Source organism: Propionibacterium freudenreichii subsp. freudenreichii (assembly GCF_000940845.1).
Taxonomy (GTDB): domain Bacteria; phylum Actinomycetota; class Actinomycetes; order Propionibacteriales; family Propionibacteriaceae; genus Propionibacterium; species Propionibacterium freudenreichii.
Map to the genome: position 1 here is coordinate 634387 of NZ_CP010341.1, position 54273 is coordinate 688659.

A 54273-nucleotide genomic window follows, 5' to 3' on the forward strand; every position below is an offset into this window, starting at 1 on the left:
ACCTTCATGGAGCTGTACCTGGGTGGCGAGGACTGGACCAACGAGGACCTCAAGGCGGCCATCCGCCGTGGCGTGCTCGCCAATGCCTTCACCGCCGTCGTCTGCGGCACCTCGTTCAAGAACAAGGGCGTGCAGCCCCTGCTCGACGCGATCGTCGACTACCTGCCCAGCCCGCTGGACATCCCCGCCGTCGTCGGCTTCAAGCCGGGCGACGAGTCGGTGGAGATCGACCGCCATCCCGCCAAGGACCAGCCGCTTGCCGCGCTGGCCTTCAAGATTGCGGCCGACCCGCACCTGGGCCGTCTAACCTTCGTGCGCGTCTACTCGGGCGTGCTGACCACCGGTGAGTCGGTGCTCAACTCGACCAAGGGCAACAAGGAGCGCATCGGCAAGATCTACCAGATGCACGCCAACAAGCGCCAAGAGGTCGAGGAAATGCCGGCCGGCATGATCTGCGCCGTCATGGGCCTGAAGAACACCGGCACCGGCGACACGCTCTGCGATCCGCAGAACCCGATCGCGCTGGAGTCGATGACCTTCCCCGATCCCGTGATCGAGCAGGCCATCGAGCCGAAGTCGAAGGCCGACCAGGAGAAGCTCGGCGTGGCCATCTCGCGCCTCGCCGAGGAGGATCCGACCTTCCAGGTGCACACCGATGAGGAAACCGGCCAGACGATCATCGCCGGCATGGGTGAGCTCCACCTCGACGTGCTGATCGACCGCATGAAGCGCGAGTTCCATGTGGAGGCCAATATCGGTACCCCGCAGGTCGCCTACCGCGAAACCCTGCGTCGTCCGGTCACCGGCATCGACTACACGCACAAGAAGCAGTCCGGTGGTTCGGGCCAGTACGCCAAGGTCATCATCGACCTGGAGCCCCAGCCCGCAGGCACCGGCTACGAATTCGTCAATGCCGTGACCGGTGGACGTATCCCGAAGGAATACATCCCCGCGGTTGACGCCGGTATCCAGGAGGCCATGCAGTTCGGTGTGCTCGCCGGATATCCGGTGGAGGACATCAAGGTGACCCTCACCGACGGCGCCTACCACGACGTCGACTCCTCGGAGCTGGCCTTCAAGATCGCCGGTTCGATGGTCTTCAAGGAGGCCGCGCGCCGCGCCGATCCCGCCCTGCTCGAGCCGGAGTTCGCCGTTGAGGTGACCACGCCGGAGGAGTACCTCGGCACGGTGATCGGCGACCTCAATGGTCGTCGCGGCCGGGTCAAGGAGATGGCCGACGAGCATGGCAACAAGGTGATTCGCGCCACCGTTCCGCTGGCCGAGATGTTCGGCTACGTGAACGACCTGCGCGCGAAGACCTCGGGCCAGGCCACGTACACCATGGAGTTCGAGTCGTACGGCATCGTGCCCAAGGGCATCGCCGACGAGATCATCGCCAAGGCGCACGGCACCGAGTGATCGACCGGTTTTCCCGCCCGCGTATGCTACGGCTTAGCGGGCGGGAAACCACCCTGCGCATCGGCGTTTGACTCTGCTTGATGCGTGGACAACAATTGATAAGGTTCACGGGTTTCGCCCGTGTATCACCGCGGCCGGCAACAGTGCCGGCACAGCATGTGAACTCGCATAACCAAGAAACCCAAACACGGGCGTCCCGCAAGCCAGCGTGACGCGACATCAGGAGGAGCCCCAGTGGCAAAGGCCCATTTCGAGCGGACGAAGCCGCACTGCAACATCGGCACCATCGGACACATTGACCACGGCAAGACAACGCTTACCGCCGCGATCACCAAGGTGCTCGCGGACAAGTACCCGCAGTGGAACTCGTTCGAGGCGTTCGACGATATTGACAAGGCTCCCGAGGAGCGTCAGCGCGGCATCACCATCTCGATCTCGCACGTTGAGTACCAGACCGAGAAGCGTCACTACGCGCACGTCGACTGCCCCGGGCACGCCGACTACGTCAAGAACATGATCACCGGTGCTGCCCAGATGGACGGTGCCATTCTCGTGGTGGCCGCCACTGACGGCCCCATGCCGCAGACCCACGAGCACGTGCTGCTTGCCCGCCAGGTCGGCGTCCCCGCCATCGTCGTTGCCCTGAACAAGTGCGACATGGTCGACGACGAGGAGCTCATTGACCTCGTTGAGATGGAGACCCGCGAGCTGCTCACCGCCCAGGAGTTCGACGGCGAGAACTGCCCGGTCGTCCGCGTCTCGGCCTTCAAGGCCCTGCAGGGCGACGAGAAGTGGGCCGAGCAGATCATGAAGCTCATGGATGCAGTCGACGACTACATCCCGCAGCCCGAGCGCGACACCGACAAGCCGTTCCTCATGCCCGTTGAGGACGTCTTCACCATCACCGGTCGTGGCACCGTGGTGACCGGTCGTATCGAGCGTGGCGTCATCACCACTGGTGAGACCGTCGAGCTCGTCGGCCTGGCCGACACCCAGACCACCACCGTCACCGGTGTCGAGATGTTCCGCAAGATCCTCGACGAGGGTCAGGCGGGCGACAACGTCGGTCTGCTGCTTCGTGGCACGAAGAAGGAGGACGTGGAGCGCGGCATGGTCGTCACCAAGCCCGGCACCACCACCCCCCACACTGAGTTCAAGGGCAGCGTCTACGTGCTGACCAAGGACGAGGGCGGCCGTCACAAGCCGTTCTTCAGCCACTACAGCCCTCAGTTCTACTTCCGCACCACCGACGTCACGGGCACCGTTGTGCTGCCCGACGGCGTTGAGATGGTGATGCCCGGTGACAACACCGACATGGAGGTCGAGCTGCAGAAGCCCATCGCCATGGAGGTCGGCCTGAAGTTCGCCATCCGCGAGGGTGGTCACACTGTCGGCGCCGGTCGCGTGACCGAGATCGTCAAGTGAGCTTGCGCTAGCCAAGCACTCTGAAAGAAGGCCCGTTCCCCCAGGGGAGCGGGCCTTCTTCTTGTCCTGGCCTTCTTTGTGTCCTGGCCTTCTTGTTGTCGTGGCGGCGGTGCGTGGCCCGGCACGGGGCCGGGCACGGATCCACCACAGGAGGGCGCGGCGTGAGGACGTGTCGGGGGAGCGGGGCCGCCCGTCAGCTGTGGGCCGGGCGCAGGATCACCATGGGATCGCGCTGCCAGACCACCTCGTAGCGGGTGCCACGCACCACGGGATCGGCCAGGAACTGGTCCACCCAATGGGAGTCCTTGTTCTGGTAGCTGATGGTCTCGCGATCCAGCAGGAGCCAATCGGGGGTCACCGGCTGGCCACGGTCGTCCAGATAGTCGGGCGGGCGCCACTGGGACACGTCGGCATGCGCCGCCACATGACTGGTCAGGTACACATCGGTGGCGACCCTCGAGCCCGCCGGCAGCTGCGCCAGCGCGGCGGGGAACACCCGACACTCGTCGCGACAACGTCCGATGGTCCACTCATGCCACAACGGCCCGAGGGGGATCGACGCCAGGGCGACGATGCCCACCATCGGGAGCGCCACCGCGCGCCACCACCGTCGCAGGGTGCCGCGTCGGCCGGGCAGCGTCCGGCCCGCAGCGTCCACCAGGCGGGGCCAGGCCTCCACGAAGGCGTAGCAGGCCACCAGCATGGGCAACAGGTTGTAGTGGAAGCCGGTGGTCCAGTGCTGCGGGTTCTTCGAGACCGCACGGGTGAGGAATGGCGCCACGAAGGCCCAGATGAGCGGCGAGCGCAGGGCCACGAAGGCGGTTCCCGACAACAGGATGGCGGCGCTCCCCAGCGTCTTCAGGGGGCCGAACCAGGCGCCGTGTGCGCTCGTCTGCACCCCCGCCACCGCCACCGCACCGACCGCGTGCAGATAGGGATAGACGTGGTCGGGATTGAAGGCGGGCACCACGACGAACACCGCGATGGCGGTCCACGCCACGGCAAAGATCCCCAGGGACAGGCCCCGGACCCAGTGCCGACGCACCAACATGGCCAGCGCGATGCCACCCACCAGGAAGCACATGTCCTCCTTGGCCACCATGAGTGATGCCGACCAGACCCAGCAGGCCGTCCACCGCGCCTCAATGAAGCTGGCCAGGGCCATCGCCATCAGCGGGGTGGCCAACACCAGCTCGTGGAAGTCGAAGATGATGGCGTACTGGGTGCCGATGCCGCACAGGAAGCCGGCCGCGATGAGCAGTCCGGTTCCGGGCCCCAGCCGACGGATCGCCAGCCGGCCCAGCAGCCAGCCCGCCCAGGCGATGCAGATGCCCTGGGTGATCAGCAGCATGCGGGGGTCGTCCCACAGCCAGTAGAGGGGGACCATCGTCAGGATGATCGGATGGAAGTGGTCGCCGAAGATCGGCATGCCGGGCGCCTTGAGCGTCGTATAGCCGGCGTGGCCCTGCGCGAAGCTTCGGATCGCCTGGTCGAAGATGGTGATGTCCATGCCGTCGCGCAGCCGGTTGAACTTCACGATGCTGGTCACCAGGTAGGCGGCCAGTGCGATGAGGCAGATGAGCGCCAACCACAGTTGGGGATGTCGCTGCGGGGCCGTCACCATGCGCCGCAACCGACCTGTGGACGCGGACGACGGACGCAGGGATGGCATGGCGACCAGCCTATTGCCGGGGCGCGTCGAAGTTCGTCACGGCCATTGCCTGCCGCGGGGCATACGGGCACGATTGCAGGGTGAGTGATCGGGACAGGGCAGGCGACGGGGGTCGGACGGGGGATCCCGGCAGCGGACGCGAGCATGCGGCACCGCGCGGTCCGCGTGCCGCCACCCCCGGGCACATCCCTGCGCGGGCAGAGGTGGAGATCCCCACGACGCGCCTGGTGTTGCACGGCGTGGATCCCGCCCAGGCCGAGGAGCTTGCCCGTGGCATCTCGCCGCTGCCGTGCGTTGCCGGCTACCCGCATGCCGACAGCGACACTGCGGCGCGCATGCAACGCCATGCCCTGGAGGTCGACAACTGGGTCCCCGGCTACGGGCTCTACCTCATGATGCGCCGTGCCGACGGGCTGGTGGTCGGCGATATCGGGTTCCACACCCCACCCGACCAACGTGGCGCCGCAGAGGTGAGCTATGGCGTCGCCGACTCCGTGCGGCGTCGCGGATATGCCTCCGAGGCGCTGGTGGCGCTCACTGCGTGGGCGCATGCCCATGGCGCCTCCACCGTGCTGGCGGAGGTCGATCCGACCAACCACGCGTCACGGGGGGTGCTGGCGAAGGCCGGCTTCCTCCCGGTCCGCTCCGACGGGCCGAAGCTGCGCCTGCGCCATCAGGGATGAGCGGCCGACCTGTTGGGCTGCGTCCCGACAGCGCGTCCTGGCAGGCCGTGCGGCGGTGTTCCGCTGCGTCCCAATAGACCGTGCAGCGGTGATCCGCTGGGTCTCGGTACACTCGGCACCACTATGACGACTCCTGCTCGCACCCGCGTTGCCCCTTCTCCCACCGGCGATCCCCACGTCGGCACCGCCTATATGGCGCTGTTCGACAAGGCCTGGGCGGTCAGGACCGGGGGACAGTTCGTGCTGCGCATCGAGGACACGGACCGCAACCGCCTGGTGCCCGGATCCGAGCAGCAGATCGTCGACTCGCTGAACTGGTTGGGCCTCACGCCCGATGAGTCGCCCGAGCAGGGCGGTCCCTATGCGCCCTACACGCAGTCGCAGCGCCTGGACACCTATCGTCCGGCGGTTGACAAGCTGCTGGCCTCGGGCCACGCCTACCATTGCTGGTGCTCCCAGGAGCGCCTGGCGGCAATGCGCGAGGAGAAGGCCGCGAAGAAGCAGGACACCCGCTACGACCGGCTGTGCCACGGCATGACCAAGGAAGAGCGGGCCAAGCTCCCGGGCTTCACCGAGACGCCGGTGGTGCGCATGTACATCCCCGATGACGCCCCGTTGGTGTTCCATGACCTGATTCGTGGCGAGGTCAAGGCCCCCTTCCCCGACGACCAGGTGATCCTCAAGGCCGACGGCTTCCCCACCTACCACCTGGCGGTCGTGGTCGACGACCATGAGATGAAGATCAACACCGTGGTGCGCGGCGAGGAATGGATCAGCTCCACCCCCAAGCACCTGCTGCTGTACAAGTGGCTCGGTTGGGAACTCCCTGCGTTCGCGCACATGCCGTTGTTGCGCAACACCGACCATTCGAAGATCTCCAAGCGCAAGAACCCTGCCGCCCGGCTCATGTGGTTCAAGGAACAGGGCTACCTGCCCGAGGCACTGCGCAACTTCCTGCAGCTGCTGGCCTATCCGCCCGCCGAGGGCGATCAGGAGCTGGAGAGCTTCGCGGACTTCGTCGGGAACTTCGCGTGGAGCAAGGTCAACACCGTCGGACCGGTGTTCGACACCAAGAAGCTCGATTGGCTCAACGGGCAGTACATCCGCGAGCTGTCGGATTCCGATCTCGCCGACCGGCTGGTCGATTTCATCGCCGCGTCGCGTCAATGGGGTGACGATCCCGATCCCTCATGGGCCGAGGTGATCCGCAAGGCCACCCCGATCATCAAGCCCCGCCTGGTGAAGCTCTCGGACGCCTGGGACCAGATCGCCTTCCTCGTGGAGGCCGACGACTCGGTCTACATCGAGGACAAGGCGCGCGCCCAGCTGAAGGATAACGCCGCCGAGGTGCTCGATGTCACCGCGAAGGTGTTGGCCACCGTGGAGCCATTCACCGCTGACACCATCCAGCAGGCCCTGCGCGACGAACTGGTCGACGCGATGGGCATCAAGCCCCGCCAGGCCTTCGCGCCCCTGCGCGTCGCCACCAGCGGACGCAAGGTCAGCCCGCCCCTGTTCGAGAGCTGCGAGATCCTGGGCCGCGCCTCCGTGTTGGCCCGCATCGCCGGCCTGCGCGAGACCCTCTAATGCGGTTCACCACTACGGCCACGATCCGATGGGGCAGACTTCGACCATGATCATTTCCGTGCTGGGCACAGGCGTCGTCGATTCCAACGCCCCGATCGCGACGGCCGACGACCTCGCGCTGACCAGGGGGGAGGGGGTCTTCGACTCCACCGTCGTCTACCGCCAGGTCACCGGGCCGCGGATCCTGCACCTGGACTGGCACCTGGCCCGCCTTGAGCGCTCGGCGCAGGGCATGGGCATCGAGTGCCCCTCCCGCGACGCCTGGCGTCGTGCCATCGACGATGCATTGGACGTCTGGCATGGCCACAACGCGGTGATCCGACTCATCCTCAGCCGGGGTCGTGAGGTCGTCACCGATGACCCGGCCCAGCACCTTGCCTATGTGCTGCTCAGCGACATCAAGGGCAAGCGCGCGCATCCGGCGCAGATCCGCGTCACCCAGCTGTCCATCGGACGTCCCCACGATGCCTTCGTCGATGCGCCGTGGCTGCTCGGCGGGGTCAAGACACTGTCCTATGCCACGAATATGTCGGCCTTCCGCTACGCGACGGCCCGGGGCTTCGACGATGTGCTGTTCACCACCACCGACGGCTACTGCCTGGAGGCGCCGCGGGCGGGCCTCATCTGGGCCAAGGATGGTCGGCTGGGCACCACCAGCCGCGAGGGCACTGGCGTCCTCGACTCGATGACGGTGCGGGCCGCGGTGGCCGGCGCGAGGTCGGAGGGATTCGAGGTGGTCGACGGCCTGTTGGGCGCCGAGGAGATCTTCAGCGCCGACGGGGCATGGTTGGTGTCGGTGAGCTATGGGTGCACGCCGATCATCGAAGTCGACGGTCGCCCGCTGTCGGTGCACGAGCACCTGACTCAGCGGATGGCCGTGTGGACCAAGCAGCCCTATAACGACGACGCCCTGGATTGAGCGGCCCGCACCGGGCCGTGCGCGGCAGGGGCGGGGCATGCATCCGTCGGCCGTGGGGCAGGGGTGACGTCGTCATCCCGATTTGTGTCATACGGCCAATCGTGAAAAACTGGTTAGGTTGCTCCTCGGGCAGCTTTGCGTGCGCAAGAGGGACCGGAAGGTTCCGATTGGGTGGTGAAGACGGTCCGGGGAACGCGAGGTCGCTTGAGGTGGGCCGACCCCTGGTCGGTTCGTTCGTGGCCGCCACCAATCCCGCGGATGTTCATCCGCGCCGGTGAGCGGAGTCCGACACACCCGACCTCGGGTACCGTGCAACATGGCATTGACAAGGGAGAATAGCGGCGAAAACGGAGAGTTTTCGGTGTGGGTTTTCTCTTGTCACAACCAGGCAGGGCCGGCGATCCGGCCAAGCAGGGACGAGAAGAGGAACAACCGTGGCGGGACAGAAGATCCGCATCAGGCTCCGTGCCTATGACCACGAGGTCATCGACTCGTCGGCGCGCAAGATCGTCGACACCGTTACCCGAACGGGTGCGAAGGTCGCCGGTCCGGTGCCGCTGCCGACCGAGAAGAACGTGTGGTGCGTCATTCGTTCGCCCCACAAGTACAAGGACAGCCGCGAGCAGTTCGAGATGCGTACACACAAGCGGCTCATCGACATCCTCGACCCGACGCCCAAGACAGTCGACTCGCTCATGCGGCTCGATCTGCCTGCTGGTGTTGATATCGAAATCAAGCTTCCGTGAGGCCGCAGAACATGACTACCGAACACAAAGTGAAGGGGCTGCTGGGCACCAAGCTCGGCATGACCCAGCTGTGGGACGAGAACAATCGCCTCGTCCCGGTGACCGTTATCCAGGCCGGTCCCTGCGTCGTGACGCAGGTCCGCACGCCGGATACCGATGGCTACTCGGCCGTTCAGCTCGGCTACGGGGCCATCCGCGCAAAGTCCGTGACCAAGCCGGCTGCAGGGCAGTTCGCCCGCGCCAAGGTGACGCCGCGCAAGTACCTCGCCGAGATCCGCACGTCGGATGCCAGCGAGTACACCCTGGGCCAGGAGCTCGGGCCCGACACCTTCAGGACCGATGACGTCGTGGACGTCACCGGCGTGACCAAGGGCAAGGGCACTGCGGGCGTCGTCAAGCGTTGGGGCTTCAAGGGCCTCGGCGCCAGCCACGGCGTGCACCGCAAGCACCGTTCACCCGGCGGCATCGGCGCCTGCGCCACCCCGGGTCACGTGTTCAAGGGCCTGCGCATGGCCGGTCGAATGGGCAACGCCCGCAAGACCGTGCAGAACCTGGCCGTCGCCGGCGTTGACGCTGACAAGGGCCTGATCCTGGTTCGCGGCGCCGTGCCCGGCAACAAGGGCGCGCTCGTTGTGCTGCGTACCGCTGCCAAGAAGGGTGAAGCCAAGTGAACGAGACCACCTCGATCGACGTCGTGAACGCCGAGGGCAAGAAGGCCGGCAGCGTCGAGCTGCCCGGCGAGCTCTTCGACGCGCAGGCGAATGTGCCCCTGATGCATCAGGTCGTGACGGCTCAGCTCGCCGCGGCCCGTCAGGGAACCCACTCCACCAAGACCCGCGCTGAGGTCTCCGGTGGCGGCAAGAAGCCGTGGCGCCAGAAGGGCACCGGCCGGGCTCGTCAGGGTTCGATCCGTTCCCCGCAGTGGGCCGGCGGCGGTATCTCGCACGGTCCGCAGCCGCGTGAGTACAGCCAGCGCACCCCCAAGAAGATGGTGGCCACCGCATTGCGCGGCGCCCTGTCCGACCGGGCACGCGAGGGCCGCATCCATGTGGTGAGCGAATTCGTCGGCGGCGACAAGCCGAGCACCAAGTCCGCTGCCAAGGTCATTGCGGGCCTGGGCGATTACGGTCGCGTGCTCGTCGTGCTTGAGCGCAGCGACGAGAACAATTGGCTGTCGATGCGCAATCTCATCGGCGTCCATGTCGTCAGCTGGGACCAGCTGAACACCTACGACGTGCTGCTTGCTGACGCAATCGTGTTCAGCGAGTCGGCCATCAAGGCGTATGTGGCAGGTCCCGCCAAGGGCAAGTCCGTCAAGGCCGTCGCCACGTCGCGCGAGGCCGAGGCTGTTGAGGAGAAGGCCAAGTGAGCGACTTCAAGATCCGCGATCCCCACGATGTGCTGATTTCGCCCGTCGTGAGCGAGAAGAGCTACGGCCTCATCGACGAGAACAAGTACACGTTCATCGTTGACCCCAAGGCCAACAAGACCGAGATCCGCCAGGCCGTGGAAGCCGTGTTCGGAGTCAAGGTCGTTGGCGTGAACACCGCCAATCGGAAGGGCAAGAAGCGCCGCACGCGCTACGGCGTGGGCAGGCGCCCCGACACGAAGCGTGCGATCGTGACTGTCGCCGAGAACGACCACATCGACATTTTCGGGAACGCTCCGGCCGAGTGACCGAGAGCTGACGCGCAGACAAGGAACGAAGAGACCTCATGGCTATTCGTAAGTACAAGCCGACAACACCGGCCCGTCGTGGGTCGAGTGTGTCTGACTTCAACGAAATCACCCGGTCGACTCCGGAGAAGTCGCTGCTCGCCCCGAAATCCAAGACGGGTGGACGCAACAACTCGGGCCGCATCACCACACGCCATATCGGCGGTGGCCACAAGCAGGCCTACCGGATCATCGACTTCAAGCGTTACGACAAGGACGGCGTGCCGGCCAAGGTCGCTCACATCGAGTACGACCCCAACCGCACCGCCCGGATCGCACTGCTGCACTATGCCGACGGCGAGAAGCGCTACATCATCGCGCCGCAGGGCCTGGAGCAGGGCGCCACGGTGTACGCCGGTGTCGGGGCTGACATCAAGCCCGGCAACAACCTGCCGCTGCGCAATGTGCCGATCGGTACGCAGGTCCACTCGGTGGAGATGCGCCCCGGTGGCGGTGCCAAGCTCGGCCGCAGTGCCGGTGCCTCGATTCAGCTGGTCGCCCGCGAGGGTCAGTACGCCACGCTGCGCATGCCTTCGGGCGAAATGCGCATGGTTGACGTGCGGTGCCGCGCCACGATCGGTTCGGTGGGCAACGCCGAATACTCCAATATCCATTGGGGCAAGGCGGGACGCAGCCGTTGGAAGGGCATCCGCCCGACCGTGCGTGGTGTTGTGATGAACCCCGTTGACCACCCGCACGGTGGTGGCGAGGGCAAGACCTCTGGTGGTCGCCATCCGGTGAGCCCCTGGGGCCAGAAGGAACGCCGCACCCGCAGCAAGAACAAGGCCAGCAGCAAGCTGATCGTCCGTCGCCGCAAGTCCGGCAAGAAGCGCTGAGTGGGAGCCAGGAGATAATGCCTCGCAGCTTGAAGAAGGGCCCGTTCGTCGACGGGCACCTGCAGAAGAAGATCGACGTGCAGAACGAGAACGGCACGAAGACCGTCATCAAGACGTGGTCGCGCCGTTCGATGGTCACCCCCGACATGCTCGGGCACACCATCGCCGTGCACGATGGCCGCAAGCATGTCCCGGTATTCATTACCGAGGGCATGATCGGCCACAAGCTCGGAGAGTTTGCGCCCACGCGCACCTTCCGGGGTCACGTGAAGGACGACAAGAAGGCTCGCCGGCGCTGAGCGCGGCAGAGAAGGAATGAATTCGATGAGCAACACCACACAGCGACCCAGTCGTCGCGTTGCCCTGCTCGGGGATCGTCCTGGCTCGTACGCCATCGCGCGTCACGTTCGGATGAGTGCCCAGAAGGTGCGTCGCGTGGCCGACACGGTGCGCGGCATGGACGCCACCCAGGCAATCGCCACCCTTCGCTTCGCCCCGCAGGCTGCTGCGGAGCCGGTGCGCAAGGTGATCGAGAGCGCCGTGGCCAACGCCGAGACCTCTGAGGGCCTGCACAACGAGCAGCTGGTTATCAGCCAGATCTACGTGGACGAGGGCGTGACCATGCGTCGCATCCGGCCCCGCGCCAAGGGCTCCGCCAGCCGCATTCTCAAGCGCGCCAGCCACATCACCGCTGTCGTTGAACCGGCAGAGACCGCCGGGCATCCGCCGCTGAAGAAGGCGTCGAGTGCAAAGAACTCGTCCAAGGCAACCGCCGCGGACACCACATCTGACGACACGAAGGAGGCCTGAGCGTGGGACAGAAGATCAACCCGATCGGCTTCCGGCTGGGTATCACCACAGATCACAAGTCACGCTGGTACGCCGAGAAGCAGTACTCGGAACTGGTGGGCGAGGACGACAAGATCCGCGCCTGGCTCGTCAAGAACCTCGAGCGCGCCGGCATCAGCTCGGTGGAGATCGAGCGCCGCAGCGACCGCATCACCATCTTCCTGTATGCCGCACGTCCGGGCATCGTCATCGGGCGTAACGGTGCCGAGGCGGAGCGCGTGCGTGGCGAGCTCGAGAAGATGAGCGGCAAGCAGATCCAGCTCAACATCCTCGAGGTCAAGAACCCCGAGACCGATGCGCAGCTGGTTGCCCAGGGCATCGCCGAGCAGCTGGGGGCACGCGTTGCCTTCCGTCGCGCGATGCGCAAGGCGCAGCAGAGCGCCATGCGCTCGGGCGCCAAGGGCATCCGCATCCGCTGCTCCGGTCGTCTTGGCGGTGCTGAGATGAGCCGTTCCGAGAGCTACCGCGAGGGTCGTGTGCCGCTGCACACGCTTCGTGCGGACATCGACTACGGCTTCTACGAGGCCCGCACCACCTTCGGCCGCATCGGCGTGAAGGTGTGGATCTACAAGGGCGACGTCACCGGCACTCGTGCCGAGCGCGCCGCTCAGAAGGCTGCCCGCCAGGCGGCCCCGAGCCGTCAGCGCTCGAACCGTCGCCCCGGGCGCGGTGAGCGTGGCGGCCGCCGTCGTGCCGACGCGGCGCGTGAGCAGGCACCTCGCAGTGACGCTGCGACCAGTGCACCCGCCGCGGCGCCCGCAACCGAGAACGCAGGAGCCTGAGAAACATGCTGATTCCTCGTCGAGTCAAGTACCGCAAGCAGCACCATCCGAATCGTCGTGGCATGGCCAAGGGCGGCACTGAGCTGGCCTTTGGTGAGTTCGGCGTGCAGGCCCTGGAGCCGGCGTACATGACCAACCGGCAGATTGAAGCTGCCCGTATCGCCATGACGCGCTACATCAAGCGCGGCGGCAAGGTGTGGATCAACGTCTACCCCGACCGCCCGCTGACCAAGCACCCCGCCGAATCCCGCATGGGTTCGGGCAAGGGCTCCCCGGAGTTCTGGGTTGTCAACGTCAAGCCCGGTCGCGTGCTCTTCGAGCTCGCCGGCGTGACTCCGGACGTCGCCAACGAGGCACTGCGTCTGGCCATCCACAAGCTGCCTTTCAAGGCACGCATCATCACGCGTGATGAAGGTGAGATCTGATATGGCAAAGACTGAATCGCTCAAGGCCGCTGACCTGCGTGCCCAGTCGCGCGGTGACCTCAACGACCAGGTGGTCAAGCTGAAGGAAGAGCTGTTCGCGCTGCGCTTCCAGGCCGCCACCGGCCAGCTCGAGAACCACTCCCGACTGCGCGAGGTGCGCAAGGACATCGCCCGCATCTACACGGTGCTCCAGGAACGCAACCTGGGCATCGTCGATGATCCGGATCGTGAAGGAAAGGCCGAGGCATGAGCCAGACTGATAGCACCACCGAGCGCGCCGGCCGCAAGGTCCGCGAGGGCGTTGTGGTCTCGTCGAAGATGGACAAGACCGTTGTCGTGGCCGTTGAGGACCGTGTCAAGCACGGCCTGTACGGCAAGGTGATCACCAAGACCATCCGGCTCAAGGCCCACGACGAGAACAACGAGGCCGGCGAGGGCGACCGCGTGCGCATCATGGAGACGCGTCCGCTGTCCGCCACGAAGCGCTGGCGTCTGACCGCCGTCGTCGAGAAGGCGCGCTGACCCGAAGACCTGATGGCGTCGCCCGCGTTGACGTCGCCACATCACCCTCTGGCAAAATCCAGGGGTCAACAACTAGTCCAGCAAGGCCCTGGGGGAGACCTCGGGGAACCGGTTGGGCAGAGGAGAAGAAATGATCCAGCAGGAGTCGCGACTGAAGGTCGCCGACAACACTGGTGCCAAGGAGCTCTTGTGCATCCGTGTTCTCGGTGGCTCGAAGCGTCGCTACGCCGGGCTCGGCGACACCATCGTGTGCACCGTGAAGGACGCCATCCCCGGGGGCAGTGTGAAAAAGGGCGAGGTCGTCAAGGCCGTGATCGTGCGCGCTGTGAAGTCGCACCGTCGCGTTGACGGTTCCTACATCAAGTTCGACGAAAACGCTGCCGTCATCCTGGGCGGCACCACCAGTGAGCCCCGAGGAACTCGTATCTTCGGCCCGGTTGCCCGTGAATTGCGCGACAAGCACTTCATGCGCATCGTCTCGCTGGCTCCGGAGGTGATCTGAGATGGCGAAGATGAAGCTCAAGAAGGGTGATCGCGTTCAGGTGATCGCTGGCAAGGACAAGGGCGTGGTCGGAGAGATCATCGCCGTTGATCCGGCCAATGAGCGCGTCACCGTGCAGGGCGCCAACATCGTGCGTCGTCACACGCGTGACTCCGCCGATGCGTCCGGCGCCCAGGTGAAGGGCGGGATCATCTCCGTCGAGGCCCCGCTGCATGTCTCGAACGTGCAGCTGCTCGTCAAGGATGGTTCCAAGGACGTTCTCACCCGGATCGGCGCCCAGCGCCAGAAGGTGAGCAAGCGTCGTGCGGACGGTTCTGAGTACGAAGGCACCCGTGGCGTGCGGATCGCACGCAAGACCGGGAAGGAGATCTGATGGCCAGGAAGAATGCTGACGCGGGCCTCGCTGTTGCTGAGGTTGCTCAGGCTACTGCGCCCGAGATGCCGCGCCTGAAGAAGAAGTACCGCGAGGAAATCGTCAAGGCCCTGCATGACGAGTTCAACTACGACAACCCGATGCTGATCCCCGGTCTCACCAAGATCGTGGTCAACATGGGTGTGGGTGACGCCGCCAACGATCGCAAGATCCTCGATGGCGCGGTCAAGGACCTCACGGCCATCACCGGCCAGAAGCCCCAGACCACCAAGGCCCGCAAGTCCATCGCACAGTTCCACCTGCGCGAGGGCCAGGCCATTGGTTGCCATGTGACGCTTCGCGGCGACCGCATGTGGGAGTTCGCCGATCGACTGCTGTCGCTCGCGCTTCCCCGTATCCGTGACTTCCGCGGCCTGAACTCCAACCAGTTCGACGGCCACGGCAACTACACCTTCGGTCTCACCGAGCAGGTCATGTTCCTCGAGATCGACCAGGACAAGATCGATCGTGTCCGCGGCATGGACATCACCTTCGTGACGACCGCCCGGAACAATGAGGAAGGCCGTGCGCTGCTCAAGCACCTGGGCTTCCCCTTCAAGGCAACTGATGACGCGAAGGTCCCCTCGGCTCGGGACTTCCGGCGCAATGGCAATAGGAAGTAAGGACTCACATGGCTAAGACCGCGCTCAAGGTCAAGCAGGCTCGCAAGCCCAAGTTCGCCGTCCGCGCATACACCCGCTGCCAGCGCTGCGGGCGTCCGCGCTCGGTGTACCGCAAGTTCGGCCTGTGCCGAATCTGCCTGCGCACCCTTGCCCACGCCGGTGATCTGCCGGGCGTGACCAAGTCGTCCTGGTGATCCACCGTTCGACGCCACTGCCCGAACACGGGGTGAGCTTCGGCCCGCTCCACACTGCGCCTGGTGGCCTGCCCTGGCAGGCCGGCGGGGGCGGGAACACACATCCAACGCAGCAGGTCCGCCCAGCGGAAACCGTTGCGAGAAAGAGGCTATAAAGCCATGACTATGACCGACCCGATCGCAGACATGCTGACCCGTCTGCGCAACGCCAATCAGGCGTTCCACGACGAGACGAGCATGCCCAGCTCCAAGATCAAGGCGGGAATCGCCGAGATCCTGAAGCAGGAGGGCTACATCGCCGACTACGCGGTGAAGGATCCGGAGGCTGACGAGGTGGGCAAGAAGCTCGTCGTCACCCTCAAGTACGGCGACGATCGCAAGCGTTCAATCGCTGGCGTGCGCCGCATCAGCAAGCCCGGTCTGCGTGTCTACGCCAAGTCGAATCAGCTGCCCAAGGTTCTGGGCGGCATGGGCGTCGCGATCATCTCGACCTCACAGGGCCTGATGACCGACCGGCAGGCGCATGAGAAGTCCGTGGGCGGCGAAGTGCTCGCCTACGTCTGGTGACCGGAACGAGACAGATAAGGAGAATGTGAGATGTCACGAATTGGCAGGCTCCCCATCACCGTCCCGTCCGGCGTCGAGGTAAACCTCGATGGCCAGAAGGTGGCTGTGAAGGGCCCGAAGGGCAACCTGGATTGGAACATTCCGGAGCCCATCACGATCAAGAAGAACGATGAGGGCCAGCTTGAGCTGTCCCGTCCCGATGACGAGCGCGAGCATCGCTCGCTGCACGGCCTGTCGCGCACCCTGGTCAACAACATGATCATCGGCGTGCACGACGGCTACCAGAAGGACCTGGAGATCATCGGCGTCGGTTACCGCGTGATCTCGAAGGGTCCGACGCAGCTCGAGTTCGCGCTCGGGTTCTCGCACCCGGTGACCGTGGACGCTCCGGAGGGCATCACCTTTGAGGTGAAGACCCCCACGAGCTTCACCATCCACGGCATTGACAAGCAGGTTGTCGGTGAGATTGCGGCGAAGATCCGCAAGATCCGTCCGCCGGAGCCCTACAAGGGCAAGGGCGTGCGTTACGCGGGCGAGCACGTCCGCCGCAAGGTTGGAAAGGCAGGCGCCTGATCATGGCGATCAACATCAATCACCGCAGGAACCTTGCGCAGCGCAAGGCCTCGCAGATGCGTCGCCAGAAGCGCGTCCGCAAGCACATCTTCGGTTACCCCGAGCGTCCTCGTCTGGTGGTCACGCGCAGTGCCCGCCACATGTTCGCCCAGGTCATCGACGACGTTGCCGGCCGCACCCTGGCATCGGCTTCCACCATGGAGACCGAGCTGCGGGGCATGTCGGGCGACAAGACCGCCAAGGCGGAGAAGGTCGGCGAGCTCATTGGCCAGCGTGCCAAGGAGGCCGGCATCAGCCAGGTCGTGTTCGACCGGGCCGGAAACCAATATCACGGACGAGTTGCCGCGGTCGCCGATGGCGCCCGCAAGGCTGGTCTCGGACTCTGACGACGGAAAGGAAGAACCAGCGATGAATACTCAAGCTCAGGGCCGCGGTCGCGGTCAGGGTAACGATCGTCGCGGTCGTGACGATCGTCGGGGCCGTGACAACGACCGGAACCGGGACCAGTACCTGGAGCGCGTGGTTACCATCAACCGCGTGGCCAAGGTGGTCCAGGGTGGCCGCCGCTTCAGCTTCACCGCGCTTGTCGTGGTGGGCGACGGCGAAGGCACCGTGGGTGTCGGGTACGGAAAGGCCAAGGAGGTGCCCGCGGCCATTGCCAAGGGTGTCGAGGAGGCCAAGAAGAACTTCTTCAAGGTGCCGATGGTGCAGCGCTCGATCCCGCATCCCGTGCAGGGCGAGAAGGCTGCCGGCGTGGTTATGCTGCGCCCGGCTTCTCCCGGTACCGGCGTGATTGCCGGTGGCGCCTGCCGTGCAGTGCTCGAGTGCGCGGGCATCCAGGACGTGCTGGCCAAGTCGCTCGGCTCACCCAACGCGATCAACGTGGTGCATGCCACGGTGGCCGCGCTGAAGATGCTCGAAGAGCCGGAGCAGATCGCCAAGCGTCGTGGCAAGTCCGTTGCCGACGTGACGCCTGCTGCGCTGCTGAGGGCCCGCCAGGAAGTCGAGGTGAAGGCCTGATGGCACAGCTGAAGATCACCCAGATCAAGTCAACCGTTGCCGAGAAGCCGCACGTGCGCAGCACGGTGAAGGCCCTCGGGCTCAAGCGCATCGGCGATGTCGTGACCAAGCCTGACCGCCCGGAGTTCCGGGGCATGGCCCAGGCCGCGCGTCACGTGGTCACCATGGAAGAGGTGAAGTGAGATGGCCATCAAGGTCCATCATCTGCGTCCCGCTCCCGGGGCAAAGCAGACCAAGCACCGCGTAGGTCGCGGTGAAGCCGGCAAGGGCGGCAAGACCGCAGGCCGCGGCACGAAGGGAACGGGTGCACGCAAGAACGTGCCCGAGAACTTCGAGGGTGGCCAGATGCCGCTGCACATGCGCCTGCCGAAGCTGCGTGGCTTCCAGAACCCGTTCCGCGTCAGCTACCAGGTGGTGAACATCTCGCGCATTGCCGACCTGTTCCCCGCCGGCGGCGCCGTGGGCGTCGACGACCTGGTGAAGGCCGGCGCCGTGCGCGACGGCCAGCTGGTCAAGGTGCTCGGTGATGGCGACATCACCGTGAAGCTCGAGGTCACCGCTGACAAGTTCAGCGCGTCGGCCAAGGAGAAGATCGAGAAGGCCGGTGGCAGCGTCACCGTCCAGTGACCTGATCCCAGCCTGAAGCAAGGAGGGCGCTTCCCGTAAGGGAGGCGCCCTCCTTGTTTCAGGTTCCTCGGCTCCTGGTGCGCCCGCCGGGCCACTTGTCCTGAAAATCTTACGGACTGCGCCGGCCCGGTGGGCGCACCCGGATCATGGCGCTGAGTGCAGCCAGGGACCGTGACGGGGAAACGCGCCTCAGGGTCGGTCGCGGACCTGTCCCGGACGGGTGATGGGGGAGAGAAGAGCTCTCGGGCTGGATCAGAAGGCAGCTGACATGGGTGTGCTCCTCGGCCCAGCGCCGTCCGTAAGCGTCACTGGACAAGCGGGCCGAGGAGCACACCATGGCTCCAGTCTTATCTGGCTCAGATGGACTTCAGCATGGTCTCGAAGTCATTCTTCAGCTCGAAGTCGTCGTCACCATGGGAGGCCTTGTCGGTGTCCGAGCCGCTGAGCTCGTCGGTGTTCGGCACGCCGGCGCGCATGGCCAGCAGGCCCACGAAGGAGCCGGCGGCGTCCTCGGTGCGCTTGTCCAGCGATGCGGGGCTGCCCCAGTCATCGGTGGCGGCGAAGATAGACGTGGGCACCACCAGGGCGTGCAGGTAGTGGAACAGCGGCAGCAGCGCGCGATCGATCGCCAGCGAGTGGCGGGCGGTGCCGCCGGTGGCTCCCAGCAGCACCGGCTTGCCACGCAGGATGGCGTCGTCGGCCACCTCGAAGAACAACGACAGCAGTGCGGCCGGCTGGGTGTTGTAGATGGGGCTCACCACGATGAGCGTGTCAGCGGCCTCCACTGATTCGATGGCCCCGGCCACACGGGGACTGGGAACGCGCGAGATCTCGGAGCTCATGAGTTCCGTGGCGATGTCGCGCAGCTCGATCACCTCGATGGGCTCGTCCAGCTCAAGGCCAGCGGCGCCGGCGTGCTTCACGGTGGCTGCCGCCAGGCGGTCCACCAGCATCCTGGTGGCCGAGGGCTGTCCCATGCCGGCGCTGATTGCGAGAACCTTCATGCTTGCGTGTCTCCTGTGACATATCGGTCGTGCTGGGGTCTTGCCGGGTCCGGTGGGGGACCCCTGGACGTGCGGGCGACGGCCGGCGTGCACCGGCCGTCGCAACACGCTTACTTCTCGAACACCGAGTCCGGCGGCTCAGGGGCGTCGGAGGTGCCGGTCACATCATCGGCACCGACCTTGACGTGCTCCACGGGGGCAACCCCGGCGGCGTCGCGGGCGGCGACCAGCGAGGCGTGCGTGGGGGCATCCGGGATGTCGTCGGGACGTCCCTCGAGGAAGCCCTTGCGCATCTCCGGGAGGATCTCCCCGAGCAGGTCGAGCTGCTCAAGCACCGTCTTGATGGGCAGGCCGGCGTGATCGATGAGGAACATCTGGCGCTGGTAGTGGCCGACGTCGTCCTTGAAGCTCAGCGTGCGCTCGAGCACCTGCTGGGGCGAGCCGACGGTCAGCGGCGTGTACTCGGTGAACTCCTCCATCGATGGCCCGTGACCGTACACCGGCGCATTGTCGAAGTAGGGACGGTATTCCTTGATGGCGTCCTGCGAGTTCTTGCGCATGAAGAACTGGCCACCCAGGCCGACGATCGCCTGGTCGTAGCGGCCGTGCCCGTAGTGCTCATAGCGGCGACGGTAGAGGTCGACCATGCGCTTGGTGTGGTTCATCGTCCAGAAGATGTTGTTGTGGAAGAAGCCATCACCGTAGTAGGCCGCCTGCTCGGCGATCTCGGGGGAGCGGATCGACCCGTGCCACACGAAGGGCGGCACATCGTCGAGGGGGCGCGGAATCGCGGTGAAGCCCTGCAGCGGCGTGCGGAACTTGCCCTGCCAGTCCACCACTTCCTCGCGCCACAGGCGGTGGAGCAGGTTGTAGTTCTCCAGCGCCAAGTTGATGCCTTGGCGAATGTCCTTGCCGAACCACGGGTAGACGGGGCCGGTGTTGCCGCGGCCCAGCATGAGGTCAACGCGACCGTCGGCCAGGTGTTGCAGCATCGCATAGTCCTCGGCGATCTTCACCGGGTCATCGGTGGTGATCAGCGTGGTGGCGGTGGACAGCGTGATCTTGCTGGTCTGCGCAGCCAACCAACCCAGCGTGGTGGTCGGCGACGACGAGACGAAAGGGGGATTGTGGTGCTCGCCGAGCGCGAAGGCGTCCAGGCCGATCTCCTCGGCCTTCTTCACGATGAGCGCGTAGTTCTTCAGGCGCTCATGCTCGGTGGGAGTGATGCCAGTGGTCGGATCAGGCGTCAGATCAGAGACGCTGAAGATGCCGATCTGTACCGGCACACGGTTCTCGGTGGTGTCCATGAAGCCCCCAAAGTAGTTGAGATTGCAACTAATAACGTCAGTCTAGCCTCTTCTATTCCCCGGGGGGAGGGCCCCGCGGGGCTCACAGCTGCCGGGGGATCGGAGGGGGTCAGCTTGTGGCGATGGACGCTCCCGAACACGCGTTGAAGGGGGCCGCGGCCACATGGCCACGACCCCCTTCAATGTGCTGTCAGGTGGTGCTCCGCGTCGCCGTCATGGGGACGACGTGGGCTTCAACCTCAATATGTGATCAGTCCTTCTGCCACCCGATGTTCTCGGGGAAGTCGCCGATCTGAGTGCGGATCGTGGAGTACACGCCCGCGCCCACATTGGCCAGGCCCTTCTTCACTGCGAAAATCTCAGGGCCGTTGTAGATGGGCACGATCCCGAAGGTCTGCAAGGCCTGCACCTCGAGCTCATTGGCCTTGGATTCCTGCTGCTCGGCGGTTTCCAGGGACATCAGGCCACCGGGGCCCTTGATGAGATTGTCCATCTCGGCGGTGCCGGTGCCCGACTTGTTGAGCGTGGAGTCGGAGCAATAGGTCTGGCAGAAGAAGGCGACGCCGTTGGGATCGGTGGAGGCGAAGCCGGAGATCAGCAGGTCGAAGTCCCGGTTCTTCACCGTGGTGGAGAAGTCCTTTGTGGACTTCTGAATGATCTGCACGTCGATCCCGATGGCCTTCATCTGGGTCTGGAAGGCCTGGTACATCGCCTTGGAGGTGGTGCTTGAGCTGAACAGCGGCAGCCGCAGGCTCAATGGCCTGCCATCCTTGGCATAGAGACCATCGGAGCCCTTCGCGTAGCCAGCATCCTCAAGGCCCTTGGTAGCGGCGGCGGTATCGGTCTTCGGGACCACCTTGGTCCAATTGTCCTGATAGCCCTTCTGGAAGGGATACAGGACGAACGAGCCGCCGAGGGTCTCTGAGTAGTCAAGGCCCTGGAAGAGCACCTGTTGCAGCTGGGCACGGTTGATGCCCGTGGCGATCGCCTTGCGCACTGCGGTGTCGCTGAGCAGGTCCGACTTCGAGTTCATGGTGAGCAGGTAGTTGGCTGCCCGCGTGCCTCGCCGGATATCGGTATTTGCCACGCCGGTCACCTGGGTGAGCAATTCCGAGGTAGCGGTTTCGACGGTGTCGGCCTCGCCATTCTTGTAGGCATTCACCTGGGCCTGCACATCAGCACGCACGGTGTAGGTGATCTTGTCGAGCTTCCCCTTGTCGCCCCACCAATTGGGGTTGCGTTCGAAGGTGACCACGCCAGCATTGGCGTCAAAGCCGGTGAGCGCATAGGGGCCGGCGCCCCACTCGGGATGGGCGCTGGCCAGCGTGCCGCCGGTGTAGCCGTTGTTGAAGATGTCAGCGCTGTTGACGGCGGGATGAAGCACATTGTTGAACAGGCTGGAGTACCAGGGATAGGGCCCGGTGAAAGTGACAACGGCCGTCTTGGCATTGTCGCCGGCCTTCACCGAGTCGATGAGGTTGTAGCCATCGGTGCTGTTGGCGCTGTACTCGGTGTCCTTGCCGTTGTTGGCTTGCCACGTGGCCTGGAAGGCAGTCCAGTCGAGGTCGGTGCCGTCGTTGAACTTGGCCTTGTCGTTGATCTTGTAGGTGACGACCGTTTTGCCGTCCTTGAGCTCGGAGTTCACCGACTCGAGGTAGTTCTTGTCCAGCTTCATGTCGCCGCTGGGGGTGAACTTGATGAGCACCGGGTTGTACCAGTTCCACAGGGTGTGGGTGTCGGTGCTCATGTTCGCCTGGAACTGGTTGAGCTGCGGCGTGATCTCGCCGATGGAGAGGTTCAGGTTGCCGCCGTCCTTGAGGTTCGTGGCGGCCTGCTCATTGATCGAGTAGCTGAACTTTGTACTGTCGTTTCCCGACTTGGTGGACGAGCTCGTGTTCGAGCCACAGCCAGCAAGCGCGAGCGCCAGCACAGCGACACCGGCAAACGCCTTCGTCGTGGTGGATCGCATGGTCTTCACTCCTTGCCTTCATTGGTTGGGTGGGTGAGCGGGTCTTCTGCTGACTATGTCAGCACATTCTTCAGCGAAAATGGCACGCGACGAGATGGTCGACGCCTTCGCCCCCGTGCAGTGCCGGCGTCTCATGGAGACACCGGGCCCGATCCTGCTCGGGAAGCGTCTGGAACAACGGGCAGCGGCTTGCGAAACGGCAGCCGGGCTCGTTGTCAGTGGGGGAGGGCAGATCGCCCTTGAGGACGACGCGTGATCTGCTGCGCTCCACAGTGGGATCAGGAATCGGGATCGCCGACAGCAATGCCTGGGTATAGGGGTGGCGGCTCTCGTCGAAGACGGCATCCACGTCGCCGATCTCGACGATCGCGCCCAGATAGAGCACGGCCACCCGGTCGGAGATGTGGCGCACCACTGACAGGTCGTGGGCCACCAGCAGATAGCTCAGCTCGAGCTTGGCCTGCAGCTCGGCGAGCAGGTTGATCACGCCGGCCTGGATCGACACGTCCAGGGCGGACACCGGCTCGTCCAGCGCCAGCACCTTCGGATTCGTGGCCAGGGCGCGGGCGATGCCGATGCGCTGGCGCTGACCGCCCGAGAAGGCTCCCGGGAAGCGATCGATGTGTGCCGGGTCAAGGCCCACCAGGTTCATCAGCTCATTGACCCGCGCCTCGATGCCATCGCGGGGAAAGCCGAGCGTGTGCAGCGGTTCGGCGATGATGTCGTAGACGGTGAAGCGGGGATCGAGGGCGCCCATGGGGTCCTGGAAGACCATCTGGATATTGCGGCGCTCGGCGCGGCGCTGGGCGCGGGACAGTGTCTTGAGCCGCTTGCCGTCCAGCTCGATCTCGCCCACGGTGTCATGGCTCATGGCCATGATCTCCAACAGCGTGGTCGACTTTCCGCTGCCGGACTCACCGACGATGGACAGCGTCTCACCGGCCCGCACATCGAAGCTGATGTCGTCGACCGCATAGACCGAGCCCACGCGACGCTTGAGCAGCGCACCCTTGATGAGTGGGAAGGTCTTCACCAGGTGGTCCACCTTGATGGTGGTGGCACGCTCGTCGCGCGGCGTCTCACGGATGTCGCTAGCGGGACGCGGCGGCACCGGAAATACCGGCTTGCCATCGATCTCGCCCCCATGGATCTCGCCGGAACGCCAACAGGCGGAGCTGTGCAGCAGTTCGGCCTCGCCCGGGGCGGTGTCAGGGTGCGAGATCGTCTGGTCAATCGTGTCGATCACCTCAAGGCCCGGCTCCCGGGTGCGGCAATGATCCACGGCGACGGGGCAGCGCGGGGCGAAGGGACAGCCGTCGGGCAGGTTGATCAGGATGGGCGGATTGCCCTTGATCGGCACCAGGGGAGCGTTGTCGTTGTGGTGCACCTTGGGGATCGCGCCCAGCAGTCCGAGCGTGTAGGGCATGCGCGGGTGGGAGAAGACCTCGTAGACGGGGGCCTGCTCCACCGGCTTGCCGGCATACATCACCAGCACCTCGTCGGCCGATCCGGCGATCACGCCCATGTCATGGGTGATGAGGATCACCGCGGCATGGGTCTCGCGCTGGGCCACCTTGAGCAGGTCGAGGATCTGCGCCTGGATCGTCACGTCAAGCGCGGTGGTGGGCTCATCGGCGATGATCACCCGTGGGTTGTTGGCCATGGCGATGGCGATGACCACCCGTTGGCGCATGCCGCCGCTGAACTCGTGGGGGAATGACTTCACGCGGGTGGCGGGATTGGGGATGCCCACCAATCCGAGCAATTCGATGGCGCGCGCCCGGGCGTCCGATTCGGAGATGTGCGGGTTCTTGGCCTTGAGCGCCTCGATGATCTGGTCACCCACCGAGAACACGGGGGTGAGGCTCGACAGCGGGTCCTGGAAGATCATCGCGATGTCGTTGCCGCGGTGCCTGGTCATCTGCTGGTCTGACCGGCCGAGGAGCTCGGTGCCGTCGAAGGTGACCGAGCCGGTGACCTTCGCGGAATCGGCGAGCAGGCCGATGATCGCCAGCGAGGTGACCGACTTTCCGGAGCCCGATTCGCCGACGATGCCCAGGGTGCGGCCGGGGTACAGGTCGAAGGAGACGCCGCGCACGGCATCGACCACCCCAGCCTCGCTGGGGAAGGACACATGCAGGTCGTTGACGGACAGAATCGGATCGGTCATGCCCGGCCTCCGGCTGCTGAGTTCGGGTCGAGCGCATCGCGCAGACCATCGGAAATGAGTGCCACCGACACGGTGAGCAGGGTAAGGGTGCCGGCTGAGAACCAGAACAGCCACGGCGTGCTGGAAATTGCTGAGACGCCGCTCTGCAGCATTGTGCCCAGCGAGACGTCGGGGATCTTCACTCCGAAGCCCAGGAATGACAGGCCGGTCTCGGTCATCACGGTGCTCACCACGCCCAGCGTGAACTGGATCACCAGCAGGGAGCCGATATTGGGCACCATGTGGCGGATCACCACCGACGGCCCGCGGGCCCCCATGAAGCGCGCGGCGGAGATGTACTCGCGCTCACGCACCGAGGTGGACAGCGACCAGATGACACGGGCCGGATACATCCAGCCGAAGATGATCATCACCACTATGAGCATCTGCCAGGCGCCCGAGTAGTGGTTGGCGATGAGCGCCATGAGCAGGAAGCTCGGCAGGATGAGCAGGAAGTTGATCACGGCCAGCACGATGCGCTCGGTGAGGCCGGCCAGGTAGGCCGCCAGCGCGCTGATGAATGCGGCGAACAGCGTGGTGACCAACGAGACCGAGACGGCGATGGTCATGGAACGGCCGATGCCGTGCATCAACATGGCGAAGACGTCGATGCCGCCAGAGTTGGTGCCGAACAGGTGGGTGGCGTTGACCAGCGTGCCATCGGGACGTACCACCGAGCCCGGGGTTCCGGGTTGGGCACCCAGCGCCGCGAAGTCCATGTCGGTGTACTGGAAGGGCGTGAGCCTGCCGCCCACCAGTGAGCACAGCACGAGAAAGGCGAAGACGCCCAGCCCCACCACGGCCGGCTTGTTGCGCCAGAAGCGACGCACGTACAACCGCATGCGGCGCGTGCGGTGTGCCGGCAGGTTGAGATTCTGGTCGCCGTCGGCGGTGGCGACATAACCCGACTCATCGGGAACGAGCTGATCAGGGGTCTGGCTCATCTCAGCTCACCTTCACTCGGGGATCCAGGAGCACCACGAAGATGTCGGCCAGGATGGCGCCCACGGCGGTCATGGCCGCGGCAAAGGCGGCCACCGCCACCACGCCATGGATGTCGTTCTTCGCGATGGTGGTGACGAAATAGTCACCCATGCCCTGCCAGCCGAAGATCTTCTCGGTGAGTACCGCGCCGGTGAAGATGCCCGGAATGGCGAACGCCACCTGGGTGGCCACCGGAATGATCGAGGTGCGCAGTGCGTGGCGGCGGATGGCCTGGGGCTTGGTCAGGCCCTTCGCCCGGGCGGTGCGCACATAGTCGGCATTGATGTTGTCAAGCAACAGGGAGCGCTGCATGAAGTGATAGCTGGCGTAGTTGATGAACAACAGGCACAGGGTGGGCAGGATGAGGTGCTGCGCCTTGTCGAGCAGCACCGGGAAGAAGCCGTGCACCCCGATGCTTGCCGAGCCGGTGACGAAGAAGATGCGCTGGCCGGCGGCACCGTTGATGGCGATGGCGGCGATCACGGCCACCATGGACGCCACGACGATGTGGGTGTTCATGGCCACGATCGAGAGCGCCTGGAAGATGCGGTCACCCAGCTTGTACTGGCGCGAGGCAGTGTAGACGCCCACCGCGATGCCCACCGCGCAGGCCAGGATGGTGGCCCCGAGCATGAGCTGGGCGGAGTTCCACACCCGGAATGCCACCTGGGTGTTGACGGCCTGGCCGTCGGGTGACATGCCCCAGTTCCAGTGCAGCAGCACGTCTTGCAGCCAGGTCCACCAACGATCGATCAACGAGACCGTGGGATCCAGGTTGTAGGGATGCAGCATCCGGTCGATCTGGTCATCGGGAATTGGGGGATTCCGTTCGAGATAGTTCGCCCTTGGGTCAAGGAACAGGCTGGCGAGGAAGTAGGTGAGGTTGGTGGCCAGGAAGATCATTCCGATCCAGCCCAGCACCCGGCGCAGCAGATACTTGATCACGCCGGCACCCCGCGGCCGACGCGCAGTGCGTGACTGCTCAGCAGCGTCGCTTTCGGTTGCGTAACTGTTCAGGTGGTGGCTGGGGTCCAGGCCTGTCCGTTGAACAGGTCGACGAGGACCTGGTAGGTGTTGCAGGCCTGCTTGGTGGCGGTGGACAGGTAGGAGCGCAGCCGGAGGAAGCCCTCGGCGCCGGTCAGAGTGCGGTGGCATCCCGAGACCTTCTGATGCACCTTGACCATGCGGATCTCGCGTTCAGCGGCGTTGTTGTCGGGTGCCAGGCCCGGTGTGGTGGCGAAGCGCAGGTAGTCGTCGATCCGGGCACTGATCCGCCGGGCCAGGGCGCGGTGCTTCGCCCCGACCTTCCCGGGCACTCCCGAATCCGCACCCAGTCGTGCTGCGTCGACGATGAGACGCCGCCCGGCCTCCAGCAGTCCGGGGTCGGCCTGTCCTGCGGCGGCGTGGGGATCGCGGATCAGCGGCAGGAGGGCGTCGAGGACCTGGCGGGCCCAGCAGAACGCCCCGGGCGGGTCGTGGGCGTCGTGGTGGTCGGCCACCGCGACCAGTTCGCGGATCAGGTGGGCGCAGCACAGTTGGTGGTCCACGTGCTCGTAGGTGTCGTAGGGGGCCCACGCGTCATGGACCAGCACACCGGTGCAGCCGGGCAGGATGCCGGCGGCATCCATCCCCGCCCGGCCCCGCCGCCGGTGCACACTGATATGCGAGTACTGACCGGTGGAGGCCGAGTGGACCCAGTGCAGCTTCCCAGCGACCCGCAGCCCGGTCTCATCGGCGTGGACGACAGGGGATGCGGCGATCCGGCCCGCCACCTGGCCGGTGAAGGCGTCCAGGGGCTCACCGCCCGCCTGTTCGACGGCGGCGGCCACCGCCCCGGTCGACACGGGCATCCCCAGCAGGTCGGCCATGGTCACCGCGACCCGCCTGATCGGTATGTACTGGCCGGCGGCCAGGTAGACCATCGCCGCACGGGCCGCCGGCCCGTAGGAGACCGGCGCGGCCACCCCGGCCGGAGCCGTCCCCGCCGTCAGGTGCCCGCAGGCGCACCGGCGGGTGAGGATCTGGTGCTCGGTCACCACCGCGCGCACCTGGGGCAGGTCGACCACCTGCCGGGCCACCACACCCACGTCGCAGCACTCGTCCAGGACCCCGCCGCAGGCCGGGCACCGGTCCGGGGCGTGGGTCACGATGTGATCGGGATGATCGACCTGGCGCAGGGCCGCACCCGGATGGCCGGGCTGGCCGCCCGGGTGCCGTTCTGAGGGGCGCCGCAAGGATTTCGGGGCCGGCTTGGCCAACCCGTCTGCCGAGGGTGGCTTCGACGAGTTGCGCGAGGTCGACCCGAGTTGGCGTTCCAACTCAGCGATCTGGGCCGCCTGGGCGGCCACCAGCCCGACCAGCTCGTCATAGGTGGGTTTACGCGACCGCGGCATGCCCCGAATACTCCACCTCCAGCCCCCGGACCAGCGACGCGACACGCCGCACACCCCGCCAGACCCCCGAACCCACCAGCTGAACAGTTACTCGGTTGCATTGTCTGCCAACCCCCTTGTAGGCGTCATGACATTCTGGGACGCCGCTGTGGCCTCTTGTACCGGATGCGCACCGTCATGGGACGCTGTGCGCACAACCACTGTTGTGGCCGGCTCGCGCTGACAACTTACTGATAAAACGCCGCGTCCGGCAAGGCTCGATGCGGTACGGCGACGCTTCCGCAAGTTTGTAGCACCTCCTCTGGGAGGATGTGCGCGCGGGGTTTGGCTAGGCCAGACCCCCCTTGGGCGTTAGCATGACAGGGTTGCCCGTGCGCTTGCGTGTGCCCGCGGCGCCAACAGCATGGCCATCAACAGAGAGTGCAGATGTGATTTCGGGTTTCCTCAATGCCTTCCGCACGCCGGATCTTCGAAAGAAGATGCTGTTCACCTTGTTCATCCTGGTGATCTTCCGCATCGGCTCGACGATCCCTGCGCCCAATGTCAACATCGCAGCAATCCAGAAGTGCGCCACGGATGCCACCACCGGTGAACAGGCCGGCGTCTACGCGATGATCAACCTGTTCAGTGGCGGCGCCCTGTTGCACCTGGCGATCTTCGCGCTGGGCATCATGCCCTACATCACCGCATCGATCATCCTGCAGCTGCTCACCGTGGTGATTCCCCGACTGGAGGCCCTCAAGAAGGAGGGTGCCACCGGTCAGGAGACGATCACCAAGTACACACGTTGGCTCACCATCGTGCTCGGCGTGCTGCAGGCCACCAGCTTCACCATGATGGCCGTGTCCGGGCAGCTCTACCGCACCTGCACCGAGTCGGTGGTCTACTCCGATGGCGTCTTCCCGATCATCGTGATGATCCTGACGATGACCGCCGGCACCTCGCTGATCATGTGGATGGGCGAGCTCATCACCGACCGCGGCGTTGGCAACGGCATGTCGATCCTGATCTTCACCCAGATCGCCGCGCGCTTCCCTTCGTCGATGTGGTCGATCAAGACCGCCCACCAGGGCAACCAGGGCTGGCTGCTGCTGGTGTTGGTGGTCGCGGTGGGCCTGCTGGTGATGGCCGGCGTGGTCTTCGTGGAGCAGGCGCAGCGCCGCATCCCGGTGCAGTACGCCAAACGCATGGTCGGCAACCGCCTGATGGGCGGATCGACGACCTATATCCCGATGAAGGTCAACCAGGCCGGCGTGATCCCCGTGATCTTCGCGGCCTCCATGCTGTACCTACCGATGTTGTATGCCATGTTCCGCCCCGAGGGTGCGGCGGCCACGTGGATCGCCACCAACCTCAATGGTCGCGGCGACACCGTCTGGTACAACGTCATCTACGTCGCGATGATCATCTTCTTCACCTTCTTCTACGTCTCGATCACCTTCGATCCGGTGGAGGTGAGCGACAACATGAGGAAGTTCGGTGGGTTCATCCCGGGCATCCGTGCCGGCAAGCCGACCGAGGACTACCTGGCCTATGTGCTCAGTCGCCTCACCGCGCCCGGTTCGTTGTACCTGGCGCTGATTTCGCTGATACCCACGGTGGCCATCGTGCTGCTGGGCGCCGACCAGAACTTCCCATTCGGCGGCACGAGCCTGCTCATCATGGTGGGCGTGGGGCTTGACACCGTCAAACAGATCGATTCCCAACTTCATCAACGCAACTACGAAGGGTTCCTCAAGTGAGACTGCTCATCATGGGCGCCCCCGGCGCCGGCAAGGGCACGCAGGCAGTGGGCATCGCCAAGCACTACGGTGTGCCAGCGATCTCAACCGGAGACATGTTCCGCGACAATGTGAAGAATGGCACCCCGCTGGGCAAGCAGGTGGACGCCATCATGAAGGCCGGCGACTTCGTGCCCGACGAGCTCACCGAGCAGATCGTGGCGGATCGACTTGACCAGCCGGACGCCCAGGGTGGCTTCCTGCTCGACGGCTTTCCGCGCACCATGCACCAGGTGGACGCGCTGGATGACTACCTCGACAAGCATGGGCACTCCCTCGACGCGGTGATCAGCCTGGACGTCGATCCCGAGGACCTCATCGCGCGCCTGCTCAAGCGGGCCGAGCTCGAGGGTCGCGCCGACGACAATGAGGAGACCATCCGGCACCGCATGGAGGTCTACACCTCCAGCACTGCGCCCCTGCTCGACGCCTACAAGTCACGCGGCCTGCTCGTGGCCGTCGATGGCAACGGCACGGTCGACGAGGTGGGCGCCCGGATCGCCGCCGCCGTCGATGCCAAGGTCGGGCGTTGAGCCCGTTGCACGTGGAACGCATTGAGGTCAAGAGCCTCGACCAGATCAAGGCCATGCGCGTGGCCGGCCTGGTCGTGGCCGAGGGGCTGGCGGCGATGGGCGACGCGGTGCGTCCCGGCATCACCACCGGCGAGATCGACCAGATCGGCCGGGACGTGCTGGCTGCGCATGGCGCCACCAGCAATTTCCTGGGCTATGGCACCGAATGGGGCCTGCCGCCCTATCCCGGGGTCGCCTGCATCAGCGTCAACGAGGTGGTGGTGCACGGCATCCCCGGAAGCCGCGTATTGCAGCCCGGCGACATCGTCTCCATTGACTACGGCGCCATCGTCAATGGCTGGCACGGCGATGCTGCCCGCACCTTTGCCGTGGGCGAGATCGACTCCGACTCACAGCTGCTCAGCGATGTGACCCGTGAATCCATGTGGGCCGGTATCTCCACCATCGGCACCGGACGGCGCATCGGCGACGTCTCGCACGCCGTGGAGGAGTCGATTGACTCCCACGGACGTGACTTCGGCATCATCCGCGACTACACCGGCCATGGCATCGGTACCGCCATGCACCAGGCGCCCGATATCCCGAACTACGGCAAGGCCCACCGGGGTCCGAAGATCGGCCCCGGCATGTGCCTGTGCGTCGAGCCGATGGTCACCCTGGGCATGGATGACACGGCGGTGCTCGACGACGAGTGGACCGTGGTCACGGTTGATTCGTCGCGTGCGGCGCACTGGGAGAACACTACCGCAGTGCTTCCCAATGGACTGTGGGTGCTGACCGAGCCGGACGGGGGCCGCGCGCAGCTGGAGGCCCATGGCGCCAGCTATGCCGGCCTCGACTGACATCCGCCTGACATAGGCTGGGCCCATGAGCCAATTGCCGATCGGATCACGGCCGCCCCGCGATCCCCAACGGCCGGTGGCCGATGCCCAGCGTGACGACCTCACCCAGCGGCTCAACACCGCCTACGAGCGCGGTGACCTGTCCCTGGAGGACTATCAGGGCCTGCTCGCGCAGCTCTTCGAGGCGCACACCACCGGCGATTTGGTGCCGGTGGTGCAGGCACTTCCCGCGCAGTACCGGGTGCCCTCGGCCCCGCAGGGGGCCGAGGTGGACACGAACCTCGCGCCCGGCGAGGTGAACCAGTCGCGCAAACGCGCCGATCTGAGCCTGCCGATGGCGAAGGTCGGCATCGGCATCGCTGCCGTACTGGCCATCATCGTGGTGGCGATCGTGATCGGCGTCGCGCTCTAGCCGGGCATCGCGCCCTGCCTGGGGGGGCGCTCAGACCGCGAAGATTCCGATCACCGGGTTCCACTCGAGGATCTCGCGCACCTTGAGGATGTCCTCGGTGTGCATCGGGTCCTGGTCCAACAAGGTGGCCACTTCCTCCGCGCTGTCGGCCTCGAAGATCAGCAGGGCCCGCTGGGGCTCCAGGCCGGGGAACGGCCCCGAGGCGCGCAGCACGCCGCGCTCGGCCAGTCCGCGCAGGAACTCACGGTGTCGGGGGCGTACTGCCTCGACGTCCTTGGCGGGATCGTAGGTGTAGTTCACGGCGAAGAAAGCCATGGGTTGCCTCCAGCAGCTCGATGCGTGGTGGCCGTTGTCTCCAACGGCGGTGTTGGTGCCCGTCAGACTACCGGTCTGCGCCGGCAATGGCGCAGTGAGTTGCCGGGTCGGGCACAGGCGGGGGCGCATGGCGGGACGGATCAGTGGGCAGGGCGAGCAGGGCCATGGATGGGGCGGTGGAGGGCACCCATCAGGGGCCACGCCGGGAGATTTGAGCGTGGTTGCCGGGCGACGTATAGTGGACCGTCGGTCACTCGTGTCCGAACGCGTTCGCGTGCTCGTAATCCCACACCGCAGTTTTCTGCTCGTGGGACACGGTACGCACTGTGCGCGACGGCGATCAAGAGATTGAGAGTTAATGGCGAAGAAAGAGGGAGCCCTCGAGTTGGAGGGCACCGTGGTTGAGGCTCTGCCCAATGCGATGTTCCGCGTTGAGCTGGACAACGGCCACAAGGTGCTCTCGACGATCAGCGGGAAGATGCGTCAGCACTACATCCGCATCCTGCCCCAGGACCGTGTGGTCGTGGAGCTGTCCCCCTACGATCTGACCCGTGGGCGCATCGTCTACCGGCATAAGTGATCAACGATCACGCGATCGAAGATCACGCGATTTGGCAAATACATCCATGACCAAGGGGCCTGTGCCCCGAGGTTGAGCAGAGGAGAGGCTCGATGAAGGTTCGTCCGAGCGTCAAGAGGATGTGCGAGCACTGCAAGGTGATCCGTCGCCGCGGTGTCGTGCGGGTAATTTGCACCAACCCGCGCCACAAGCAGCGTCAGGGCTGAGCACGCGCAGTCCGTCTGGACAATTGAACAACCCGGCCGCAAGGCCGGTCCACCCGCTGGACCAATCATCCGGCGGGCGGAAACAACACAACACAACGTGAGAGCAAGGCCGCAGGAAACTAGTGGTCGAACCCCCGGGCGAAGGCCGGGGCCCGCTGCCGGTGAGTATTGCCGGGAGGCCGACGGGAACGCCTCACGCCGTACACCTTCGCAGCCGGGGGACCGGCTGAAAACCAAGAAAGGTACCGCCTGATGGCACGCCTCCAAGGTGTAGACCTCCCACGCGAAAAGCGCCTGGAAGTCGCACTGACCTATATCTTCGGCATCGGGAAGACCCGAGCCGATGCAATCCTGGAAGCCACTGGAATCAGCCCCGACATCCGCGTGAAGGACGTCACGGATGCCCAGCTGGTCGAACTGCGTGACTTCATCGACGCCAACTACGAAGTCGAAGGCGATCTGCGCCGCTCCGTGGACGCCGACATTCGACGCAAGATCGAAATCGGCACCTACCAGGGCCGTCGCCATCGCGCTGGCCTGCCCGTGCGTGGACAGCGCACCCGCACCAATGCGCGCACCCGCAAGGGCCGCAAGAAGGCCGTCGCCGGCAAGAAGAAGGCCCGCTGATCCCCCGCAGGGACGCGGAACTAGGACTCCAGGAGAACAGGATTCATGGCAACAACTAGTCGTAAAGCCGCCTCGAAGACCAAGGTGCGGCGCAAGGTCAAGAAGAATGTGGTGACCGGTGAGGCCCACATCAAGAGCACGTTCAACAACACGATCATTGCGATCTCCGATCCCAATGGCGCGGTGATTGCCTGGGCCTCCGCCGGCACCGTCGGCTTCAAGGGCTCGCGCAAGTCCACCCCGTTCGCTGCCCAGATGGCTGCCGAGGCAGCCGGACGTCGCGCGATGGATCACGGCATGAAGCGCGTTGACGTCTTCGTCAAGGGCCCCGGCTCCGGTCGCGAGACCGCGATCCGCTCGCTGGGCGCCATCGGCCTGGAGGTCGGCACGATCTCCGACGTCACGCCCGTGCCCCACAACGGCTGCCGCCCACCCAAGCGCCGCCGCGTCTGATCCGAACCGACTGAAAAGGACTGAAGAACAATGGCCCGTTATACCGGCCCCATGACCAAGAAGTCCCGTCGCTTCGGGACGGACCTGGTTGGCAATGACAAGGCTTTCGAGCGTCGCCCCTATGCACCCGGTGTGCACGGTCGCGGCCGTACGAAGGATTCCGAGTACTCGCTGCAGCTCAAGGAGAAGCAGAAGGCTCGTTACGCCTACGGTGTGCTCGAGAAGCAGTTCCACCGCTACTACGAAGAGGCCTCGCGTCGTCCCGGCCGCACCGGTGACCTGCTGCTGCAGATCCTGGAATCGCGCCTCGACAACGTCGTGTATCGCGCCGGCTTCGCCTCCACGCGTCGCCAGGCCCGCCAGATGGTGAGCCACGGTCACATCCTCGTGAATGGCAAGAAGGTGAACATCCCCAGCTTCCGCGTGACTCCGCTCGACATCATCGACGTGCGCGCCAAGAGCCAGGAGATGACCCCCTTCGTCATCGCCCGCGAGACCTTCGGCGAGCGCGACGTGCCCGGCTGGCTGACCGTCAAGCCGAACAAGATGCGCGTGCTCGTGCACCAGCTGCCCACTCGCGAACAGATCGTCCTGGACGTGAACGAGCAGGAAATCGTCGAGCTCTACTCGAGGTAGGTCGCTCTGGCCGGTGTCGCCCTGCGGCGCCGGCCACCGGCTGCTTCGCCGAAATATCCGGGATCTCCCGGAACCCACCTGTCGCCTCGTCATATAGCGGTCGAGGCCGAAAGGAAACGAAAACATGCTCATTGCCCAGCGTCCGACGTTGTCGGAAGAAGTCGTCAACGACTTCCGCTCACGGTTCGTCATCGAGCCCCTGGAGCCCGGTTTCGGGTACACCCTGGGAAATTCACTGCGTCGCACCCTGCTGAGCTCCATTCCCGGAGCCTCCATCACCTCGATCAAGATCGAGGGGAACCAGCACGAGTTCAGCACCCTGCCCGGTGTTGTCGAAGACGTCACCGAGATCATCCTCAACCTCAAGGGCCTGGTGCTCTCGAGCGAAGAGGATGAGCCCGTGGCCATGTACCTGCGCAAGTCGGGTGCAGGCGAGGTGACCGCCGCCGATATCGCGGTGCCCACCGGCGTTGAGATCTACAACCCCGACCTGCACATCGCCACCCTGGCCGATGATGGTTCCATCGAGATGGAGCTGGTCGTCGAGCGCGGCCGCGGCTATGTGTCCAGCACGCTGAACAACAACCCGGATGCAGAGATCGGCCGCATTGCCGTCGACTCGCTGTATTCGCCGGTGCTCACCGTGAGCTACAAGGTCGAGGCCACCCGCGTGGAAACCCGCACTGACTTCGATCGCCTGATCGTCGACGTGGAGACCAAGCCGTCGATCCGTCCGCATGACGCGGTGGCGTCGGCCGGCAAGACGCTGGTTGAGTTGTTCGGCCTGTTCCGCGAGCTCAATGTCGAGGCCGAAGGCGTCGAGATGGGCCCGAGCCCGGTTGATGAGCAGCTGGCCGCCGACATGGCGCTGCCGGTTGAGGACCTCAACCTGTCGGTGCGCTCGTACAACTGCCTCAAGCGCGAGGGCATCCACACGGTGGGTGAACTGGTGAGCCGTTCCGAGCAGGATCTGCTCGACATCCGCAACTTCGGATCCAAGTCGATCGACGAAGTCAAGGAGAAGCTCGGCGACCTGGGCCTCACGCTGAAGGACAGCACCCCGGGCTTCGACCCGCTGGCCGCTGCCGATCGCTTTGAGGACGAGGACGACGGCGCGGACTACGCCGAAACCGAACAGTACTGATCTGGTGCGCCCTCCGGCGCTCCCAACATTTGGAGATTAAGACATGCCAAAGCCCACAAAGGGTCCCCGTCTCGGCGGAAGCCCGTCGCATCAGCGGATCATCCTGGCCAACCTGGCCACGCAGCTGTTCGAGCACGGCAAGATCACGACCACCCAGACGAAGGCTCGTCGGGTGCAGCCGTTCGCTGAGCAGCTGATCACCAAGGCCAAGCGCGGCGACCTGCACTCGCGTCGCCTGGCGGCGAAGACCGTCAAGGACAAGTTCGTGCTGCACCGTCTCTTCGACGAGATCGCCCCCACGATGGCTGAGCGCGAGGGTGGCTACACGCGCGTCACCAAGATCGGCAACCGCAAGGGCGACAACGCCCCCATGGCCGTGATCGAACTGATCACCGAGAAGCCCTCTGTGAAGGCAGCTCCCAAGGCCGCCGACAAGGCTGCCGACGTGAAGGCCGACATCGAGACCAAGGCCGAGAAGAAGGCCGACAAGGCCAACGAGGCCTCCTCCGAGAAGGTTGAAGCGGTGGAGGAGAAGGCCGAGGAGGCCAAGGCCAAGAGTGCCGAGGTGAAGGAAGCCAAGAAGGCGGAGCGCACCGTTCAGGAGTCCGTGGAGAAGTCCGACCACGAGTGAGCTTGAACACCAAGCACTGAACTGACCCGGTCAGGGCCCCGTGCGGGGCACCGACCGGGTCTTTTCACGTCCCGGGCCGGGCGCCGCCGGTGGTGCCTACGTGGCGGGCCTGCGCCCGGGCGACCACAATGGGCCCATGAGGATTGCCCAGCTTGCCAATTTCGTGGCGCCCCACTCGGGCGGAATGCGGGTGGCCCTGGACGGGCTGGGACGCGAATACGTGGCCGCGGGCCATGAACGGATCCTCATCGTGCCCGGCCTGCGGGACGCGGAGGTGGAAACCGCCTCGGGCGTCGTCTGCCAGATCGCTTCGCCCCGGGTGTCGGGCACCTATCGGATGATCGTGCGCCCGGGCGCCGTGCGTCGCGCCCTGCGCCGCTTCCGGCCGACGAACGTGGAGTGCTCTGATAAGTGGACGCTGGCCTGGACCGGCCGGTGGGCGACCCACCACGGGGTGGGGTCGGTGCTGTTCAGCCACGAGCGCCTCGACGACATGTTGGCCGGCTGGCTGCGGACGCGCCGCCCCATGCGACGGATGGTGGGGTTCCTCGACCGCCGGATCGTGCCCCGCTTTGATCGGGTCGTCGTGGCCTCCCAATATGCGGCCGAGGAGTTCGCGGCATGGTCGCCGCGCGTGCGCGTGGTGCCGCTGGGCGTGGACCTCAGCGAGTTCCGCCCGCTGCCGCGGACGCCCCGCGACGCCGGAGCCGCCCTCAGGTTGGTGCTCGTGTCACGCTTGTCGCGTGAGAAGGATCCGCAACTGGCCATTGATGCGGTGCTGGAGCTCCATCGACGCGGCGTGCCGGTGCGCCTGGACGTCTTCGGCAGTGGGCCCGACGAGGAGGCCCTGCGCAGCCGGGCCCGCGGCGGACCCATCACCTTCCACGGCTTCATCGCCGATCGCGGCGAGCTGTCGGCCCGGCTGGGTGCGGCCGACCTGTCCCTGTCCGTCTCACCGAAGGAGACCTTTGGACTCGTGGTGCTCGAGGCGTTGGCCAGCGGGACGCCGGTGCTCACCTCCAACCGCGGGGGAGCGCGCGAGATCATCACTCCGGGAGCCGGCGTGGTGGACGAGCCTGCCAGCGGCCATGTTCCCTGGGGCGCGTGGGCGCCGTCGCGTCCGACCGCACTGGCCGAGGCGATCGAGCAGCTGATCGGTCGACTGGGACCCGGGATGCGTCGGGCGGCACGCCAACGTGCCGAGCAGTTCAGCTGGCAGGATTGTGCCCACCGCATGCTGCAGGTGCACCAGGAGACGCTGGGGGATGGGGGACGTCAATAAGACGTCAATAAAGGGTGAGGCCCCCACCCGGCGCCATCCGCGAGATCGCGGACTGCGCACGGGCAGGGGCCCCACACACCAAAGACTCAGTTCAGGCCTTCGGCCCTGATCAGGCGCAACCCCAGGCCGACAGGCCGCTGGCTGCGTAGACCTTGTTGGCGATGGTGATCTGCTGGTCGCGGGTCGCGAGGTTGGCCGTGGGGGCATAGGCCGTGCCGCCGTAGGCAGCCCACGTGCTGGCCGCGAACTGCAGGCCGCCGTAGTAGCCGTTGCCGGTGTTGATCGACCAGTTGCCGCCCGACTCGCACTGGGCAATGCGATCCCAGATGCCCGAGTTGGCCGTGTCGGTGGCGCCACCCGAGGCAGCCTGGCCCGTGCCCACGAGCACGACCTTGCTGACGGGCTGCTTGTGGACGGTCTGCGACAGCACATCGCGCTGTGCTTCCTTGCCGTCCAGTGTCTTGATGCGGTAGGTGACCGTCCGGGCGCCCTCGACACCCGCGGTCTTCACCTTCGTGGTGCCCGAGGGGATGCTGGGATCTTCCTGACGCACGGTGTCGTAGTCGATCGGCTCGTCAACCGTCTTCTCATCGACATGGCCACGCTGCACCGTGAGCGTCATGCCCTCGACGGGCAGGGACTCCAGCGGGGCGCTGGTGACGTCATCGCCACCCACCTCGATGCCCAGGCCCTTCAGCAGGCCGCCCACGGTGGGATCGGTGCTGGAGACCTCGACGGTCCTGCCGTCGGCAATCACCTTCACGTGCCGCGGCGTGACCGCGGTGAAGGTCAGGCCCTCGCGTCCGACGTTCATCGAACGATCGACCGACAGCTTCGCGTCGTCACTCACACCGAGCTGGGCCAGGATCTCGGCCAGGTTGGTGGAAGTGGTCCACAGGGTGTGCGTCTGGCCGTTGAAGGTCACCGTGATCTGGCGGCCGAAGCGCACCGTCACGTTCTCCCCGTCATGCAGCTTCTGCGATGCATCGGGAATCACCTGGTCGTGATCGCCGAGCTGGATGCCCTGCTTGTCGAGCATGTCGGCGATGGTTCCGCCAAAATGATGGACGGTCTTCTGCTGTCCATCGACGTTGAGCGATACCTCATTGTCTGCGATGGCAGTTCCGACGCCGCCGACCGCAAGGGTCGCGATGCCGACTCCACCAATGAGCAGGGTCTTGAGACCGTTCTTCACGTGCTGTCTCCCGGCAGTTGACAATATCTGTGGGGTTCGGCGCGAGGGGAGCGTGCCAGGACCGAGCAACACTCTAGCGAATAGCTGAGAGAAAACAAAGAGTTTCTAAGTTAACCGGCCCCGTGGCGTGTCGGGGAGGGCGCACGGGCTTGGGTCTGAGATTCCTCAGCAGACACGGAACGGCCCCGCATCCACGAGGGATGCGGGGCCGTTCCCCGGTGCGCCGCCGGTCACCAGCGGACTGGGCACACGGGCTGCCCAGTCGATGCGGGTTGTTCAGGCGATGCGGTGTGCTCAGGCAACGCGTGCCTCGGAGAAGCGCAGGGCGACGTCGTCCCAGTTGACGACATTCCACCAGCTCTTCACGTAGTCACCCTTGACGTTCTTGTACTGCAGGTAGAAGGCGTGCTCCCACATGTCGAGCTGCAGCAGCGGGATGGAGCCGGCCGGCAGGTTGTTCTGGTGATCGTAGAACTGCAGGGTGTTGATGCGCTTGCCCAGCGGATCCCACACCAGCGAGGCCCAACCGGAGCCCTGGATGCCGGTGGCGGCAGCGGTGAACTGGGCCTTCATGTTGTCGAAGGAGCCGAAGAACTCATCGATCGCGGCGCCCAGCTCGTCGGTGGGACGCTCGGGGGCCGAGCCCTTGGGGGCCATGTTCTTCCAGAACACCGAGTGGTTCACGTGGCCGGCGAGGTTGAACGCCAGGTCCTTCTCAAGCTTGTTGATGGCACCGAAGTCGGCCTTGTCGCGGGCCTCGGCCAGCTTGTCGAGTGCCGTGTTGGCGCCGTCGACGTAGGCCTTGTGGTGCTTGTCATGGTGGAGCTCCATGATCTCACCCGAGATGTACGGCTCCAGGGCCGAGTAGTCGTAGGGAAGTTCCGGCAGAGTGTAAACAGCCATGTTGTCCTCTTTCAGTTGCGTTGCCTTACGTACCTGGTCTTGCGTGGCGCGCCGCGGGCCCGGAACCGGGTCCCTCCAACACTGGGGTGACGCGCCCTTCACTTGGAGCAACCTCCTGTCGATGGGGGATTATTCCCGGGCCCGCCAGTTTCGCGGGCAGGGAAAGGCCGAACTTGATCCAATGGTAGGAAAGGTCCGTGAGCGAACAGACACCGCCCCCGGGCGGCACATCCGGTCCGGACCCTGCGCGCGAAGAGCCGGTGATCAGTGCCTTCACCGAACCCCAGGAGAGCGCCACGACGCCATCGGGGGCCCACATCCCCACCCCCGTGCCCATGCCAGGATTCGCTCCACCACCGCCGATGCCCGCGCCCACTGCGGCGGGGATCATCGGCGACGACCCGTCGCTGGATGAACCGGTGCCCACCTCGGTCGCGCCGGGACGGACCCGTCCCGTGCGCCCTCCCGGCCCGCCCGCACTGAGCATCGTCGGATTGCGCAAGGCCTTCGGGGCCAAGCTCGCCGTCGCCGACCTGTCCATGGCCGTGCCGCGGGGCTGCATGTTCGGACTCGTCGGCCCCAACGGTGCCGGCAAGACCACCACCCTGTCGATGGCCACCGGATTGCTGCGCCCCGACGCCGGGCAGGTGCTGGTGGGCGATGTCGACGTCTGGGCCGACCCGGCCCGCGCCAAGGCCCTGATGGGCGTGCTGCCCGACGGCCTGCGCCTGTTCGACCGCCTCAGCGGACGCGAGCTGCTCAAGTTCGTCGGCCAGATGCGCCGCATGGACGAGGCCACCATCACCGATCGCAGCAACCAACTCCTGTCGACCCTGGGCCTGTCCGAGGACGCCAACACGATGGTGGCCGACTATTCGGCCGGCATGACCAAGAAGATCGGCCTGGCCTGCGCGCTGATCCACCGCCCGCGCCTGCTGGTGCTCGACGAGCCCTTCGAATCAGTCGATCCGGTGTCGGGCGAGACCATCCGCGAGATCCTGCACGATTTCGTCGCCGGCGGCGGCACCGTCGTGCTGTCAAGCCATGTGATGGAACTGGTGGAGACACTGTGTGACGCCGTTGCGGTGATGGCGGCCGGACGCCTGCTGGCGATCGGCGACACCGACGACGTGCGCCAGGGCAAGCCCCTGCAGCAGCGCTTCCTCGAGCTCGTCGGGGCCCATCACCTCGAGGGAGGTGGCCTTTCATGGTTGGGACGCTCGCAAAGCTCCAACTGACGCTCGCCTGGCGGGGCGTCCGCTCCAGCACGGGGCGCATCATCGGCACCGTCATCATGGGCATCTACGGGCTCGGGCTGACGGCATTGCTGGTCTTCGGCCTGGTGATGATGCGCACCCCCGCAATGGACGCCTGGCGCGGGCCGGTGCTCACCCTGGCCTTCGGCCTGGTCACCCTGGGCTGGCCGCTGATCACCATGTTCACCGCCGGCAGCAACGAACTGCTCGATCCCGGACGCTTCGCCCTGTTCCCGGTGACCGCCCGCCAGCTCATCCCCGGCCTGTTCGCGGCGGCCATGCTCGGCGCCGGCGCCCTCGATACGGCACTGCTGGCGCTGGGCACCGTCATTAGCTGGTCGGGCGGGCTCGGCACCGCCGTGGCCGCCGCAGTGGGTGCGGTGCTCGGCGTCGCCACCTGCGTGATCAGCGCCCGTGCCCTCACCGCGCTCATGTCGCGGGTGCTGGCCTCGCGCCGCTTCCGTGACGTCGGGGGCGTGGCCTTCTTCGCCGTGATCATGGCGGTGAGCTTCGGCATGCAATTCGGATCGCGGATCTTCGCCGACTCGGGTGCCCCGCAGGACGTCATCTTCATCGCGGCGCGGATCACCTCGTGGACCCCCTTCGGCTGGGCGTGGGCGCTGCCCTGGGACGTCGCGCAGGGGGCATGGTTGCCCGCGGCGGCGCACCTGGTGCTTGCTGCGGCACTGGTCTGGGCGCTGCTGCGGCTGTGGGAACGCAGCCTGGCCCGGGCCCTGGTCTCACCGCTCGACAGCGCCGCCGTCGGCGGCACCGTGAAGTCCGGACGCTTCGACTTCCTGGCCCCGCGTGGCCCGATCGGTGCCGTGGCGCGCCGCGACCTGCGGTATTGGCGACGCGACCCGCGCCGGCTCATCCAGCTGCTGGCCGTGATCGTGGTGCCGGTGTTCATGTTCGCGCCCGGACTGGCCCAGGGGATGTCGCAGGGTTCCAACTTCGCGGTGGACTTCGCCGCGGTGCTCGGCGGCGTGATCGTGGCCTCCACGCTGGCCTGGAGCATCAGCTATGACGGCTCCGCCCTGTGGATGCAGGTGCTCAGCGGCGTCACCGGACGCGAGGACCGGATCGGACGCTGCTGGAGCGTCACCATCGTCACCGCGCCCTATTTGTTGGTGGTGCTGTTCGGCTCGCTGTTCCTCACCGGTGACTGGCAGTTGCTGCCCGGCCTGATCGGGGCGTTGATCGCCGCCTTCGGATCATCCCTGGGTGTCGGCTCGCTCGTGGGCGCCCTGTGGCAACAGGCGATGCCCGCGCCCGGCGGCAATGTCTTCTCGCGCGGCTCGGGAACCACCGCCGAGAACTTCCTCGGCTCGATGGTTGCCATGATCGCGCCGATCGTGCTCACTGCACCCAGCCTGGCGTTGGCGATCGTCTCGTGGTGGAAGCCGTGGGCCGGGTGGGCCGCCATCGTGGTGGGCCTGGTCATCGGCTCGCTGGCCTGCTGGGCCGGCGTGCGGCTGGGCGGACGCCATCTGGACAAGCACTGGCCCGAGGTGCTCAACAAGGTGAAGGAGACCCACGCCTGAGCCGATGCGGGACGCTAGTCGAACCGGGCCTGGCGCGAGGTGCGCCGCAGGATGCGCATCAGGGGTCTGCCCAACAGGGCGATGAGTACGGCATTGGTCAGGGCACGGCCCATGTTCCAGCCGGCCGAGGTGACCGTGTCGAGCACGAAGAAGGTGTGCAGGTTGCGCCAGGGACTTGCCTCGGGATCGAAGCCGGGTGCGCCCATGCCCAGGCCGGTGGTGAAGGGCCAGAACGCGAAGTCCAGCAGATATCCGTAGCCGAAACCGGCGACGAAGCCGTAGAGGCACAGCACCACGATCTCACCGACCGACCCGGGACGCGGCCGGCGGCGGGGCAACAGGCCGGGCAGCAGCCCCACGAAACCGGCCCCGAGCATCTGATAGGGCAACCAGGTGCCCACCCCGCCGGTCAGGAGCGCCGAGGAGAACATCGTGAGGATGCCCAGCATGAATCCGAAGCTCGGGCCGAAGACGCGCCCGGCCAGGATCAGGAGCACGAAGACGGTTTCGATGCCGGCGGTGCCCGCGCTCACCGGCCGCACCGCAGTGCCCACGGCGGCCAGCACGCCCAGCATCGCCAGGGCCTTCACGTCCAGGTCCTCATTGGACAGCTCGGCAATCAGCAGGGCCAGCACCACGGCCATGATGGCGCCCATCACGAAGGGGGTGGCGGTGCGTCCGGAGGAGTCGGAGCCCAACACGGCTCCGGGACGCACGAACAGCGGCCAGCAGAAGGCCACCAACCCCAGCACGGCGGTGACGGCGAGCATCACCGAGGTGCGGGCGGACAGCCGCTTGCGTGGCTCCAGGGGCATCAGATAGCCACCGGCCGTCGCCGGCTCGCGGTGGCGCGTCAGCAGGTTCATGGCCGTATCGCCCCGTCTGCCTGCTGACGGCGTCCACGACGCACATCGGCCACCGTCAGGATCGGCTGCGGCCAGAACACCTTGGCCAGCTGCGGGGAGAAGGTCGGGGAGGCGGTGCATGCCTCGCGGGTGGTGTCGTCGGCGATGATGTCGCCCTCGGCCATCACGATCGTGCGGTCGGTGCTGGCGGCGGCGAACTCGACATCGTGGGTGGCCACCACGATGCACACACCGCGGGAGGCCAGGGTGCGCACCATCGTGGCCAGGTGGGCCTTCGTCGTGTAGTCCAGGCCGCGCGTGGGTTCGTCCAGCAGCACCACCCGCGGCCGCGAGGACAGTTGGATCGCCAACACCAGCGCCAGGCGCTGTCCCTCGGACAGGTCGTGCGGGTCGCGGCCCATGTCCAGTGCCACGCCCAGCTCGGACAGCAGGCCGGCAGTGGTGCCCTCGTCGCGGCCGCTCTCCTTGTCGGCCTGGCGGCATTCATCGCCCACGCTGGGCAGGTAGAGCAGGTCCGCCGCCGTCTGCGGCACCAGGGTGACCAGTTCACGGGCCTTCTCGACGCTGACAGTGCGGGGATCGGCTCCGGCCACCTCCAGGGTGCCGGAACTCGCGACGGCCCCCTGCATCGCCCACATCAGCGAGCTCTTGCCAGCACCATTGCGTCCCATCAGGGCGGTGATCTCACCGGCGCGGAAAGCCGTGGTCACCGCATTGACCGCCCGCGTCTCGCCGTAGTCGACGACCAGCTTGGTGGCGGTCAGCACCACGGGCCCGTCAGGCGCGGGTGCCTGCGGTGGGTCGGTGAGCACGATGTGCTCGGCCTTGACGCGTCGGCGCGCATCGCGCACGGTGAGCGGCACGGTGCTCCAACCCAGCGCCTGTGCCAGGCCCACCAGGGGCGGACGTACATCGGCGCGGGCCAGGACGTCTCCGGCGGGGCCCACCTGCACCGACCCGTCACCGGGCAGCCATGCCACCGAGTCGGCGAAGGCCATGACGCGTTCCAGACGGTGCTCGGCCACCACGACGGTCAGCCCCACCTCGTGCACCAGGGTGGTGATGGACGACAACACATCCTGGGCGGCCGTGGGATCCAGCGCACTGGTCGGTTCGTCGAGGACCACCACGCGCGGCTGGGCCGCCAACACCGCGGCGATCGCCACGCGCTGCTGTTGGCCGCCGGACAGGTCGGCCAGGGGCCGATGACGCAGGTCCGCGATGCCCATCAGGTCGAGTGTGTCCTCCACCCGACGTCGCATGGCCGGCTGGGCCACCCCCAACTGTTCCATCCCGTAGGCGATCTCGTCCTCAACCTTGTCGGTGACGAAACCGGCCAGTGGGTTTTGGCCGACGCTTCCCACCACGCGCGCCAGGTCGCGGGGGCGGTGTTGGCTGGTGACCATCGTGTCGACCTGCACCGTGCCGGTCAGGCGGCCGCCGTCGAACCAGGGAACCAGGCCGTTGATCGAGCGCAGCAACGTTGACTTGCCGGTGCCGGTGCGTCCCACCAGCAGGCACAGGTCGCCCTCGGGGATCTGGAAGCTGACATCGTGCAGCACCGGATCGCTGGCGCCGGTGTAGGTGAAACTGACATCGCGGAATTCGATCATGCCTCGCCTGCCGGGGGAGTGGTGGTGGCCGCAATCGGGGCCAGGATCAGCCCGATGATCACGATCATCAGAGGGTCAAGGGCCGGCCAGGTGGCGGGCTGGGCCGGCGGGGTGAGCACCTTCGGCGCGATGATGCCGAGCTGCACCGTGATGCCGATCACGGCCAGGCCACACAGGGCCGTGATGGATTCACGGGCCCGCCAGGGGTCGGGGCGGTAGTGGGTGACCGCGAGTTGCCGGCCCGACGAGCGCAACGCGATCACGGCGGCCACCACTCCGGCGCCGAGCGTCGAAATGCCCAGCGCCGCGCCGTTGGCCAGCGACAGTAGCGAGAAGGCACCGAAACACAGCAACGCCAGGGAGGCGAGCATCGCGAATCCGGCGCCCCGTCCCACGCGGGCCTTGTCGCGGGTGGAGCCGTAGCCGCGCGATTCCATGGACGCGGCCAGGCTCATCGAGCGTTCGATGGAGTCCTGCAGCACGGGGATGATGAGCGCGCCCAGGCCACGTAGCCCCCGCACGGTGCCACCGCGTAGCCGACGTGCCCGGCGGATGCGCAGCAGCGACTCGACCAGTTGGGGTGCCACCGACATGGCGATCACCAGCGCCGTGGACACCTCATAGAGCGCGGAGGGCACCGAACGCAGGGCCCTCTTGGGATTCGCCAGTGCATTCGCCGCACCCAGGCAGATGATCATGGCGCCGAGCCGTCCCGCATCGGCGGCGGTGTACACCAGGCCCTCCAGCGTCACCGGGCCGCCCAGCCTGATGCCGGCCATCCAGCCGGGCAATTGCAGCTGGGGCAGCGTGAAGAGCACCCTGCCGTACCGGATGCCACCGATGGTGATCTGGAAGAGCATTCGGATGGTGACGATCACCAGCGCCAGGGTGATGTAGAGGCCCATGGCGCGGGCCCACGGCGCGTCGCTGCGGCGCACCATCACCACCGTGATCACGGCGGCGCAGACCAGCACGATGAGCGCCAGGTTGTGGGTGAGGCTCACTGCCGCGGCGGCACCGATCGCCCAGCACCACCATGCCCAGGGGTGGGTGCTGCGACGCGCCATGCGGTGGACGCTGGCCGGGGCGGCGACCACCGGTGCCGCAAGCCGCGGCAGGAGCCTGCTCACGCGAGGGGCCGATCAGGAACCGGAGACGGAGCTCGTGGCGGAGCTGGCCTCGGCGCTCTGGCTTGCACTCGCCGCAGCGGACACGCCGTCGAGCTTGGGCGTGCAGGTGGTGCCGTAGCACCAGCCCTCGATCGAGCCGGCCTTGGGCGATGAGTCGTCGGCGCCCTTGTCGGAATAGGTCCAGCTGCCGTTGGGCGTGGCCGTGTAGTACTGCCAGTAGGCGCCGGTGAAGGTGGCCGGGCACGGGTTGGGGTAGTCGCCCAGGGTGCAGATCATCTTGCCGTCGGAGCTGCGTCCGATCGCCACATTGGCGGCCTCCAGGGCGGCGGTGCCGGTGCTTGGCGTACCGACGCACTGGTTGGCAAGCGTCTTGTCCTGGTCGGTCTGCACGACGAGCCACACCTTGCCCTGGCTGGTGCAGTCCTTCATCGACAGCGCCGTGGCGGTGTTCGACGGTGAGCTCGACGAGCCTGACGTCGACGAGGAACAGCCCGCCAGGGCGGTGATGGCGCACAGTCCGAGGGCTGCGACGGCAAGGGTGGGTGAGGACTTCATGGTGCTTCCTTTCATGGGCGGCGGACCGGAGCCCGCCGGCTTTCCTGGGCGGCGGTACGGAACCCGCCGGCTTTCACGGGGCTCCGGAGAGGAGCGCGCCCGGGGGAAGCGGCTACTCCTCGGCCGTTGCCTCGACGGTACGGAGTACGGACCCCATGAGGTGCTCCGGCTTGCCGCGCAGGCGGCTCACGGTTGCGGGACAGCTCCGGTTTCACACCGGCTTTCCCTCATCGGGTCACGCAGCACAATCTAGCCCAGCAGGGACGCCGCGAGGCGAGGGTTTGTGCTTGCTCAGTGCCGGCGCGTGACGTCGAACACCCGATAGCCCTTCGCTGAGCCGAGGCGATCGACCTGCCAGCCCTGGCCGGTCAGCCATTTCGCCAGCGAGTCCGAGCCGAGGTTGTGGGCCACCACCAGGTGGGCGACACCATCCTCGGTGAGGCGGTTCAGCCAGGTGTCCAACAGCTCGTGCAGCGCGGCCTTGCCGATGCGGATCGGCGGGTTCGACCAGATTTCGTCGTAGCGCACGTCGGCGGGCACCTGATCGGGGGCCGACGCGCTCACCCGACTCGCCACCCCCAGGGCCTTCGCGTTCATGGCGGTGAGTTCCACCGCACGCTCGTTCACGTCGATGGCGTCCACCCGGGCCCGGGGGCACTCGGTGGCAAGGGCGACGGCGATCGGTCCGAAGCCGCAGCCGAGATCGAGGAAGCGCGCCGGACGGTCCGCCGGCGGATCCAGGGTGCGCAGCAGCACCGAGGTGCCCAGGTCCAGGCGGTACTGGCTGAAGACGCCATTGGAGCTGCGGAACTCGTAGTCATGTCCCCAGATGGTGGCGTGCAGCTGGTGGTACTTGGCCGGGCCCTCGGGGTTGACGAAGTACTGGGTCATCTGTGGCTCCTCATCGTGGCGGATGTCCATGATCGGCTCATCCCTCGAATCCGCAGCCGCAGTCGTCGCTGTCGACGGGGCCGGTGGTTTCCGGGCCAGCAGGCAGGGAGCGTCGCGCATGCGCCGCCCGTGCCCGCTGGGCCAGTTCGTGGTCGGGGGCGTAGGCGACCTGCTCGAGGCACAGGCCGCGGGCCGGCATGACGGTGACCGACCCGGCGCGCGTTGGGCCGGCGGCCACCTCGTCGAGCCAGTCCATGGATTGGGTGCCGGAGCCGACCGCCACCAGCGCGCCGGTCAGCGAACGCACCATGGAGTGGCAGAAGGCGTCGGCCCGCACGGTGAGCTCGATTGTGCCGCACCCGTCCGCCACCCGGTGCGCCTCGCACTGCAACAGCGTGCGGATGGTGGTGGCGCCCTCGCGGCGACGGCAGAACGGCGCGAAATCACGCAGGCCCAGCAGCCGCGACCCGGCGGCGGTCATCAGTTCCGGGTCGAGGTCCAGCGACTTGGTGGTGACCATGCCGCGCAGCAGGGGATCGGGATGCGAGGAGAGGTCCCACAGCCGGTAGACATAGCGCCGCCAGATCGCCGCGAACCGGGCGTCGAAACCGGGCGGCGCCACGGTGAGGCGACGCACCACGATGTCGGGGGGCAGGGCCCGCAGGAGTCGGCGCTTCAGTTCCGCGGCGTCCATCGTGGCGGGCAGGTCGGCGTGGGCCACCTGGCCGCGCGCGTGGACGCCGGCGTCGGTGCGCCCCGCCACGACGAGCCGGACGGGTTGTGCGGTGCCGGCGATGCGGGTGAGCCAGGTGGCCAGCTCACCCTCCACCGTGCGTTGGCCCGGCTGCATCGCCCAGCCATGGAAGTGGCTGCCGTCATAGCTGAGGTCAAGGCGGAAGCGGCGATCACCCATTCTCGCCATCCCCCTCGGGGTGGACGCGACGGTAGGCCAGATCGCGCACCTCGCGCCCGGCGTCCAGCCCACGCTTCTCGAAGCGGGTGAAGGGGCGGTCCGGGCGTGGCGCCCAGCCGCCGGGACGATCAGAGTAGACATTGGTCAAGCCGGGCTCGGCGTCGAGCACCTCACGCATCTGGTCGGCATAGTCGGCCCAGTCGGTGGCCAGTCGCCACAACCCCCCGGGTGCCAGCCGGTCGGCCACCAGCGCCGCGAAGCCCGGCTGCACCAGGCGTCGCTTGTGGTGGCGCTTCTTCGGCCACGGATCGGGGAAAAAGGTCCACAATTCGCTCAGCTCACCGGGCCGGACCAGTTCGCGCAGGCCCTCGCCACCATCGGCGACGACCAAGCGCACATTGTGCACATCGGCGCGGGCGAGCTTGCCCATCGTCGAGGCGACGGCGGTCAGGTACACCTCGAAGGCGATCACATTGTCACTGGGGCGGGCACCCGCCATGGCCACCAAGGAGTCACCGACCCCCGAGCCGATCTCGGCGACCAGGGGAGCTTGTCGCCCGAAGACCTGCGGCCAGCTCATGGTGGCGCCGTGGCGCACCGAGGTGGACAGCCGGTCGTGGGGCACCTCCACCAGGTATTCGCTGCTGTGGCTGGCCAGGGCCTGGCGCTGGGATTCGTTCATCCGCGGGCTGCGTCGTACGAAGGAGACCACGCCGCGGCGCCCATTGATGGGATCGACGCTTGAGTGACTGGTGCCGGAGGGGTCGGAGCTGGTTCCACCGGGGCCGAACCGGCCGCCAGCAGAGCCGTCTGCCATGGCATGGTGCACGCGCGCGTTGTCCGACACGGGATAGCAGCCTACTTTGCCCGCGCCCGACATGCCGTGGACGGCCCCGGACGCGTCGGCTGAAAAGGGGGCATGGGGGACCTAGGCTCACAAGAAGTGTTCGATCCGTGGGCACACAGGGCCTGCGGGAGGCGCCCCGACCCATGGAGGAACGATGCCCAAACCACTGGCCACACTGCTCAATGTCATCTGGCTCGTCCTGGGCGGCGTCTGGCTCGCGCTGGGATATGTGGTGGCCGGGGTGATCGGTTGCGTGCTCATCGTCACCATTCCCGCCGGCATCGCATCCTTGCGCATGGCCCGCTATGTGCTGTGGCCCTTCGGGCGCACCGTCGTGCCCAAGCCGGGTGCCGGTGCGGGCACCGCCGCGATGAACGTCATCTGGATGATCGTCGCCGGCTGGTGGCTCGCCCTGCTGCACATCATCAGTGCCCTGGCCCAGGCCGTCACGATCGTGGGCATCGCCAACGCGGTGGTGTCCCTCAAGATGATCCCGATCAGCGTGATGCCCTTCGGCAAGCAGATCGTCAGCACGACCTCGAACCGCTGACTGTCGGGCTGCTGGGGTTCGGACTGCAGAGGGCCGGACCGGCGGTCGCCCGTCGCCGTGGCACCGCATCAGGTCCCATGGGGAGGGTCCCCGCCCGGGGGACCCTCCCCATGGGACGCGTGAGCCGGGGCTCAGCCCCGCTCGTCCAGCACCTGCTGCGCCAGCTCGGGCGGCATCAGTTCATAGCCGGCCGGCTCGCGTTCGAAGCGTCCGGTGCCGTGCGAAAGGCCCCGCAGGTCAATGGCATAGCGGGTCAGCTCGCTGGCGGGTACCAGTGCCGTCACGGTGGTGCGCCCGTCGTCACCGCCGTGCTGGCCGGTCACGCGTCCGCGCCGTGAGCCGAGGTCAGTCATCACCGCGCCGACGTATTCGTTGCCGCAGACCACGGTGACCTCGTCGAAGGGCTCCAGCAGCGCCACCGTCTCCGCGCTGGCCGCATCACGCAGCGCCGCGGCCCCGGCCGCCTGGAAGGCCATGTCGGAGGAGTCCACCGAATGCGCCTTGCCGTCGGTGAGGGTGACCTTCACGTCCACCACGGGGTATCCGCTGAGCACGCCGCGATCCAGCTGGGTGCGCACGCCCTTCTCGACCGACGGGATGAACTGCCTGGGCACCGAGCCACCCACCACCTCCTCGGCGAAGACGAAGCCCGAGCCGCGCTCACCGGGTTCGATGCGGACGTTCGCCAGGGCGTACTGCCCATGCCCGCCGGACTGCTTCACATGGCGTCCATGGCCCACCGTCTCGGCGATGAAGGTCTCGCGCAGGGGGATCTTGATCTCCTCGCGCTCGACGTTGACGCCGTAGCGGCCGGTCAGGCGGGCCAGCAGCAGGTCGAGGTGGGCCTGGCCCATCGTCCACAGCACCAGCTGGTCGGTGGCGGGGTCCCGTTCCACGCTCACGGTGGGGTCCTCCACCAGCAGTCGCTGCAGGGCATTGGACAACTTGTCGTCGTCGTTGCGGCTGGTGGCATGCAGCGCCAGGGGCAACAGGGGGCGGGGCAGCGGCCAGGGCTCCACCACCATGGGGGCGTCGGTGTCCGACAGCGTGTCGGAGGTCTGCGCGTGCGCCATCCGGGCCACATAGACGATCTGGCCGGCGATGGCGGCATCCTGCACGGCGGTGTCGGTGCCCACCGGCACGGTGATCTGGCCGACGCGCTCCTCGTCATCGTGGTCGGGATGGTGATCCAGGGCGCGGCCGGTCATCGCCTCACGGTGCCCGGCCACGTGCACCGTGGCATCGGTGCGCAGGGTGCCCGAATAGATGCGCACCATCGACAGGCGCCCGGCGTAGGGGTCGGCCACCGTGCGGATCACCTGCGCCACGAGCGGTCCGGCGGGATCGCCCAGTTCGGGTTCCACCAGGTCGTTGCCGGCCGTGGTGATCGCGGGCAGCACGCGACGGTTGGGCATCGGGAAGCCGCGATGGATCATGCCGAGCAGTTCCTCCACGCCGATGCCGTCCATCAGCACGGGGATCACCGGGAAGAAGGTGCCGTGGTAGAGCGTCCGGAACAGCGCCTCCACGACCTTGCCGGTCTCGAGGTCGTCGCCGTTGAAGTAGCGCTCCAGCAGGTCCTCATCCTCGGACTCGGTGATGATGCTCTCGACGTAGTCGGCGCGGAAGGCATCCATCTCCGCGCGTTCCAGTGGGGTGGTGTCGCGGGTGACGCGCTGGCCGGACGAATAGTCGTGCACATGGCCGGTGAGCAGGCTGATGTTGCCGATCACCTCGCCGCCCTCCTCGCGCAGCAGGGGCAGGTATGCCGGATGCGTGCCGGCACCGAAGGCCTCGTGGATGAGCTCGGTGGTGGCGAAGAAGTCGGCCTTGTCGGTGTCGAGCTTGGTCACCACGATCGCCCGCGGCTTGTTCACCTCGGCACACTCGGCCCACAGGGCGGCCGTGATGGGGTCGGCGCCATCGGCGGCACTCACCACGAACACGGCCCCATCGGCGGCCCTCAACCCGGCACGCAGGTCGCCGTAGAAGTCGGGATGGCCGGGGGCGTCCAGCAGGTTGATCACCACATCGGAGCCGGCGGTGTCATTGTGGTTGCCGATCGTGGCAAGCGTCAGGGCCGAGGCGCGCTCGGCATCGTCACGTTCGCCGCGATAGCCCGGTATGCGGGCCCGCAGGAGGTTCTCGAACAGGGTGGTCTTGCCCGACCCTGCGGAGCCGACGAGCACCACATTGCGCAGGTCGGTGGGGGAGGAAACGGTTCTCATCGCGTTCGCCTTTGAACTCATGACCCAACATTGCCCGCACCCCGTCGCGACGCGCAAGGTTTTGGCACATTCTGCAGGCCCTATTACGCCTGTCATGGGCATGTACGGCCCCGAACCGGGGAAAAGTCGGCTATGCGAGTTTGACCGGGGTACATCCGGCGGACTACCTTAGATAGCTGTTGCGCCCCTGCGTCGGGTGACGTCGCGCTCGGGTTTCACTCTTGTGACCCCGAAGCCGTGCGAGCCGGACGGAGCGCTCTCAGAATTCGTTGTGAACCTAGTGGAAGATGGTCTGCGACCGTGTCAACCTACAGCCCGAAGCCTGGCGACATCACCAGGACCTGGCATGTCATCGATGCCGAGGATGTCGTGCTCGGACATCTCGCCGTGGCCGCTGCCACTCTGCTGCGCGGCAAGCACAAGCCGACGTATGCGCCTCATATGGATACCGGCGATTTCGTCGTCATCGTGAATGCCTCGAAGATCGCCATCAGTGGCAACAAGCGCGAGGGTTCCCTGCGCCACCGCCACTCCGGCCGTCCCGGTGGCCTGCACACGACCTCGATCGGTGAGCTGCTCGACAGCGATCCGCGCAAGGCCGTCGAGCTCGCCGTGTGGGGCATGATGCCGAAGAACAAGCTGAGCCGTCAGCAGATGTCGAAGCTGAAGGTTTACGCCGGGCCTGATAACCCGCACAAGGCTCAGAATCCTGAGCCCTACGAAATCAAGCAGGTTGCGCAGTGAGCGCGCCGACCAACGAGGATTCGACTGTGTCACAGACCACCAATGACGACGTCGAGACCGGCACGACGCCGTTCACCGACGAGAACAACCGCGAGATCGCCTATCGCGCTGACTCCACCGGAGCTGCTCCGAACGCCTCAACGTCGCGTTCGGCTGTCATCGCTCCCGGAATCGGCCTGGGTCGCCGCAAGGAAGCCGTCGCCCGCGTGCGACTGACTCCCGGCACCGGCAAGTACACCGTCAACGGCAAGACCCTTGAGGCGTACTTCCCCAACAAGCTGCACCAGCAGCTGATCAACGAGCCCTTCGTGGTGTCCGGCTCCGCCGACGCCTATGACGTCGTGGCCCGCATCGTTGGTGGCGGCATCTCCGGTCAGGCCGGCGCCCTGCGCCTGGGCATCGCCCGTGCGCTCAACCAGATCGACGAAGAGGTGAACCGTCCCGGGCTGAAGAAGGCCGGACTGCTCACCCGCGATTCGCGCGCCGTCGAGCGCAAGAAGGCCGGCCTGAAGAAGGCCCGCAAGGCCCCGCAGTACTCCAAGCGCTGATCCACGCGCCCACTTCGAATGGCTCGACCCCGCTGGGGCCGAGCCATTCGGCGTTGTGGGGATATCCCCTTGTCACGGCCTGCCCCCGCGCGGCAGGGGGCGCTGTCAGCGTAAAGTTCGGCGCATGTCTCGACTTTTCGGAACCGACGGCGTGCGCGGTGTCGCCAACGACGATCTGACCCCAGAGCTGGCCTTCAAGCTGTCCGTGGCGGCGGCCCATGTGCTGGGTGAGGCAGGTGCCTTCGACGGGCGCCGTGCCGTGGCGATCGTGGGACGCGACACCCGGATCTCCGGTGAGTTGCTGCAGGCCTCCGTGATGAGCGGCCTGGCCAGCGCCGGCGTGGACGTCATCGATGTGGGTGTCATCCCAACCCCCGGCCTCGCCTACCTGGTGGAGTCGCAGGGCGTTGACGTGGGCGTCATGCTGTCGGCCAGCCACAATCCGATGCCCGACAACGGCGTGAAGTTCTTCCAGCGCGGCGGCGTCAAGCTCGACGACAAGATCGAGGACGTCATCCAGGAGCGCCTTGATGAGGACTGGGTGCGTCCCGTTGGTGCCGCGGTGGGACGCATCAAGCCCGATTCCAGCCTCATCCAGACCTATATCTCGCACCTGGTGGGTTCCCTGCGCGGCGTGAGCCTCAAGGGCCTCACGGTGGTGCTCGACTGTGCCAATGGCTCGTCGTCGGTGACGGCGGTGCCGGCCTTCAGCTCCACCGGGGCACAGGTGCTGGCCATCAACGGCCAGCCCAATGGGCTCAACATCAACGAGAATGCGGGTTCGACCCATATCGGGGGACTGCAGAAGCGCGTCGTGGCCGAGGGGGCCGACATGGGCTTCGCCTTCGACGGGGACGCCGACCGCTGCCTGGCCGTGGACGCCGACGGCCATGTCGTGGACGGCGACCAGATCATGGCCATCCTGGCGCTGGCCCTCAAGGACGAGGACTCCCTGGCCGAGGACACGCTGGTGGCCACCATCATGAGCAACCTGGGGCTCATCCAGGCGATGCGCGCCCACGGCGTGAAGGTTGACCAGACCAAGGTCGGTGACCGCTATGTGCTGGAGGACATGGTGGCCAA

The 54273-nt window shown here is 66.4% G+C and carries 63 protein-coding genes and 1 riboswitch (2 of these 64 cut by a window edge); of the genes, 44 read left to right on the plus strand and 19 right to left on the minus strand.

Annotation, left to right across the window (positions count from 1 at the left end):
* Positions 1-1419, plus strand: partial view of an elongation factor G gene (gene fusA, locus RM25_RS02575; protein WP_013160482.1) — the 3' portion only. Its footprint begins 681 nt before the window's first position; 1419 of the gene's 2100 nt are visible here — the last part of the coding sequence; the start codon falls outside the window, past its left edge; its stop codon occupies positions 1417-1419.
* 234 nt (positions 1420-1653) lie between these two features.
* Complete coding sequence (gene tuf / locus RM25_RS02580) at positions 1654-2844, plus strand: elongation factor Tu (protein WP_013160483.1); 1191 nt, start codon at positions 1654-1656, stop codon at positions 2842-2844.
* 193 nt (positions 2845-3037) lie between these two features.
* On the opposite strand, the gene RM25_RS11780 is transcribed toward tuf, so the two are convergent.
* Positions 3038-4516 carry a DUF2079 domain-containing protein gene (locus RM25_RS11780; RefSeq protein ID WP_013160484.1) on the minus strand — a complete coding sequence of 493 codons (1479 nt, stop codon included), beginning with the start codon at positions 4514-4516 and terminating at the stop codon, positions 3038-3040.
* A gap of 80 nt (positions 4517-4596) precedes the next feature.
* Here RM25_RS11780 and RM25_RS02590 point away from each other — a divergent pair, with 80 nt between their 5' ends.
* The 24 genes from RM25_RS02590 (at position 4597) to rplO (ending at position 18099) form a co-directional block, all read left to right on the plus strand.
* A complete protein-coding gene (locus RM25_RS02590) occupies positions 4597-5199 on the plus strand; it encodes a GNAT family N-acetyltransferase (protein WP_158487045.1) in 603 nt (200 codons plus the stop codon).
* Positions 5200-5391: 192 nt separating this feature from the next.
* Positions 5392-6786, plus strand: coding sequence for a glutamate--tRNA ligase (gene gltX, locus RM25_RS02595; protein ID WP_044636014.1), 1395 nt, complete (start codon positions 5392-5394; stop codon positions 6784-6786).
* A gap of 46 nt (positions 6787-6832) precedes the next feature.
* On the plus strand, positions 6833-7705 hold the full coding sequence (locus tag RM25_RS02600; protein ID WP_013160488.1) for an aminodeoxychorismate lyase: 873 nt from the start codon (positions 6833-6835) through the stop codon (positions 7703-7705).
* A gap of 434 nt (positions 7706-8139) precedes the next feature.
* A complete protein-coding gene (gene rpsJ, locus RM25_RS02605; RefSeq protein ID WP_013160489.1) occupies positions 8140-8451 on the plus strand; it encodes a 30S ribosomal protein S10 in 312 nt (103 codons plus the stop codon).
* Positions 8452-8462: 11 nt separating this feature from the next.
* Positions 8463-9122: a 50S ribosomal protein L3 gene (rplC, locus tag RM25_RS02610; protein ID WP_036939630.1), complete on the plus strand. Its 660-nt coding sequence runs from the start codon at positions 8463-8465 to the stop codon at positions 9120-9122.
* Positions 9119-9820, plus strand: a complete 702-nt coding sequence (rplD, locus tag RM25_RS02615; protein WP_013160491.1) for a 50S ribosomal protein L4 — start codon at positions 9119-9121, stop codon at positions 9818-9820. The genes rplC and rplD overlap by 4 nt, the downstream gene beginning before the upstream one ends.
* A complete protein-coding gene (rplW, locus tag RM25_RS02620; protein ID WP_013160492.1) occupies positions 9817-10128 on the plus strand; it encodes a 50S ribosomal protein L23 in 312 nt (103 codons plus the stop codon). Before rplD ends, rplW begins: the two co-directional genes overlap by 4 nt.
* Before the next feature lie 38 nt (positions 10129-10166).
* Positions 10167-11003 carry a 50S ribosomal protein L2 gene (gene rplB, locus RM25_RS02625; protein ID WP_013160493.1) on the plus strand — a complete coding sequence of 279 codons (837 nt, stop codon included), beginning with the start codon at positions 10167-10169 and terminating at the stop codon, positions 11001-11003.
* 17 nt (positions 11004-11020) lie between these two features.
* Complete coding sequence (gene rpsS, locus RM25_RS02630) at positions 11021-11302, plus strand: 30S ribosomal protein S19 (RefSeq protein ID WP_013160494.1); 282 nt, start codon at positions 11021-11023, stop codon at positions 11300-11302.
* Positions 11303-11327: 25 nt separating this feature from the next.
* Positions 11328-11813 carry a 50S ribosomal protein L22 gene (gene rplV / locus RM25_RS02635; protein WP_013160495.1) on the plus strand — a complete coding sequence of 162 codons (486 nt, stop codon included), beginning with the start codon at positions 11328-11330 and terminating at the stop codon, positions 11811-11813.
* A 2-nt stretch (positions 11814-11815) separates the two neighbouring features.
* On the plus strand, positions 11816-12634 hold the full coding sequence (gene rpsC / locus RM25_RS02640; RefSeq protein WP_013160496.1) for a 30S ribosomal protein S3: 819 nt from the start codon (positions 11816-11818) through the stop codon (positions 12632-12634).
* Between the two features lie 5 nt (positions 12635-12639).
* Positions 12640-13059 carry a 50S ribosomal protein L16 gene (rplP, locus tag RM25_RS02645; RefSeq protein ID WP_013160497.1) on the plus strand — a complete coding sequence of 140 codons (420 nt, stop codon included), beginning with the start codon at positions 12640-12642 and terminating at the stop codon, positions 13057-13059.
* Between the two features lies 1 nt (position 13060).
* Entirely contained in the window at positions 13061-13309 is a 249-nt protein-coding gene (gene rpmC / locus RM25_RS02650) for a 50S ribosomal protein L29 (protein ID WP_013160498.1), read from the plus strand.
* The gene (gene rpsQ, locus RM25_RS02655) at positions 13306-13581 is read left to right on the plus strand and encodes a 30S ribosomal protein S17 (RefSeq protein WP_013160499.1); all 276 of its coding nucleotides are present in this window, start codon (positions 13306-13308) and stop codon (positions 13579-13581) included. Before rpmC ends, rpsQ begins: the two co-directional genes overlap by 4 nt.
* Before the next feature lie 130 nt (positions 13582-13711).
* A complete protein-coding gene (gene rplN, locus RM25_RS02660) occupies positions 13712-14083 on the plus strand; it encodes a 50S ribosomal protein L14 (protein WP_013160500.1) in 372 nt (123 codons plus the stop codon).
* A 1-nt stretch (position 14084) separates the two neighbouring features.
* On the plus strand, positions 14085-14456 hold the full coding sequence (gene rplX, locus RM25_RS02665) for a 50S ribosomal protein L24 (protein ID WP_013160501.1): 372 nt from the start codon (positions 14085-14087) through the stop codon (positions 14454-14456).
* Positions 14456-15118, plus strand: a complete 663-nt coding sequence (gene rplE / locus RM25_RS02670; RefSeq protein WP_013160502.1) for a 50S ribosomal protein L5 — start codon at positions 14456-14458, stop codon at positions 15116-15118. Before rplX ends, rplE begins: the two co-directional genes overlap by 1 nt.
* Before the next feature lie 8 nt (positions 15119-15126).
* Positions 15127-15312 (plus strand): type Z 30S ribosomal protein S14, encoded by a 186-nt coding sequence (locus RM25_RS02675; RefSeq protein WP_013160503.1) that lies wholly within the window; start codon positions 15127-15129, stop codon positions 15310-15312.
* Positions 15313-15471: 159 nt separating this feature from the next.
* Positions 15472-15879, plus strand: coding sequence for a 30S ribosomal protein S8 (gene rpsH, locus RM25_RS02680; protein WP_013160504.1), 408 nt, complete (start codon positions 15472-15474; stop codon positions 15877-15879).
* 30 nt (positions 15880-15909) lie between these two features.
* Positions 15910-16452 carry a 50S ribosomal protein L6 gene (rplF, locus tag RM25_RS02685; RefSeq protein ID WP_013160505.1) on the plus strand — a complete coding sequence of 181 codons (543 nt, stop codon included), beginning with the start codon at positions 15910-15912 and terminating at the stop codon, positions 16450-16452.
* 2 nt (positions 16453-16454) lie between these two features.
* Positions 16455-16838 (plus strand): 50S ribosomal protein L18, encoded by a 384-nt coding sequence (gene rplR / locus RM25_RS02690; protein ID WP_013160506.1) that lies wholly within the window; start codon positions 16455-16457, stop codon positions 16836-16838.
* A 22-nt stretch (positions 16839-16860) separates the two neighbouring features.
* Positions 16861-17472, plus strand: coding sequence for a 30S ribosomal protein S5 (gene rpsE / locus RM25_RS02695; protein WP_036939625.1), 612 nt, complete (start codon positions 16861-16863; stop codon positions 17470-17472).
* Complete coding sequence (gene rpmD / locus RM25_RS02700) at positions 17472-17654, plus strand: 50S ribosomal protein L30 (RefSeq protein ID WP_013160508.1); 183 nt, start codon at positions 17472-17474, stop codon at positions 17652-17654. The genes rpsE and rpmD overlap by 1 nt, the downstream gene beginning before the upstream one ends.
* Position 17655: 1 nt before the next feature.
* Positions 17656-18099, plus strand: coding sequence for a 50S ribosomal protein L15 (gene rplO, locus RM25_RS02705; RefSeq protein WP_013160509.1), 444 nt, complete (start codon positions 17656-17658; stop codon positions 18097-18099).
* Positions 18100-18455: 356 nt separating this feature from the next.
* On the opposite strand, the gene RM25_RS02710 is transcribed toward rplO, so the two are convergent.
* The 7 genes from RM25_RS02710 to tnpC all read right to left on the minus strand — a co-directional run bounded on the left by RM25_RS02710 (position 18456) and on the right by tnpC (position 27965).
* Positions 18456-19103 carry a CE1759 family FMN reductase gene (locus RM25_RS02710; protein ID WP_044636015.1) on the minus strand — a complete coding sequence of 216 codons (648 nt, stop codon included), beginning with the start codon at positions 19101-19103 and terminating at the stop codon, positions 18456-18458.
* Positions 19104-19213: 110 nt separating this feature from the next.
* Complete coding sequence (locus RM25_RS02715) at positions 19214-20410, minus strand: LLM class flavin-dependent oxidoreductase (RefSeq protein ID WP_013160511.1); 1197 nt, start codon at positions 20408-20410, stop codon at positions 19214-19216.
* A gap of 250 nt (positions 20411-20660) precedes the next feature.
* Complete coding sequence (locus tag RM25_RS02720) at positions 20661-22379, minus strand: ABC transporter family substrate-binding protein (RefSeq protein WP_044636633.1); 1719 nt, start codon at positions 22377-22379, stop codon at positions 20661-20663.
* Positions 22380-22449: 70 nt separating this feature from the next.
* Positions 22450-24549, minus strand: a complete 2100-nt coding sequence (locus RM25_RS02725) for a dipeptide ABC transporter ATP-binding protein (protein WP_044636016.1) — start codon at positions 24547-24549, stop codon at positions 22450-22452.
* On the minus strand, positions 24546-25532 hold the full coding sequence (locus RM25_RS02730; protein WP_044636017.1) for an ABC transporter permease: 987 nt from the start codon (positions 25530-25532) through the stop codon (positions 24546-24548). Before RM25_RS02730 ends, RM25_RS02725 begins: the two co-directional genes overlap by 4 nt.
* A gap of 1 nt (position 25533) precedes the next feature.
* On the minus strand, positions 25534-26517 hold the full coding sequence (locus RM25_RS02735) for an ABC transporter permease (RefSeq protein ID WP_044636018.1): 984 nt from the start codon (positions 26515-26517) through the stop codon (positions 25534-25536).
* Positions 26518-26585: 68 nt separating this feature from the next.
* Entirely contained in the window at positions 26586-27965 is a 1380-nt protein-coding gene (tnpC, locus tag RM25_RS02740) for an IS66 family transposase (RefSeq protein WP_097784151.1), read from the minus strand.
* Between the two features lie 428 nt (positions 27966-28393).
* On the opposite strand from tnpC, the gene secY reads away from it, so the two are divergent.
* The 4 genes from secY to RM25_RS02760 are packed head-to-tail and all read left to right on the plus strand — an operon-like array spanning position 28394 to position 31533.
* On the plus strand, positions 28394-29707 hold the full coding sequence (secY, locus tag RM25_RS02745) for a preprotein translocase subunit SecY (RefSeq protein ID WP_044636019.1): 1314 nt from the start codon (positions 28394-28396) through the stop codon (positions 29705-29707).
* Complete coding sequence (locus RM25_RS02750; protein ID WP_044636020.1) at positions 29704-30279, plus strand: adenylate kinase; 576 nt, start codon at positions 29704-29706, stop codon at positions 30277-30279. The genes secY and RM25_RS02750 overlap by 4 nt, the downstream gene beginning before the upstream one ends.
* Positions 30276-31121 (plus strand): type I methionyl aminopeptidase, encoded by an 846-nt coding sequence (map, locus tag RM25_RS02755; protein WP_013160518.1) that lies wholly within the window; start codon positions 30276-30278, stop codon positions 31119-31121. The genes RM25_RS02750 and map overlap by 4 nt, the downstream gene beginning before the upstream one ends.
* Before the next feature lie 25 nt (positions 31122-31146).
* Complete coding sequence (locus RM25_RS02760) at positions 31147-31533, plus strand: DUF1707 SHOCT-like domain-containing protein (protein ID WP_013160519.1); 387 nt, start codon at positions 31147-31149, stop codon at positions 31531-31533.
* Between the two features lie 30 nt (positions 31534-31563).
* Here the strand turns inward: RM25_RS02760 and RM25_RS02765 are convergent, their stop codons facing one another.
* Entirely contained in the window at positions 31564-31848 is a 285-nt protein-coding gene (locus tag RM25_RS02765) for a YciI family protein (protein WP_013160520.1), read from the minus strand.
* A gap of 358 nt (positions 31849-32206) precedes the next feature.
* Between RM25_RS02765 and infA the strand changes: the two genes are divergently transcribed.
* The 8 genes from infA to RM25_RS02800 all read left to right on the plus strand — a co-directional run bounded on the left by infA (position 32207) and on the right by RM25_RS02800 (position 37407).
* Positions 32207-32428, plus strand: a complete 222-nt coding sequence (gene infA / locus RM25_RS02770) for a translation initiation factor IF-1 (RefSeq protein WP_013160521.1) — start codon at positions 32207-32209, stop codon at positions 32426-32428.
* A gap of 92 nt (positions 32429-32520) precedes the next feature.
* Positions 32521-32634 (plus strand): 50S ribosomal protein L36, encoded by a 114-nt coding sequence (rpmJ, locus tag RM25_RS12235; RefSeq protein WP_013160522.1) that lies wholly within the window; start codon positions 32521-32523, stop codon positions 32632-32634.
* A 252-nt stretch (positions 32635-32886) separates the two neighbouring features.
* Positions 32887-33261, plus strand: a complete 375-nt coding sequence (gene rpsM / locus RM25_RS02775; RefSeq protein WP_013160523.1) for a 30S ribosomal protein S13 — start codon at positions 32887-32889, stop codon at positions 33259-33261.
* Between the two features lie 45 nt (positions 33262-33306).
* Positions 33307-33714 (plus strand): 30S ribosomal protein S11, encoded by a 408-nt coding sequence (gene rpsK / locus RM25_RS02780; RefSeq protein ID WP_013160524.1) that lies wholly within the window; start codon positions 33307-33309, stop codon positions 33712-33714.
* Between the two features lie 30 nt (positions 33715-33744).
* Positions 33745-34350, plus strand: coding sequence for a 30S ribosomal protein S4 (gene rpsD, locus RM25_RS02785; RefSeq protein ID WP_044636021.1), 606 nt, complete (start codon positions 33745-33747; stop codon positions 34348-34350).
* Positions 34351-34474: 124 nt separating this feature from the next.
* A complete protein-coding gene (locus RM25_RS02790; RefSeq protein ID WP_013160526.1) occupies positions 34475-35494 on the plus strand; it encodes a DNA-directed RNA polymerase subunit alpha in 1020 nt (339 codons plus the stop codon).
* Between the two features lie 43 nt (positions 35495-35537).
* Entirely contained in the window at positions 35538-36125 is a 588-nt protein-coding gene (gene rplQ / locus RM25_RS02795) for a 50S ribosomal protein L17 (protein ID WP_013160527.1), read from the plus strand.
* A 136-nt stretch (positions 36126-36261) separates the two neighbouring features.
* Complete coding sequence (locus RM25_RS02800) at positions 36262-37407, plus strand: glycosyltransferase (RefSeq protein ID WP_044636635.1); 1146 nt, start codon at positions 36262-36264, stop codon at positions 37405-37407.
* Between the two features lie 109 nt (positions 37408-37516).
* Here RM25_RS02800 and RM25_RS13360 read toward each other — a convergent pair whose 3' ends face one another.
* Together RM25_RS13360 and RM25_RS02810 are read right to left on the minus strand one after the other, a co-directional pair.
* Entirely contained in the window at positions 37517-38602 is a 1086-nt protein-coding gene (locus RM25_RS13360) for a resuscitation-promoting factor (RefSeq protein ID WP_063493819.1), read from the minus strand.
* A gap of 294 nt (positions 38603-38896) precedes the next feature.
* Positions 38897-39505, minus strand: a complete 609-nt coding sequence (locus RM25_RS02810) for a superoxide dismutase (RefSeq protein ID WP_044636022.1) — start codon at positions 39503-39505, stop codon at positions 38897-38899.
* Positions 39506-40044: 539 nt separating this feature from the next.
* Between RM25_RS02810 and RM25_RS02815 the strand changes: the two genes are divergently transcribed.
* A complete protein-coding gene (locus tag RM25_RS02815; RefSeq protein WP_196488113.1) occupies positions 40045-40743 on the plus strand; it encodes an ABC transporter ATP-binding protein in 699 nt (232 codons plus the stop codon).
* Positions 40713-42305, plus strand: coding sequence for a hypothetical protein (locus RM25_RS02820; protein WP_044636023.1), 1593 nt, complete (start codon positions 40713-40715; stop codon positions 42303-42305). The genes RM25_RS02815 and RM25_RS02820 overlap by 31 nt, the downstream gene beginning before the upstream one ends.
* Positions 42306-42319: 14 nt before the next feature.
* Here RM25_RS02820 and RM25_RS02825 read toward each other — a convergent pair whose 3' ends face one another.
* The 7 genes from RM25_RS02825 to trmB form a co-directional block, all read right to left on the minus strand.
* Complete coding sequence (locus RM25_RS02825; RefSeq protein WP_044636638.1) at positions 42320-43120, minus strand: ECF transporter S component; 801 nt, start codon at positions 43118-43120, stop codon at positions 42320-42322.
* 47 nt (positions 43121-43167) lie between these two features.
* On the minus strand, positions 43168-44784 hold the full coding sequence (locus tag RM25_RS02830; RefSeq protein WP_044636024.1) for an ABC transporter ATP-binding protein: 1617 nt from the start codon (positions 44782-44784) through the stop codon (positions 43168-43170).
* Positions 44781-45914, minus strand: a complete 1134-nt coding sequence (locus tag RM25_RS02835; RefSeq protein ID WP_048768997.1) for an energy-coupling factor transporter transmembrane component T — start codon at positions 45912-45914, stop codon at positions 44781-44783. The genes RM25_RS02830 and RM25_RS02835 overlap by 4 nt, the downstream gene beginning before the upstream one ends.
* A gap of 12 nt (positions 45915-45926) precedes the next feature.
* A complete protein-coding gene (locus RM25_RS02840; protein ID WP_080774462.1) occupies positions 45927-46469 on the minus strand; it encodes a hypothetical protein in 543 nt (180 codons plus the stop codon).
* Between the two features lie 110 nt (positions 46470-46579).
* Positions 46580-46719, minus strand: a riboswitch (adenosylcobalamin (AdoCbl) riboswitch).
* Between the two features lie 41 nt (positions 46720-46760).
* Complete coding sequence (locus RM25_RS02845) at positions 46761-47390, minus strand: class I SAM-dependent methyltransferase (RefSeq protein WP_044636025.1); 630 nt, start codon at positions 47388-47390, stop codon at positions 46761-46763.
* A gap of 7 nt (positions 47391-47397) precedes the next feature.
* Complete coding sequence (truA, locus tag RM25_RS02850; protein WP_044636026.1) at positions 47398-48273, minus strand: tRNA pseudouridine(38-40) synthase TruA; 876 nt, start codon at positions 48271-48273, stop codon at positions 47398-47400.
* Complete coding sequence (trmB, locus tag RM25_RS02855; RefSeq protein ID WP_052809093.1) at positions 48266-49120, minus strand: tRNA (guanosine(46)-N7)-methyltransferase TrmB; 855 nt, start codon at positions 49118-49120, stop codon at positions 48266-48268. Before trmB ends, truA begins: the two co-directional genes overlap by 8 nt.
* Positions 49121-49274: 154 nt before the next feature.
* On the opposite strand from trmB, the gene RM25_RS02860 reads away from it, so the two are divergent.
* Positions 49275-49670 (plus strand): YccF domain-containing protein, encoded by a 396-nt coding sequence (locus RM25_RS02860; RefSeq protein ID WP_230692594.1) that lies wholly within the window; start codon positions 49275-49277, stop codon positions 49668-49670.
* A 131-nt stretch (positions 49671-49801) separates the two neighbouring features.
* Here the strand turns inward: RM25_RS02860 and RM25_RS02865 are convergent, their stop codons facing one another.
* The gene (locus RM25_RS02865) at positions 49802-51898 is read right to left on the minus strand and encodes an elongation factor G-like protein EF-G2 (protein ID WP_230954625.1); all 2097 of its coding nucleotides are present in this window, start codon (positions 51896-51898) and stop codon (positions 49802-49804) included.
* Between the two features lie 300 nt (positions 51899-52198).
* Here RM25_RS02865 and rplM point away from each other — a divergent pair, with 300 nt between their 5' ends.
* From rplM to glmM, 3 genes are all read left to right on the plus strand, one after another.
* Positions 52199-52642 carry a 50S ribosomal protein L13 gene (rplM, locus tag RM25_RS02870; RefSeq protein ID WP_013160543.1) on the plus strand — a complete coding sequence of 148 codons (444 nt, stop codon included), beginning with the start codon at positions 52199-52201 and terminating at the stop codon, positions 52640-52642.
* A 26-nt stretch (positions 52643-52668) separates the two neighbouring features.
* The gene (gene rpsI, locus RM25_RS02875; RefSeq protein WP_036939925.1) at positions 52669-53190 is read left to right on the plus strand and encodes a 30S ribosomal protein S9; all 522 of its coding nucleotides are present in this window, start codon (positions 52669-52671) and stop codon (positions 53188-53190) included.
* Positions 53191-53314: 124 nt separating this feature from the next.
* Positions 53315-54273 carry the 5' portion of a phosphoglucosamine mutase gene (gene glmM / locus RM25_RS02880; RefSeq protein ID WP_013160545.1) on the plus strand. Its footprint extends 412 nt past the window's final position, so the window shows 959 of its 1371 coding nt (coding positions 1-959); its start codon is at positions 53315-53317; the stop codon falls past the right edge of the window.

What these genes read in the sequence shown, in the direction of transcription:
- truA (WP_044636026.1), bottom strand. Translation starts at nt 48,273, where the DNA reads ATGGGTGATCGCCGCTTCCGCCTTGACCTCAGCTATGACGGCAGCCAC.
- gltX (WP_044636014.1), top strand. Translation starts at nt 5,392, where the DNA reads ATGGCGCTGTTCGACAAGGCCTGGGCGGTCAGGACCGGGGGACAGTTC.
- RM25_RS02860 (WP_230692594.1), top strand. Translation starts at nt 49,275, where the DNA reads ATGCCCAAACCACTGGCCACACTGCTCAATGTCATCTGGCTCGTCCTG.
- rpsQ (WP_013160499.1), top strand. Translation starts at nt 13,306, where the DNA reads ATGAGCCAGACTGATAGCACCACCGAGCGCGCCGGCCGCAAGGTCCGC.
- RM25_RS02760 (WP_013160519.1), top strand. Translation starts at nt 31,147, where the DNA reads ATGAGCCAATTGCCGATCGGATCACGGCCGCCCCGCGATCCCCAACGG.
- RM25_RS11780 (WP_013160484.1), bottom strand. Translation starts at nt 4,516, where the DNA reads ATGCCATCCCTGCGTCCGTCGTCCGCGTCCACAGGTCGGTTGCGGCGC.
- rplC (WP_036939630.1), top strand. Translation starts at nt 8,463, where the DNA reads ATGACTACCGAACACAAAGTGAAGGGGCTGCTGGGCACCAAGCTCGGC.
- RM25_RS02730 (WP_044636017.1), bottom strand. Translation starts at nt 25,532, where the DNA reads ATGAGCCAGACCCCTGATCAGCTCGTTCCCGATGAGTCGGGTTATGTC.
- rpmC (WP_013160498.1), top strand. Translation starts at nt 13,061, where the DNA reads ATGGCAAAGACTGAATCGCTCAAGGCCGCTGACCTGCGTGCCCAGTCG.
- RM25_RS02840 (WP_080774462.1), bottom strand. Translation starts at nt 46,469, where the DNA reads ATGAAGTCCTCACCCACCCTTGCCGTCGCAGCCCTCGGACTGTGCGCC.
- rplE (WP_013160502.1), top strand. Translation starts at nt 14,456, where the DNA reads ATGGCCAGGAAGAATGCTGACGCGGGCCTCGCTGTTGCTGAGGTTGCT.
- RM25_RS02715 (WP_013160511.1), bottom strand. Translation starts at nt 20,410, where the DNA reads ATGGACACCACCGAGAACCGTGTGCCGGTACAGATCGGCATCTTCAGC.
- infA (WP_013160521.1), top strand. Translation starts at nt 32,207, where the DNA reads ATGGCGAAGAAAGAGGGAGCCCTCGAGTTGGAGGGCACCGTGGTTGAG.
- rplR (WP_013160506.1), top strand. Translation starts at nt 16,455, where the DNA reads ATGGCGATCAACATCAATCACCGCAGGAACCTTGCGCAGCGCAAGGCC.
- RM25_RS02600 (WP_013160488.1), top strand. Translation starts at nt 6,833, where the DNA reads ATGATCATTTCCGTGCTGGGCACAGGCGTCGTCGATTCCAACGCCCCG.
- RM25_RS02845 (WP_044636025.1), bottom strand. Translation starts at nt 47,390, where the DNA reads ATGGACATCCGCCACGATGAGGAGCCACAGATGACCCAGTACTTCGTC.
- RM25_RS02790 (WP_013160526.1), top strand. Translation starts at nt 34,475, where the DNA reads ATGCTCATTGCCCAGCGTCCGACGTTGTCGGAAGAAGTCGTCAACGAC.
- RM25_RS02865 (WP_230954625.1), bottom strand. Translation starts at nt 51,898, where the DNA reads ATGAGAACCGTTTCCTCCCCCACCGACCTGCGCAATGTGGTGCTCGTC.
- RM25_RS02810 (WP_044636022.1), bottom strand. Translation starts at nt 39,505, where the DNA reads ATGGCTGTTTACACTCTGCCGGAACTTCCCTACGACTACTCGGCCCTG.
- RM25_RS02800 (WP_044636635.1), top strand. Translation starts at nt 36,262, where the DNA reads ATGAGGATTGCCCAGCTTGCCAATTTCGTGGCGCCCCACTCGGGCGGA.
- RM25_RS02675 (WP_013160503.1), top strand. Translation starts at nt 15,127, where the DNA reads ATGGCTAAGACCGCGCTCAAGGTCAAGCAGGCTCGCAAGCCCAAGTTC.
- rplB (WP_013160493.1), top strand. Translation starts at nt 10,167, where the DNA reads ATGGCTATTCGTAAGTACAAGCCGACAACACCGGCCCGTCGTGGGTCG.
- RM25_RS02720 (WP_044636633.1), bottom strand. Translation starts at nt 22,379, where the DNA reads ATGCGATCCACCACGACGAAGGCGTTTGCCGGTGTCGCTGTGCTGGCG.
- rplN (WP_013160500.1), top strand. Translation starts at nt 13,712, where the DNA reads ATGATCCAGCAGGAGTCGCGACTGAAGGTCGCCGACAACACTGGTGCC.
- rpmD (WP_013160508.1), top strand. Translation starts at nt 17,472, where the DNA reads ATGGCACAGCTGAAGATCACCCAGATCAAGTCAACCGTTGCCGAGAAG.
- rpsH (WP_013160504.1), top strand. Translation starts at nt 15,472, where the DNA reads ATGACTATGACCGACCCGATCGCAGACATGCTGACCCGTCTGCGCAAC.
- rpsS (WP_013160494.1), top strand. Translation starts at nt 11,021, where the DNA reads ATGCCTCGCAGCTTGAAGAAGGGCCCGTTCGTCGACGGGCACCTGCAG.
- rplO (WP_013160509.1), top strand. Translation starts at nt 17,656, where the DNA reads ATGGCCATCAAGGTCCATCATCTGCGTCCCGCTCCCGGGGCAAAGCAG.
- RM25_RS02725 (WP_044636016.1), bottom strand. Translation starts at nt 24,549, where the DNA reads ATGACCGATCCGATTCTGTCCGTCAACGACCTGCATGTGTCCTTCCCC.
- tnpC (WP_097784151.1), bottom strand. Translation starts at nt 27,965, where the DNA reads ATGCCGCGGTCGCGTAAACCCACCTATGACGAGCTGGTCGGGCTGGTG.
- rplX (WP_013160501.1), top strand. Translation starts at nt 14,085, where the DNA reads ATGGCGAAGATGAAGCTCAAGAAGGGTGATCGCGTTCAGGTGATCGCT.
- rplP (WP_013160497.1), top strand. Translation starts at nt 12,640, where the DNA reads ATGCTGATTCCTCGTCGAGTCAAGTACCGCAAGCAGCACCATCCGAAT.
- RM25_RS02815 (WP_196488113.1), top strand. Translation starts at nt 40,045, where the DNA reads ATGGCCGTGCCGCGGGGCTGCATGTTCGGACTCGTCGGCCCCAACGGT.
- rpsE (WP_036939625.1), top strand. Translation starts at nt 16,861, where the DNA reads ATGAATACTCAAGCTCAGGGCCGCGGTCGCGGTCAGGGTAACGATCGT.
- rplF (WP_013160505.1), top strand. Translation starts at nt 15,910, where the DNA reads ATGTCACGAATTGGCAGGCTCCCCATCACCGTCCCGTCCGGCGTCGAG.
- rplV (WP_013160495.1), top strand. Translation starts at nt 11,328, where the DNA reads ATGAGCAACACCACACAGCGACCCAGTCGTCGCGTTGCCCTGCTCGGG.
- rpsD (WP_044636021.1), top strand. Translation starts at nt 33,745, where the DNA reads ATGGCCCGTTATACCGGCCCCATGACCAAGAAGTCCCGTCGCTTCGGG.
- rplQ (WP_013160527.1), top strand. Translation starts at nt 35,538, where the DNA reads ATGCCAAAGCCCACAAAGGGTCCCCGTCTCGGCGGAAGCCCGTCGCAT.
- rpsM (WP_013160523.1), top strand. Translation starts at nt 32,887, where the DNA reads ATGGCACGCCTCCAAGGTGTAGACCTCCCACGCGAAAAGCGCCTGGAA.
- RM25_RS02825 (WP_044636638.1), bottom strand. Translation starts at nt 43,120, where the DNA reads ATGCCCCTGGAGCCACGCAAGCGGCTGTCCGCCCGCACCTCGGTGATG.
- RM25_RS02820 (WP_044636023.1), top strand. Translation starts at nt 40,713, where the DNA reads ATGGTTGGGACGCTCGCAAAGCTCCAACTGACGCTCGCCTGGCGGGGC.
- RM25_RS02710 (WP_044636015.1), bottom strand. Translation starts at nt 19,103, where the DNA reads ATGAAGGTTCTCGCAATCAGCGCCGGCATGGGACAGCCCTCGGCCACC.
- rpsK (WP_013160524.1), top strand. Translation starts at nt 33,307, where the DNA reads ATGGCAACAACTAGTCGTAAAGCCGCCTCGAAGACCAAGGTGCGGCGC.
- RM25_RS02830 (WP_044636024.1), bottom strand. Translation starts at nt 44,784, where the DNA reads ATGATCGAATTCCGCGATGTCAGTTTCACCTACACCGGCGCCAGCGAT.
- rpmJ (WP_013160522.1), top strand. Translation starts at nt 32,521, where the DNA reads ATGAAGGTTCGTCCGAGCGTCAAGAGGATGTGCGAGCACTGCAAGGTG.
- RM25_RS02765 (WP_013160520.1), bottom strand. Translation starts at nt 31,848, where the DNA reads ATGGCTTTCTTCGCCGTGAACTACACCTACGATCCCGCCAAGGACGTC.